Origin of the sequence: Mycolicibacterium confluentis (assembly GCF_010729895.1) — a bacterium.
GTDB classification, from domain to species: domain Bacteria; phylum Actinomycetota; class Actinomycetes; order Mycobacteriales; family Mycobacteriaceae; genus Mycobacterium; species Mycobacterium confluentis.
Genome location: NZ_AP022612.1, coordinates 2289781 through 2346357 on the forward strand (window position 1 = coordinate 2289781; position 56577 = coordinate 2346357).

The window sequence follows — 56577 nt, forward strand, 5'->3', positions numbered from 1 at the left end:
GCGGTTCCGGTGCGCCAGGTCCCGTGAAGCCGCACGCGCACCGCGGGGTTCGCCTTGATGTTCTTGACGTAGTCGGAGTGCTCCCCGTGCTCGGACACCAGCCAGAACTGGTTGTCGATCAGCCTTCCGCCGACCGCCGTTCGCCGTGCCTGGCCGGACTTGCGGCCCGTCGTCTCAATCATCGTGACCGGCAGATTGCGCCCGATCGGGTTCACGGCGAGCCGCTGCACGGTGTGTACGACGCGGCGTTTGAGTGTGTTTGCCCCCATTCGCGCGAGTCTAAGTCGTGGGCACCCCTTCTGCCGAGCGCCCGTGTCTGTCCGGGGACACGCCGTGTCTGACGTACAAAAGGGGACCGTCAGCGGCGCGGTGCCGGGCGGAGGACCGAGCGAGACCTCACCCCGTGACTCTCGATCGTCGGGGTGCCACGTTCTCCAGCAGAGCCTTGAGGCTGCGGGCGTTGTGGACGGCATTGCCCTCACCGTCGTTGTTGAAGTACACCAGTACGTCGTGGCCCTGACCGCGCCACTCGTCGATCCGCTGCGCCCACCATTGAAGATCCTGCTGCGAGTACGAACCGGCGTAGAGGTTCTGACGATCGGGTCCGTGCATACGCACGTACACCAGCCGACTCGTGGCTCGCAGCACGCATGGCAGGTGCGCACCGCTCATCACGACGTAACTGGCGTTGTGCCGCTCCAGAATCCGGTACACGGCGTCGTCGTCCCAGGACGGGTGGCGGAACTCGACGGCGACCGGAATCCAGTCCGGCACCAGGGTCAGGAACTCGTCGAGAAGTCGGTCGTCGCGGGTCAGGTCGGGATGCAACTGCGCGAGCAGCGCTTCGCGCCGGTCGCCGAGCGCACTCCAGCAGCGTTCGAACCTTTCCACCCACGCCTCTGGGTCACGTAGACGACGGAAGTGCGTCAGGCCGCGATGAGCCTTGACGCTCATGGTGAAACCGTGGGGGAGGCGTTGCTGCCACCCTGCGAAGGTGCTGTCCTTGGGCCAGCGGTAGAAGCTGGCGTTGAGTTCGACCGTGTCGAATTCGTGCACGTAGTGCTCGAGCCTTCTGCCGACGGGTGTGCCGGGCGGGTACAGGACGTCCTTCCAGTGGTCGTAGGACCACCCCGACGTGCCCACCCGCACCCCGCCCGTCATGCCCGCGAGCCCCCTCCACATTCCCGCGACCGCCCGTGTTGGTACGGGGACACGCCGTCATCTGCGTACAAGGGCGGGCGCTCATCGTCGCGCGTAGGGGTATCAGGAAACAGCACTTCCATCGCTGGCGGGTTCCCACGCCAGGCGCGGTCCTAACTTCTCGGCGAGGTCACCGATGATCTGTGCGTAGTCGTCGGGCGCGAAGGTGAACGGCAACGCGAACGCGATCTCGTCGGCGCGTTGGAACCCGGCGTGGGCGTACAGCTGATCGGCGAGTTCGTCCGCGGGGCCGACGTAGTCGGGGGCGAAAAGCATGCCGCGCGGCCGCTGCGGGGTCTTTGTGCGCTCGAACCTGCTCGCCGCGTACTCGCGGTAGCGCCTGATCTGGTCATCGGTGGCGGAGTCGGTCGGAATCACCACCAATCCCTGTGAGACACGGGCGTTCTCGACGTCGGGATGGTGAGCGCGGTACGCATCGATCTGCTGGCCCTGGATGGTGGCGAAGTCCCGAGACTCGGTGCCCTCGGTGCTGACGACGGAGCTGGTCAGGTAGTTGATGCCCTGTTCACCCGCCCAGACCGCCGACGACAAGCCGCCGCCGTACCAGACACGCGAGGCCAACCCGGGAGAGTGGGGCTGAACTCGGTTGGTGAACTGCTCGATGCCTAGTGTGCCCGCGAAGTCGCTGACCGGGTCGCCGCGCAGCGCCGACAACAGGCGCAGCACCCGACCCTTCGAAAAGTCTTCCAACTCATGGGTGTTCGGATACAGCGCGTGCTTGTAGTGCTCGTAGAGCATCGGCGTGCCCACCGAGACACCCGGATTTATCCGCCCGCCGGACAGGATGTCGACGGTGGCAAGGTCCTCGGCCAACCTCAGCGGGTTCTCCAGTCCCAGTGGGATGACGGCCGTGCCCAGTTCGATGCGGCGGGTGCGCTGGCTGGCCGCGGCCATGATCGCGACGGGGGAGGAGATACCGGGTTGAAGATGCCGGCAGCGCAGCCACACGCTGTCGTAGCCGAGTGCCTCAGCGCGCTCGATGACGTCGAGGGTCTCCTCGATGCCGGGCCGCGGGTTGCCGGCGTCGAACCTGCCGATCGTCAGGAAACCCAGCTTGCGCAGCGGCCCTCCGCGTCGTGGCATGTCCGTCACCTTCCTCCGTCAGCGCCGCCGAGGCCCCACGAGCGTGCGGGCTTGTACGCGACACACCGTGTCAGACCGTACAAACACGCACGCTCGCGGGGAATTCCCCAGCTGCTCGGGGAATTCCCCAGCCTGCTCGCGGAGGTGTCTCCTAGGCGGCCTGGTGGGCCACCTCGGCCGCGGGTTCGAGCGCCAGCGCGACGATCTCCGCGACGTCGGTCATCGGCCGCACCTCGAGCGCGTCGAGCACCTCGGCGGGCACATCGTCGAGGTCGGGCTCATTGCGCTGCGGGATGAACACCGTCTTCAGCCCGGCCCGCTGCGCGGCCAGCAGCTTCTGCTTGACCCCGCCGATCGGCAGCACCCGGCCGTTGAGCGTGACCTCACCGGTCATGCCCACGTCGCCGCGGACCTGCCTCCCGGTCGCCATCGACACCAGCGCGGTCACCATCGTCACACCGGCCGACGGGCCGTCCTTCGGGACTGCACCCGCGGGCACGTGCACGTGGATCTTGCGGTCCAGCGCGGCCGGATCGACGCCCAGTTCGCGGGCGTGCGAGCGCACGTAGGACAGCGCGATCTGCGCCGACTCCTTCATCACATCGCCCAACTGACCGGTCAACTGCAGACTCGGTTCACCGTCAGTCGAACCGGCTTCGATGTAGAGCACGTCACCGCCCAGGCCCGTGACCGCCAGACCTGTGGCCACGCCCGGCACCGCCGTGCGCTCGTCGGAGTCCGGCGTGAACCGGGGACGGCCCAGGTAGTCGACGAGGTCGGGTTCGTCGATCGTGATCGCCCCACCTCCGGCCGCGAGCTTGGTGGTCACCTTGCGCAGCGCCTTGGCCAGCAGTCGTTCGAACTGCCGCACACCGGGTTCACGGGTGTAGTCCGCGGCGATCTTGCGCAGCGCCGCATCGGTCACCGTGACCTCGTCGGTGGTCAGCGCGGCCCGCTCGGCCTGCCTCGGCAGCAGGTAGTTGCGGGCGATGGCCACCTTGTCGTCCTCGGTGTAGCCGTCGATCTGCACGAGTTCCATCCGGTCCAGCAGCGCCGACGGGATGTTCTCGATGACGTTGGCTGTGGCCAGGAACACCACATCCGACAGGTCGAGATCGAGATCCAGGTAGTGATCGCGGAACGTGTGGTTCTGCGCGGGGTCGAGCACCTCGAGCAGGGCCGCACTGGGATCGCCGCGGTAGTCCGAACCCACCTTGTCGATCTCGTCCAGCAGCACAACGGGATTCATCGATCCGGCCTCGCCGATCGCTCGGACGATGCGGCCCGGCAGCGCGCCGACGTAGGTGCGCCGGTGGCCGCGGATCTCGGCCTCGTCGCGCACGCCGCCGAGGGCGACGCGGACGAACTTGCGACCCAGTGCGCGGGCGACGGACTCGCCCAGCGACGTCTTGCCGACGCCGGGCGGCCCGGCCAGCACCATCACCGCACCCGAACCGCGCCCGCCGACGACGGCCATTCCGCGCTGAGCGCGACGGGCCCGCACGGCCAGGTATTCGACGATGCGGTCCTTGACGTCGTCGAGTCCGTGGTGGTCGGCGTCCAGGATGGCGCGCGCCGCCTCGAGATCGGTCGAGTCCTCGGTGGTGACGTTCCACGGCAGGTCGAGGACGGTGTCGAGCCAGGTGCGGATCCACCCGCCCTCGGGGCTCTGCTCGCTGGAGCGCTCGAGCTTGCCGACCTCACGCAGTGCGGCCTCGCGCACCTGATCGGGCAGGTCGGCGGCCTCGATGCGGGCCCGGTAGTCATCGGATCCCTCGGGTTCGCCCTCGCCGAGTTCCTTGCGGATGGCGTTCAACTGCTGGCGCAGCAGAAACTCCTTCTGCTGTTTGTCCATACCGGCCCGGACGTCCTCGGCGATCTTGTCGTTGACCTCAACCTCGGCCAGGTGCTCGCCGGTCCAGCCGATCAGCACGCGCAGGCGCTCGTCGACGTCGACGGTCTCGAGCAGTTGCCGCTTCTGTTCATCAGTCAGGTACGACGCGTAGCCGGCCGTGTCGGCCAGGGCCGACGGGTCACTGAGCCGGTTGACGTAGTCGATGATCTGCCAGGCCTCGCGGCGCTGCAGCATCGCCAGCAGCAGCTTCTTGTATTCGGCGGCCAGGGCTTTGGTGTCGGCTGTGGTGGCGGTCTCGGTGATCTCGGTCACTTCGACCCACAGCGCGGCACCCGGCCCGGTGGTGCCGGCGCCGATGTGGGCGCGGCGCTCACCCCGGACGACGGCCGCGGTGCCGCTGCCGCCGGCGATCCGGCCGACCTCGACGATCGACGCGATGACGCCGTGGGTGGGGTAACGGTCGTCGAGCCGGGGAGCGATCAGCAACTTGCCGAATTCGCTGGTCCGGGCGGCTTCGATCGCGACCATGGCGCTGTCGTCCAGGGCGATCGGCACCACCATGCCGGGCAGCACGATCGGGTCTGCGATGAACAGCACGGGCACGGCGATCGGTGTGGAAGTGGTTTCAGGCATCAAACCTCCAAAGTTGATTCTGATGCGCTCAACCTTGGCGGAGTCTGGTTTGTTCCCGAGGGGAGTTCCCGTGGGGCGTCCCGCAGGGGTCGCTCACCGGGCCGGAACGCGACCAATCACGACAACTCGCCGCGGGGTCGGTGCCCAGATGCCTCTCACTTCGTGGTGTTCAACGCCTCGGCCAGATCCCGGCGTCGTTCGTCGATCACGTGGCCGATCTCGTGCAGCAGTGAGGGCTGACCAGACACCAGGTCCTCGAGCTCCTCGCGGCCGACCTCCAGCATGGTGACCTCGTCGAGGGCGATCGCATGGGCCGCGACCGGTTCTCGGGTCAGGGTCGTCTGGCCGATGAAATCGCCGATGTCGAGCGTGCGCACGGGTACGTGAGCCCCGTCGGGCGCCACGGCCCGCAGTTGCACCATGCCCGCGATGACGAATCTCATCGAGTCGGGGACCGTCCCGGGTGCCTGCACCACCTCATCGGCGCCGTACCGGATCAGTCGCACGTTCCCGAGCAGCGACCGCTGCGTCGCCGGGGGGAGACGCAGCGTCCGCCCCACGATCTGCAGCGCGTCCCATCGCCTGTCCTCGCTGGAGAAGGTGTCCTCGGCGCCGTCGAGGTGCAGCTCGGTGCGTCGGGCGGCGTACCACAGCCACCGCAGGAAAGTAGCCTTGGCGGCGCCGTCCTCAGCGGGACTGCGCAGCGGAATGGAGGTCCGATAGCGGTTGCCGCCCAGAGGGATTGCGCTCGGCACGGCGTCCGTGCGAAGTTGCGGAAGTGCAGTTGCCACCCGGGTGAGCACGTCGATCACCACATCGGGGGCGTCTGCCCCACTGAACTCGGTCTCGACGACGATGCGGTGCGCGCCCGCCGGGCGACTCAGGTTCGTGAACGACGCACCGGCCAACACCGAGTTCGGCGTGATGGTGAGCCCGTCGCCGGTCTCGATGTGCACTGCGCGCCAGTTGACCTCGACGACACGGCCCCGCCCCGCCGGCGCGTCGATCCAGTCGCCCATCTGGAACGGCTGCTCGAAGAGCATCAGCAGGCCGGAGACGATCTGGCCCACCGAGTTCTGCAGCGCCAGGCCGAGAACGATCGAGGTCACGCCCAGCGCGGTGAACAGCCCGCCGACGTTGGCGCCCCAGACGTAGGAGAAGATCATCGCCAGGCCCAAGGCGATCAGGACGACCCGTCCGACGTCGAGGAAGATCGACGGAATGCGTTTGCGCCAACTGCCTTCCGGCGCGCCTTGGAACAGAGTCGCGTTCAGGCCGGACAGCAGCAGGATCAGGATGACGAACCCGAACACCGTCGCCACGATCCGCACGGGCGTCGCCTCGGTGGAGACCTCGCTGGCTTTTATCAGCAGGATCAGCAGCGCCCCGAGCGGGAGGATGTAGTTGCGCACCAGGCTGAGTGGGCGCGCCAGGTTGCTGCCGCGCCGATTCAACAGGTTCTGAAGTTCGGTGAGCAACACCAGGAGCACCGGCAGCCCGATGGCCACCACCAGCGCCCAGTGGAACCACGGCGCGGAGAGGACGGAGTTCATCAGTTCTTCTCCGTGAGCCGCCAGAGCGGCTCACCGTCAGCTCCGTCGGGGCCGCCGTTCGGGACCTCACCGGCAGACACGAAGCTCTTGAATTCGCGCGTCATTTCGTAGACCGCCGACGTGACGTAGATGCCGGGTTGGCCGGGGCCGCTCTGCGCCTGGTAGGCCAGATTCACTGCCGCGCCCCACAAGTCGTAGATGACGTTGGTTCGACCCACCAGTCCTGATGTGACAGAACCGGTGTCAATGCCGGCGCGTAGCGCCAGATGGTGCCCGGTCTCGGCGTTGAACCGTTCGATGATCTCGGCCATCTCGATGGCGAAGTCGACGGTCCGGCGGGTGCTGTCCAATCGCGGGACATTCAGTCCGCAGCTGGCCAGGTAACCGCTGCGCATGGTCCGCACGCGCTCGACACCGATGCTCTCCGCGGCCGCGTCGAACTGACGCACCAGTCGATTGACCACGCCGAGCAGGTCGTCGGAGGACAGCGTGGTGGAGAGTTCGTCGAGGCCGACGATGTCGGCGAACACCACTGTGACGTCGCGGTGCTCCTGCGGCACCATCTCCTCGCCCTCGCGGTACCGCTGCGCAACTGATTCGGGCATTAGGGACAGCAGCAGGCGATTGTTCTCCTTGCGCTGTTCGTTGATGAGGTCTTCCTTGACCCGCAGATTGCGCGTCATATCGTTGAACGCGGCTGTCAGATCGCCGAACTCGTCGCGGGAGAGCACGGGGAGGGTGGTGTTGTAGTCGCCGCCGCTGATCCGTTGGGCCCCGGCTTCGAGGCGGCGGATGGGCCGAACGAACATCCGGGCCAGGAACATCGAGGCCAGGCACACCAGGAAGATGATGGCCACCGTGGACAGCACGAGTCGTCGCGTGAAGTCGGCCACCGGCGCGAACGCCTCGGCGGTGTCGACCTTGGCGATCAGCGACCAGTTCAGACCCCGGATGTCCACCGGGGCATAGGCCTGCAGCGTCTTGTTGCCCAGGTAGTCCTCGGTGACGACGGTGCCCACCTCGCCGCGCTGCGCACGGGTGACCCCCTCGCTGTGGATGGGCTGGACCAGAGTCGTGCCACCAGATCTGATGGCCCGGTCGGCGACCTCGCGGGGCGTGCCGGCGGCAACCACCTCCTGCCGGTAGCGCTCCGGATCCTCCAGGAAGACGCGCGAATCCGAGCGCATCAGGCCGTCGGGTCCGGCGAGCAACGCTTCGCCGGTGCTGCCCATGCCGACGTTCTCCCAGTGCCGGTCGGCCGTCATCAGCCGATTGATCTTGGTGATCGGATACTGCAGTGCCAGCACCCCTTCGATTCGTCCGGGTTCACCGATCGGGGAGAGCAGCCAGGCGGTGGGCTCGTTGTACGAGGGCAGGTATTCCGAGAAGTCGGTGACCTCGACATAGTCGACGGTGTTGGTGGCCACGGCCCGCTCGAACGCGTCCTCCAGTTCGTGGTTCCGATACGGCCCGTGGTGGATGTTGGTGCCCAGGTCCACACCCTTGTACGCCGTGTAGACGACCGTGCCATTGGTGTCGATCAACAGCGCGTCCTCGAACTCGAACCGCGACACGACCTCTCGGAAGAAGTCGGTGTAGCGCGCATTCGCGGTGCTCCACATGCTGCCGTCGCGCGCATCGTCGAGATCGAGCGCATAACTCACGGTGTCGTAGGGCGCGGTGTAGTGGGCCTGAAGGTACTTCTGCGCGTTGGACTGCGGCAGCAGTCCGGCGATGTCGATCTCCAGGTCCGAGGTCGAATCGACCTTCGGCTTGAACTGGTCCTCGTAATAGTCGACGAGGGACTGCTGCTGCGCGGGTGTGATCGTCGTATCCCGCAGTTCCGCGAATCCGCGGCTGAATTCGCGCATTGCGTTGATCGCGGTGGAACCCCGGGTGTAGATGACCAGTGAGTCCTCGAGGTCATCGAACTGGGTGGCCAGTTGTCGGTTGTAGGCCTCGCGCAACTCGGTCAGGCGCTCGAAGGCGGCATCTCGTAGCGAACTGCGTCCGGACTGATAGCCGATGGCTCCGACGATCGCGGCCGACAGCACGCTGGTGAGCAGCAGCATCACGAGGAGTTTCGACTGAATGCTGACTCGGGACAGGACGCGTCGGCGGCGGGGCGAACTTATTTCGGCCGCATTCATGGATTCACCACGGCGAGAATGGTAGCCGTTTTCAACAACTTTCGTCACAGACTGGTAATAATCTAGTTAACGCAGGCAAACTACTTCTCGGGTTCCGCGCCGGATTGCCGCGTTTGCCGGAGCCTCAGCGAGGCTGCAGAACCAGCCATCCATGCGGTGGCACCGAGGCCTCGGTGACCACCTGCTCCGGCGGTGCCGCAGTCCCGGCCAGCATCAGCGCCTCACCGCGGTCCACGTCGGAGAGTCGCAGACTCAGCGCGTCATCGGTCAGGTTGAGCGCCACGATCAATGCATCCTCACCATGGCGGGTCTCGTAGACATAGTGCTGGTTGTCCAACCGCAGCGCGGTCGTCCGGGCCCGGTGCAGCCACGGGTGGCGGCGGCGCAACCCGATCAGGAACTGATGCAGACCGAATGTCGCGGCCCCGGCGTCATCGACAGGCAACGGGGGAGCGGCGAATTCTGGGCGGATGGCATCGTCGCCACCCACCCTCTCCTCCTTGAGGCCGCCGAATCCGAACTCGTCACCGGCATAGATGCTGGGCACGCCGCCCGTGGTCATCAGCAGCACGAGGGCGTGCGTGACATGTCGGGCGTCGTCGAGTTGCGTGGCGATGCGGGTGACGTCGTGGTTGCCGATGAACGTCAGTGGGACGAACGTGTCGAGGAAGTCGTTGTGCCGCTGCAGCGCCCAGTCCAACTCGTGGAAGTTGCGGTCGTTGAGGCCGCTCCAGATCGCTTTCCACAGTTCGTACTGCGTCACCGAGTCGAAGCCCGCGGCGTCGACCATGGCCGCGTAGTCGCCGTGGATGACCTCAGCGACGAACCACGCATCGGGATGTCTGTCCCGCACTCGGGGCAGCACCCGCGACCAGAACTGTTGTGGCACCGCATATGCCGCGTCCAGGCGCCAGCCGTCGGCGCCGCGATCCAGCCAGTGCGCCATGACCTCGGTGACATGGTCGGCAACCACGTCACTGCGATGGTTGAGGGTGATCAGCTCACCGTGGCCCTCGAAGGTGCGAAACCCGCCGGGGCGCCCGACGAACCACCGCGCAGCGTCGGCGTCGCCGGCCAGGGCAGCGACGTGCTGGGCGAAGTCGACGCCGACATGGTTGAACACGCCGTCGAGCAGCACCCGCAGGCCGCGTCGGTGCGCCTGATCGATCAGGTCGTCGAAATCCGTGTCATCGCCCAAACGCGGGTCGATCTGAAAATGATCTGTCGTGTCGTAACCGTGTGTCCGCGACGCGAATACGGGTCCCAGCGCGATGCCGGAGGCGCCGAGGGTGACGGCATGGTCGAGCCAGGCCGTGACGCGGCGCAGGCGGTGCTCGTCGGGAGTCGGTGGTGTGGCAGCGGGGAAGGCGCCGACGAATCCGAGAGGGTAGACCTGCCACCAGAGGGCGTGCTCGACCCACCCGGGTTCGGTCACGGCCGAAACCTGGCCTCGTACAGCGACTTCATCTCGGCTTCGAACGCCGGCACCGGTCCGTCCGCCACGATGCGCGGCGCGACCGTGGTGATGGACAGCGCCGCGACCGGCGACGGCGGGCAGTCCCACTCGTGCAGCCACTGCGAGAGCTGCGCGGACGACGTGGCATAGACGATGCGGCCCAAGCCCACCCACGCGTGCGCGGCCGAGCACATGGGGCAGTGCTCGCCCGAGGTGTACACCGTGGTCCGGATCCGACGCACGGGAGGGATGTTCTGCGCGGCCCACCGCGCAATCGCGAACTCGGGGTGCTGTGTGGCGTCACCGCCCTTGACGCGGTTGCGGTCCTCGAACAATCGCCTGCCGTCGGCGTCGATCAGGACGGAACCGAATGGCTCGTCGCCGTCCTCGAGGGCCTCCCGCGCCAACTCAACGCAACGAGTCAGATGTCGCACATCCTCATCGGAGACAGCCACGGTCGCAGTCTACGCACCGCGCGGAGAGCTACGCGTTGGCGATCTGCCACTCGGCCGCCGCGCGCTGCTGAGTCCAGAACTCGGCGAAACGGCCCCCCGCGGCCAGCAGTTCGTCGATGCTGCCGTCCTCGATGATGCGGCCCTCGTCGACGAACAGCACGCGGTCGGCGTGCCGGATGCTGGCCAGCCGGTGCGCCACGATCACCCGGGTGCGTGGTCGCAGGTCCGCTGTGAGCGCATCGACCACGGCCGCCTCGTTCTCGGTGTCGAGCGCACTGGTCGCCTCGTCGACGAGCAGCACCGGCGCCGGCTTCACCAGCGCGCGGGCGATGCTCACGCGCTGTCGTTCGCCGCCCGACAACGCGCTGCCCGCCTCACCGACCTGCGACTGCACACCGTCGGGCAGGTGCGCGCTGAGTTCGTCCACCCTGGCCAGGCGCGTCGCGGCGGCGACCGTGGAGTCCTCGGCGGCGGGGTCGCCGACCCGCACGTTGTCGTCCAGCGTCCCGTCGAAGAGATACGGATGCTGGAACACGACGCTGATGGCGGCCCGCCGCGCCGCGGGGTCCAGGCTTGCCACGTCGACACCGTCGAACAGCACTCGGCCGCCAGTGGGTTGGTGCAGCCCCGCGATGAGCGCCAGGATCGTGCTCTTACCGGAACCCGAGGGCCCGACGATCGCGGTGGTGGTCCCGGGTTCCAACGCGAAGCTCAGGCCGTCGAGCACCTTGGCGTCGCCCTGGTAGTCGAACTCGACCTGATCGAACTCGATGCGCGGCGCGGTCTGCGGCTGCGGCAGTGTGCCCGCCCCCGCCGCGAGGGTCGGCGCGTCCAGGACCGCTCGGATGCGGCCGAGGGTCGCGCGGATGGTCTCGATGGCCGGCGCCAGCTCACTGAGCATCGTGAAGGGTTCGAGGTAGCGCACGATGACGACGATGAGCGCAATCGCTTCGGGGACAGCGAGTTCGCCGCGCACGGTGAGCAGTGTCGTCATGCCGGCGAGCAGGATCAGCGCCAGCTGACTGGCCAGACTGAACAGGATCTGACCGGGCACCTGCAGCGCCAGCAGTCGCACCGTGGCACCGTGCTGCGCGGTGAGCGCGGTGCTCACCAGGCTGCGGGCCGGTTCGACCCGACGTGCCGCGCGCAGTGCCTGCTGGGTGCGGGCGAACTCGATGAGCCGCTCGGTCAGCGCGGTGTTGGATTCGTCGGCGACCTTGTCGGCGCTCCGCGACAACCGGCCGGAGGCCCACATGGCGCCCAGCAGCACCGCGACACCGGCCAACGCCGCGAGCCCGAGTTGCGGCGAGATCGCCAGCAGCGCCACGGCGATCGCGGCGGGCAGCAGGATCGCGCCGATCAGCGGTGTGAGCAGGTTGACCACGAGTCCGACCAGTTCGGGTCCTGTGGACGCGATGGCCTGCCGCGCGGTCGCGGTGTTCTCGGCCGTCAACCAGTTGAGTCGGACGTTGGGCAGACGGTCGGCCACGTCGTGCTGGGTGTGGTCGAGCACCGCGAAACCCAGGTCGAATCCGAGTCTCGCCGTGGTGGTGTCGACGACCCAGCCGGCGACGGTGACGACGCTCAACCAGCCCAGCCAGGCCCACGCGTCACCGGGGGAGTCCCCGAACAGCGCCGCCACCAGGGGCACGAGCAGGACTGTGCCCACGGCGCGCAGCAGCACCGACAGCAGCGTCAACCCGGTGTATGCGCCCACCCGGTTGCGCCGGTCGGCGGGAATGAGCGCCAGCAGCGTGCGGATCATCGGTTCGCCTCCTGCATCTGCGTCGAATTGGTGCGTCCGGTGTCCCACAGCGCGCGGTATCGGCCCGCCGTGGCCAGCAACTGCTCGTGGGTGCCGGACTCGGCGATCCGGCCCCGATCGAGCACAACGATCTGGTCGGCGTGGGTGATGGTGTGCAGGCGGTGTGCGATCACCAGCACCGTGCGGTCCCGCGTCAGGCGGTTCAGCGCCTGCTGCACAAGGTATTCCGACTCGGGGTCGGCGAATGCCGTGGCCTCGTCGAGGATCAGCACGGGGGTGTCCGCGAGGATCGCGCGGGCGATCGTCAGCCGCTGCCGTTCGCCTCCTGACAGGCCTGAGGCCGCGCCGAGGACGGTGTCGTAGCCCTGCGGAAGACGCAGGATCCGCTCGTGGATCTGGGCGTCGCGGGCCGCGGCCTGGATCCGGTCGAGGCTCGCATCGGGGTCCGCGAGCGCGATGTTCTCGGCGACCGTGCCGTGCACCAGTTGGGTGTCCTGCAGGACGAATCCGATGCGGCGGTAGAGGTCGTCGGCCTCCAGCGTGCGGATGTCGGCGCCGTCGACGCGGATCGCGCCCGCGTCGACGTCGTGGAACCGTGCGAGCAGGGCGGCCAGCGTGGACTTGCCCGACCCGGACGGGCCCACCAGCGCGGTGATCGTGCCGGGTTCCAGGCGCAGCGTGACGTCGTCGATGACCGTCACGCCCGGCCGATAGGAGAACGTGACGTGGTCGAACTCGACGGTGCCGCGGGAGGCTTGGGCAACCTCACCGTCGTGCCGGGACAGTTCGGCCTCGTCGAGCGCGCCCTGGATGCGCCGGGCCGCGAGCATGCCGCCCTGGATCCCGCCCACGCCGTAACCGATCCCCAGCAGGCGAGTACCGAACGTCGTGCCGAGGAAAAGGAACGGCAGCAGATTCACGGGGTCCATGTGGCCGCTCACGATCAGCGGGGTACCGACCGCGACGATGAGCCACAGGAAGGTCCCTGGCCGCGTGACCAGGTCCATCCACGTCTTCTTCCCGACGAACGGGCGCTGCCAGGTGACCAGAAAGTCGATGTACTCGTCGAGGCGGCGCCGGAAACTCGACGCGGCCGCGCCGCCGAAGATTCGGACCACGGGTTGCCCCTCGAGGTAGGCGCCCGCCTCGCCGCCCATCCGCTCGGTCCACCGCTGCGACTGCCCGATCTTGGCGGCCGATTGGAACGACATGTTCGACATCAGCAGCAGGGCCGCCAGGACAGGGACGAACAGGACCAGTGCCAGTCGCCAATCGACGACGAACAGGTAGACGAGCACCGCGACGGGCGCGACGACCGCCGCCACCGCGTCGGGAATCGCGTGCGTGACCAGATAGTGCAGTGCGAGCGTGTCGTCCTGCACGAGTTGTTTGATCGACCCCGACCCGCGCGCGGTGAACCAGCCCAGCGGCAGCCGCGAGAGCTTGGTCAGCAGGCGGGCGCGGACGTCGCGGGCGAAGCGGGCGTCGATCCAGTGCAGCCACAGCGTCAGCGCCGCCGCCAGGACCGTGCCCGTTCCGAGCAGCCCGATCGCGGTCAGGCCCAGCGACCACAGCCGGCCCTCCTCGGCGCCGGTGAGCAGCAGTCGGGACAGCTCGACCAGCAGCACGAATGGGGCCAACTGCACCAGCGTGATGAGCGTCTGCAGCACGCCGGAGATGATCAGCGGGGTCTTGAGCGGGGCGAGCAGGCGGCCCGCGCCCTGCGCACGCCAACTGCCCTGGGCGGGGGACTTGGCGGCAGGGGCTTCCGGTGCCTCGGGTGTGGGCGCGGGTGTGGGCGCGGTTTCCGTGTCCGGAGCCTCGTCGCCGCGGCGCGACCCCATCGCGCGGCCCTCGGTCCAGTAGGCCTGCGGATGCATCTCGGATTTGGGGAAGCCGAATTCGTCGCGCAGTCGGGTGCGCAGGTGTTTCAGTGAGCCGGCCTCCGGCCCCATCCAAGCGTACCAGTTGGACCAGTCCCGCGACTCGACGGCCGCGGCGAACGAGGTGACGCCGTCGCGCGGCACCCAGTGCACGCGCAGGCGCGGGTGCTCGGCCAGCGGGATGAGCTGGTCGTTCTCGTCGTGCTGTTCGAGGTAGCACTCGATCGGCAGGTCGTCCGGGACCGCGCCGATGATGCCGCGGATCGCGGGGATCGAGGCCGAGTCGCCGATCAGCAGGTATCCGGCCGGACGGCCGTCCGGGTCGTCGGCGACGCTGAAACCGCGCGAGCCGAGGCTCACCACGGGGATGGAGTCGCCGGGTTTCGCGCTGCGCACCCAGGTCGACGCCGGGCCCGAGGGCTCGTGCAGCACCACGTCGATCGCGAAATGGCCCGTGTCCGGGTCCGCCTCCGACAGCGTGTACGCGCGCTGGAACTCGGTGTCGGAACCCTCGGGGTCGGGGAACCAGAACCGCAGCCACGCGGTTGGCTCGGCCACCGCATCGTGGAACACCGTCGGCGACACCATGCGGACCCGAAGGAAGTGCGGCGCCAGTTCGACGGTCTCGATCACCGTCGCCTCGTGGTCTCGTCCGCCGAATCCGCGCAGCATCACGCCCTGAAAACCGCGTGCCATCTCCCGGTCCTCTCCCGCGACGCCCAGAGTGGCCGCGTCGTCATCGATCGACGAGGACTAAGGTTAGCCTTAGTGAAGATGCGGTGGTGTGCTCAGCCCCGCGAGAGGGCCTCCACAGCGCACGCGCAGGACGCTTTGACCGGCACGTCGGCTCGGGCTTTGGCCAGATCCAACTGGCGTCCGATGATGTTCGCCTCGGCATCGCGGCCCAGCCGGCGCAGGCACTCGTGGTATCCGTGCAGGCTCCACAGGTTGCCCGGATGCTGGCACGGTCGGCTCAGCGTCGGGTCCAGGCCCAGATCGGCCTCGTAGACCTTCGCGGCCTCTTCGGCGCGGTCCTGCTCGAGCAGCAGCGCCCCCAGGGCGTGCCGGGTGGGTTGCATCCAGCCCCACGGCTCGTCGTAGGGGAGCGAATCATCGAGTTCGATCGCGCGCCGCAGATGCGCGAAGGCGGCCTCGAAATCGCCTTCTCGGTAGGAGATCTCGCCGTCGAGCATGGCGGCTGCGACGGCCAGGATGTCGCGGCTGGTGTTGTTGAACAGGTATCGGCTCTCGGGGATGGTCTCGTACGCGGCCGAGAAGGCGTCGCGCTCTGCTTGAGCTTGGGCCAGTTGGCCTTTCGCGGCGTGTGCCACACCCTTGCCGTAGTGCAGGGTGGCCGTGGTGGTGCAGTACAGCTGCGGGTCGGCGGGCAGCGGTTGAGCGATCAGCTCGTCCCACCGGCCGAACCGCACCAGGACGTGGGTGCGCAACGGGACAAACGCTTCGAGCCAGTCGGCCATCGGCGGTGACTCGATGGACAGCAGTTCCGGCGTCAACTGCTCGGCGAGTTCGTCGGCCGCCTCCAATGCCATGCGGGACTGCCCGCTGAACATCGCGGAGTAGACCACGAAGTGCAGGTCGTGGGCGCGGTAGAGCGAGTAGAAGTTCAGCGGGCCTTCGCGCTCGACGAACTTGCGGTCGGCGGCCACCGCCGCCAGATTCGACTCCACGGCACTGCGATAGTCGCCGCACAGCACGTCGAGGTGTGTGGGCATGTGCTGCAGATGCCCGGCATCGGGGACCAGTCCCCGCAGCAGATCGGCTGCGGGAAGCGCGGTTTCGGGATGCGCCGACATCTCCATGGTGTGGATGTAGATGTGCAGCAGGCCCGGATGGGCGCGGCCCGCCTCGGTGGCCAGCGCGGCGTCGAGGATGCGTGTGGCCTCCACGACGCGTGATCCCGGGGCGGGTTCACCGGTGCTGATGTCCCACAGCGCCCACGCGGTGACATTGACCAAAGCGTCGGCGGTCAGCGTCTGCACGTCGATGTCGTCCGGGTAGGCCTCGGCGAGCTCGGTCATGGCGTCGGCGTAGGCGCAGTGGCCAGCGGCCAGCGCCTCGGCATCGTCGGGGTCATCGGTGGGGAAGCGCCTGCTCAGTGCGTCGATAAGGCCGAGTTCGGCCGGCGTGGTCCGGCCATTGCGGGCCAGTGTCAACTCCATCCGCGCGCGGGCCAGCGAAGCTGCCAGGTCGACCGGGTCGAACGCGTCCCAGGCCTTGTTGTAATTGGGGCCCACCGAGTAGGCGATGCCCCAGCGTGCGATCGCCAGGTCCTGATCCAGCGCCAGGGCCTGCTCGAAGCAGCGCACGGCCTCGTCGTGATTGAACGCGTAGGCCCACACCAGTCCTCGGTCGAACCACACCTGCGCCTGAGGCGACGGTGTGTCCACCTGACGGTGGTACGTGCCCAGGTCGTAGTAGTCGGCGTCCGGCTCCAGAGTCACAGGCGAACTTTAGTCCCGCGAGCCGCCTTCGTCAGTCTTTCTCACCCGTCCCGCGAGGCTGTTGTTATCGAGGAATTATGCGAGTGGAGGCGTCGACAACTACAGGCTCGAGGGGCGGATTACGGCTTGCCGTCCCACCCGCGGGCCAGCAGTGCCCGTCGCGCTCGCTCCACGGTCTCGTCGTCGTTGTCCTCTTTGAACACCCGCAGCACCTTCCAACCGAGTTGTGCGAGCTTCGGGAGCACCCGCTGATCCTTCAGATACTGCGCCCGGTCGGTCTGGTGCTGCACGCCGTCGTACTCCACGGCCACCATGTACTTCTCCCACCCCATGTCGAGCATGCGCAGCACCCAGCCCCGTTCCGTTACCGCCGGGACCTGCGTGGCCGGGCGCGGCAACCCGCCATCGATGAGCTTCAACCGGATCCGTGATTCGGGCGGTGACGCGGCGCCGCCGTCGACCAGCGGAAGCAGTTCACGAGCTTGGCGGACACCGCGTGCACCTCGATAGCGCCGCGTGAGTTCCATGGCGGCGTCGATCTCGAACCCTGTCGCGGCCTTCAATGCGTCGAGACGAGCGATCGCTGTGTACCTGTTCCGGATGTGCCGTGCCAGGTCGAATGCGGTGCGCTCGGGTGTGGTGACGGTGACGCAGTCGAGCACCGTGATTTCGTCGGGGGCGGTCCGCTCATCGCGTGCCACGATGCCCGCGGGTGGTCGGGTGTTGTCCCAGATCATCTCGACGTCGATGTCCTCGGCGATCCACCGCGCTCCATACAGGGCCGCGGCGGCCTGGCCCGCGACCACACCTCTGCGGTGGGTGCGCAGCCACGCGCCGTCGATGCGCTCCTCCAGATTGAGCGAGTATCCCTTGGGGACGTAGATGTTTCGTTGTACGCGCCGATACCACCGGCGGAGCTCATATTCGGTGACCGTACCGGCGGCGAGGGCCTGAGTGCCGACGATGAGCTTGCGCATCTGCGCATCGTGGCACCGGCACCCAAAACCCACCGTCGCCCATCCCCAGGCCCCGCGAGGCTGTAGTCACCGAGCGTTTGTGCGAGTGGAGGTGTCGATAACTGCAGCCTGGGGGCGACGTGCCGCGAGGCTGTAGTCACCGAGCGTTTGTGCGAGAAGGGGCCTCGATAACTACAGGCTCGGCGGGAAAAGGGTGGGGCTCCGGAAGAAGCCCCCTCCTCAGTGCCCCGCGACGATGTCGGCCTCGTCCAGTTCCTCGGGGTCGGCGGGGGTCTTACCGCCGGGCAGAAACCAGTACGCGATGCATGCCAGGCCGAAGAACACATAACCGAGTGCCACCGAGGGATTGGCCGCCCACGTCACCTCGGGCGCATGGATGAGCCCGATGAACGACAGCACCGCACCGACGGCCGAAGCGAGGGCAGCGTAGAGGAACTTCTTGTCCAGGATGAAGGTGACCATGGTGCCCAGGATCAGGCCGACCAGAATCGCGCCCTCGCCAAGGGTTTTCAGGCCCTCATAGACCACACCGGCGCCGCCCAGGGCCTCCATGCCCACCTCGGCCGCTGACGTGCCCGCCGCGTTGAGCGCATTGTCGATCTGCGTCTTGGCCCATTCGGCCAGGTTGGGCAGCAGCGCGGCGACCACGGCGATCGCGTGCAGGCGTGGCACGGCCTGGAACGCCTGAGCTCCGATCAGCAGACCGATGTAGAGCAGGATCGGCACGATTGCTGGCGTCGGAAGCAGTGAGGCGAGCACCCCGAACAGCCCGAGAAAGCAGAACAGCCCGATCACCAGGCCGCTGGCCAGCGAGTAGCCCGCGCGCCCGCCGGCGTCCTTCCAGCCGGGGTGCCCGATGTAGACCGCGGGCGGGAACGGCGACCCGAACGCCGATCCGACGACGGCACCGGCCCCGTCGGCCAGCAGCACGCTGCGCAGGTTGTAGTTGTCGCCCGCGGCCGCGGCGCTCTCGACGTTGCTCATGGCCTCGGTGAAGTTGTACACGCCCAAGGGGATTGCGGTGCCCAGCAGCGGGGCCAGATTGGACAGGCCCGAGAACAGCAGATCGAGTCGCAGGTCCGGGATGCCGATGGCGATGTCGGACACCGCCTGGCCGACGTCGGGTGCAGACATGTACCCGCCAATCCACCCGATGGCGGTGCCGACGAGCAGTGCGGCCAGGCCGACCGGAATCCCGAACGGAAGTTTCACGTCGGTGAAGAAGCCGATCAGGATGATCGCGAGCACGGGCAGGCCGATCCAGGCCACCTCCCACATCTGGGCCGCGGGTCGCATCGAGATGAACGTGATGGAGATGCCGGCCAGCGTGCCGAGCATCGCCGCGCGCGGCGTGAGCTTACGGATGTAGGGGCCGACGAAGGCGCCGATCATCACGATCACGCCGATCATGAATGCCCACGCCAGGCCGGCGGTCCAGGCCTGGATGGCGTCGTCGGTGTTGAGGTACACCGGCAGCATGACGACGAACACCACGATGAACATGTGCGGCACGGACGGCCCATACGGCAATGCCGTGACATCCGTTCGGTTCTCGCGCCGCGCGAGTCGTCGCGCCAGGAAGGTGTAGTAGAGGTTGCCCAGGACCAGTGCCACACCGAGAGCGGGCAGCACCGTGCCCAGCACATCCCCGGCGGGGACGCCGACGACGCCGATCATCAGGCCGGTCAGTGTCAGGACGTTGACCAGGATGTTGAATCCGAGGCCGAAGAAGGCGTTGGTGTCACCCCGTGTCCACCAGGGGATCGACAATCGCGCTGGACTCTCGGACGGGGGGTCGGCGGGCGTGGTGGTGGTCTCGGTGCTCATCACGGGTCCTTTCAGGCGGCGCTGACGGCGAGGATTGTGAGGGCTGGGATCACGGACGCGCTGTCGGCCACCCAGCCGAAGATGCCGCCCTGCGCGGCGATCATCTCCAGGCCAACGCGCTGAAATTCAGGGAAATACGAACCGACGCAGTCGGATACGACGAGGCATTCGTAGCCGCGGTCGTTGGCCTCCCGGGTGGTGGTGTGCACGCAGACCTCGGTGGTGACACCGGTGACGAGCAGTTGGGTGATGCCGGCCGCGGTCAGGATGTCCTGCAGTTCGGTGGCGTAGAACGCACCCTTGCCCGGTTTGTCGATCACCACCTCGCCGTCGATGGGCGCCAGTTCGTCGACGATGTCGTGGCCGTACTCGCCGCGGATCAGGATGCGGCCGTACTTCCCGTCGTCGCCGATGCGTTTCGATGGGGCGCCACGGGTGAGCTTGGCCGGCGGGCAGTCCGACAGGTCCGGCTCATGGCCCTCTCGGGTGTGGATCACCATGATTCCGGCGTCCCGGGCGGCCGCGATGAGGGCCGCCAGCGGTGGCACCACCTTGAGCAGTTGGCCGACGTCGTTACCCAGGCTTTCACCGAATCCGCCGGGCAGCAGGAAGTCTCGCTGCATGTCGATCACGATGAGGGCGGTCCGGCCCGCGATCAGCGGGTACGGGGACGGTGCGGCGGGAATCTCGGTGGTCTCTGTCATGAGTGCTCCTCGGGGACGGCGAAGGTGAGATCTGCTGCGGGCGTGTCGAGTCGGGTGGCCTCGCGTGGTTCGTCGAGAATCCGGGCGGCCAGGTGCAGTGCCGCGTCGTCGCGCTGGGCCGCGGACAGCACGGTGACGCTGTGGGGGCGACCGCCCGTGGTGGTGCCGACGGGGATGGCCACACCGAGGAGGTCGAGCAGATTGCCGAAGTGCGTGTAGTGGCCCAGGGTGGTGTTCGTGGCGATGGGTGCGGCGACCACCTCGTCGACGGTGAACGTCGTGCCGATCGTGGGCACCACCAGGACGTCGATGTCGCGCCAGACCCGGCCGACTTGGGCGCGCAGTTCCTGGAGGCGCTGCAGGGCGGCGAACGCGTCGACCGCGCTGTACTTCTCCCCGCTGCGCAGGATGTCGCGCACGACGGGATGGATCGAATCGGGTTGGGCGGCCAGGAACTCGCCGAACACCACGAGGCGCTCGGCCACCCATGGCCCCTGATAGAGCAGTTCACCCGCGGCCAGGAACGGCGCGAGGGACACCTCCACGGTGTCGGCCTGGCCGGTCAGTCGCTCCCGGAAGGCCAGATGGGCTCGACGCATGTCGTCGTCGCCGAAGAACTCCAACTCGTCGACCGCGGGCAGGCCCACCGTGAGCGGGTGTCCGGAGTGCCGCGGTCCGCGGTCCCGCGACCATGGGTCGGCGTCGTCACGCGCGGCCATCACGTCGAACACACGATCCACGTCGTCGATGCAGGACGCCATCATCGTGATGCAGTCCAGGGACTTACATGCCGGGACCAGACCGACTGTGCTGATCAGTCCGCGCGATGGTTTGAAGCCGATCACGCCGTTGAGTGCTGCCGGCACTCGGCCGGATCCGGCGGTGTCGGTCGCGACGGCGAACGGAACCTGCCCGAGTGCGACGGCCAGCGCCGAACCCGAACTTGACCCGCCGGAGATCATGTCGCCGCCGAACACGCTGCGCGGCACGGTGTATGGCGTGCGGGTGCCGTTCAGACCGGTGGCGAACTGATCCAGGTTGGTCTTGCCGACGTACAGCGCCCCCGCGTCGAGCAGGTGCTGGACCGCGGGAGCGGTGTGCGTAGCGATGTAGCTGTAGTCCGGGCACGACAACGTCGTGGGCACGCCTGCGACGTCGATGCTGTCCTTGACGCCGAACGGCACGCCGTACAACGGGAGGGTGCGGGCGTCGGGACGGCGTTCGATCTCCGCCGCGGCTGCCAGCAGATCCTCGCGCGGAACGGTCGACAGCCATGTCCCGTCGTCGCCGCGGGCCGCGATCGCGTCGGCGACGCGGGCTGCGGTCTTGGTCGGCGAGCCGGTGCCGCCGGCGTGTGAATCCAGGATCTCCGCAATCGACGGACCCAGATTGGGCCCTGACACAACTCCCATAACTGTCGATTGTCGACAGAATCATGGCAGTCGCGCGTCGCCTGTGTGTCGATCGTGTAAGCAGGTCTGCGCAGGTCAGGAGGCTACAAAGGCAGGTACGTCAGGTGCCCGTGCCCGGAAGTCGCCTCGACCGCGGCCGCGGTGTCGTTGTTTTCCAACGCCGTCAGGATGGCTCGGTGCCGGGCGACCCCGTCTTCGCGGTGGTGGTGCCTGGCCTCGCCGCGCAGGTTCGCCGCCATCGGCAGTTGGAGCTTCAACAGAATGGGTTCGAGGGTGATGTCGAGTTGCCGGTTGGCGGCCAATCCGACGACGGCCGCGTGGAAGGCCCGATGCGCGTCGTCGCGGGCCAGATCGGTGGACGCCGCCTCCATTGCCTTCAGTGCAGCGTGGACCGGCGCCAACGCGGTCTCTGGATCGGACAGCGGCAACGCCGTCTCGACCGCATGGCGCTCCAGGACTGTCCGCAGTTCGAACAACTGCCGGATGTCCTCCGGCGACCATTCGGCGACCCGGGATCCGCGGCGCGGTAGATGCTCCACCAGGCCCTGCTGAGCCAGTTGGCGCAGCGCCTCCCGGAGTGGCGCACGACTGATCCCGAAGTCGGCGCACAACTGCTCTTCGACGATCTTGGCGCCCGGAGCCAGGGCACCACTGAGGATCGCGTCGCGCAGGCGGGAGGCTGCGAGTTCGACGAGGGTGACCGGCAGGTCGGATTCGGGTGCGACAGACATTGCGACGAGTCTATGGCCGTCGTGGCAACGATTCTTGGCTGGCTGCGCCTCTCAGGCGCCGCATCGCGGTAGATTTCAGAGCATGCTCACCGCGGCGTTGCGTGATCTGCAGTGGCGACGCCGTCGCTTTCTGATCGCGATCATCGGCACCGCATTCGTGTTCGCGATGACGCTCGTGCTGACCGGTTTGGCCAACGGCTTTCGCGTCGAAGCCCGCAACACCGTCAACTCCTTCGGCGTGGACCACTTTCTGATCCAGGCGGGCGCGGTCGGTCCGTTCCTGGGTTCGGTCCCGTTCTCTGCCTCTGAAGTGCGTGCGGTGCAAAGGATTCCGGGTGTTCAGGCTGCTGCCCCGTTGGTGTACGCGGGCGTCACCGCGCTCGACAACGGGGTTCCTCGGACCATGAACCTGTTCGGCGCCCCCACCGAGGGGCCCGGGATGCCCGTGATGTCCCAGGGGCGCCCGCCGGCCAACCAGGACGAGATCGCGGTGTCCTCGACGCTGGGCCGCAGCCTCGGTGACGACTTGGAGATCGCCAAGCTTCAATTGAAAGTGGTCGGGATCGTCGAGAACTCGACGGTGCTGGCCAAACAACCCAACCTGTTCCTCACCGTCGCCGGCGCCCAGCGCCTCGTCTACGGCGGGGAGCCCGTGGTCTCCTCGATCGGGATCCGGGGTGACCCCGAACGCATACCCGACGGATTCCGGGCCGTGGACCGGCAGAGCGCGATCGACGACATGCTGCGCCCGCTCAAGGTCGCGGTCGACGCGATCACAGTGATGGCCGTGCTGTTGTGGGTGGTCGCGGCGCTGATCGTGGGCTCGATGATCTACATGTCGGCGCTGGAGAGGGTGCGCGATTTCGCGGTGTTCAAGGCGGTCGGGGTGCCCACCCGGTCGGTGCTGGCCGGACTGGCGCTGCAGTCCGTGATCGTCGCGACCGTCGCCGCAGTGCTGGGGGCGCTGCTCTCACTGGTGTTGGCGCCGCTGTTTCCGATGCGGGTCGACATCCCCGACGGGGCTTTCCTCCTTCTGCCCGCGCTGGCGATCCTGATCGGCCTGGTGGCCAGCGGTGCCGGCCTGCGCCGCGCGGTGACCGTCGATCCGGCCGTGGCATTCGGAGGTCCCTGATGCGCGACCTGAGCATCCGCGACCTCGTTGTCGAATACTCCAGCGGTGGGTACGCGGTCCGTCCGATCAACGGGTTCGACCTCGACGTCGCGGCGAAGTCCCTGGCGATCCTGCTGGGCCCCAGCGGGTGCGGCAAGACCACACTGCTGTCCTGCATCGGCGGCATCCTCAAACCGACATCGGGTCGAATCCTGTTCGACGACATCGACGTGACTGCCCTGGATGCCCGCAGCCTGGCGCGCTACCGGCGCTGCAGTGTCGGCATCATCTTCCAGGCGTTCAATCTCGTGCCCAGTCTCAACGCCGCCGAGAACGTCATGGTCCCCATGCGTGCGGCCGGAATGGGTCGTCGGGAGGCGCGCACGCGGGCCGAAGAACTGCTCTCGCGCGTCGGCCTCGCGGATCGGATGACCCACCGTCCCGGCGACCTCAGCGGCGGTCAGCAGCAGCGAGTCGCGGTGGCCCGGGCGCTGGCGCTGGATCCGCCGTTGATCCTGGCCGACGAACCCACCGCGCACCTCGACTTCATCCAGGTCGAGGAGGTGCTGAGGCTGATCCGCGAATTGGCCGACGACGACCGGGTCGTGGTGGTCGCGACCCACGACAGTCGCATGCTGCCGTTGGCCGACCAAGTGGTGGAGTTGGTGCCGGATGTCGGCACCGCGGACCGCCCACCCGAGACGCTCGAGGTGCCCGCCGGGGACGTGGTGTTCAGGCAGAACACCATGGGCGACCTCATCTATGTGGTGTCCAGCGGTGAGTTCGAGATCGTGCGCGAACTCACCGACGGTGACGAGGAACTCGTGTCGACCGCCACGACGGGGGAGTACTTCGGCGAAATCGGTCCGCTGTTCGGTCTGCCGCGCTCGGCCACCGTGCGCGCCCGCAGCGATGGGACGCTCATCGGCTACACCGTGAAGGCGTTCCGGGAGCGCCTGGGAAACAACGGGATTCGGGATCTGATCGAGCACCGCCCGCTCGATCCCGACTGAGTTCACCGGCGAGCCAGATCGGCCACTGTGAGCAGGTGCCGCGTGATGGTCTCGGTCTCGGCGAGCAGCACGCGCTGGGCGGTGTCCTGCTTGCCGAGCAGAGTGGCCGCGTCCCGGAGTTGCTGGTCGGCCTCGGCGAGGTGGCGTGCATCGAGGCTCCACGGCCGCCCGGGCCGCGGCGCCTCGCCGCGAAGTGCATCCACGTAGTCGTCGACGGCCACCACGAATCGGGGATCCAGGGTGTGGGGTTGCGCGGTGTGCGCTTGATCCTCCAGCGTCGCGCACGCCCCGGTGACGGCATTGAGCGCCGCGCGATACGCCATCAGCCATCGGCGGACTTCGGGCGCGTCGGCCCGGGCACTGCCGCTGGTCGCCTCGAACGCCGAGCGCGCGCGGTTGGCGCGCTCCCAGACCGCGGCCAGGGTCTCGTCGGCGTGGCCCAGTGGGTGCACGAAGGCGCGGATCACCGTGGCGGCATAGTCGATCTCGGCCTTGAGCAGTTCACCGGCGCGCTGTCGCAGTCGGACCAGAGAGCGGTCGGGCAGGATGACATGGCTGGCCACCGCGAGTCCGCCGCCCACGATGATGGCCACGAGGCGCTGGCTGACGGTGGTGGCGTCGACGGCCCCGGACACGTCGATCAGGCAGGTCAGGGCGGCCGCAAGCGCGACGGCGAGTGGCACGTAACTGAGGCCCACCACGGCGTACGCCACGGCCACGAACACCACGGCGAGCATCGCGGCCACCGCGGGCCCGGGGTGCAGGAACGCCGCGACCGCCGAGGCCGCGACGACGCCGGTCGCCGTCCCGGCCACGCGCGCGACACACCGGGTGTAGGTGTGCGCGGTCTCGGGGCGCAGCACGAGCAGCACCGTCACTGCGATCCAGTAGGCGTTCTGCACCCCGGCGACCGCCATGATGAGCGTGCCGGCCCCGACCGCCCCGGCCAGTCGCACGGCGTGGCGCAGGATCGGCGAGTTGCCGTACCACTGTGCGGCGATGGTCGTGCGGGCCGCCTGCGTCGCAGACAACAGATCACTGTCGCCGAAGTGCACCGCGACGGCCTCGGTCACCTGTTCACGCAGTCGCCCCACCACCGCAGCGACGTTCCCCCTGAGGGCGGCCGATGCGTCGGTGAGGTGCTGCAGCGCCAATTCGGCATCGGTGCGCGCTGTGTCGCTGTCGGACCCCGAGATCGCCTGCAGGGCATCACCAGTGGCGAGCAGCACGGCCCGGAGGTGGGGTGTGTCGGTGTGCGGGCGCAGCGCGTTCAACGTCATCGCAATGCGTTCCGGCAGCCCGTACAACCCGCGGTGCGCGGGTGGCCGGCGCCGCGCCTGATGTTCGGTCAGCGTCGCGGTTTCGCGGAGTTCGATCAGTGGCGTGGGATCCAGAATCGAGTCGGGGTCGACGGCGAGCCGCCGCGCTCCCGTGGCGAGCCACCCGTACGCGTCGGTGAGGACGCGCCGCTGTCCTCTCCAGCGCTGGCGGGGCCACGCCGCGACCAGCACGGCCTGGCTCAGGCCGCCCAGCAGGGCCAGCAGAGCTGCGGTGAGCGCCTCGCGTGGACCGGCGTCGGCCGCGGGCACAGTGACCAGAAGAATGCTCGACGACGCGGCCACCAGTCCGGCATTGGCGCTGATGGCCCACACCATGCCGGTGACCAGACACCACAGCACCACGGTCACCCCGTACAGGGCGGGGTGCACGGCGGTGAGTTGGCCGACGAACGCCGCGAGGGCCATTCCGGCCGACGCGGACACGATCAGCGGAAGCCGGCCGCGTCGGCTGTCCTGCAGGGCCACGGCGCCGGCGATCGCCCCACTGAGCCCGGCCGCGATCGCGCCTGCGGCGGAGCCGAGCTCGAGTGCCACGAGCACCGACAGCAGGATTCCGAGCAGACTTCGCACCACTTCGCCGACGTACGGCCACGGCGGCCGCAGGGCGAGGGCCCGCAACATACCTGCCATTATGCGCGGGTAGGTTCACGATCGTGGAGAAGGTCATCGTGATCCTGCAACCGCGTGTCGCCGACGACGGCTGGTGCGACCGACTGCGCGGGCCTGTCGCCGACGCGCTGCTCGATCTCGGACTGCCGGGGCTGGCGGTCAACGTCAAGGATTCGGCGGTCCGGGATTCCCTGATGACGTTGACCACGCTCGATCTGCCGGTGGCCGGAGTCGTGACCCTCTGGACGCAGCAGTACTACGGCGCCGAGGTTGCCGCCGCGTTCGAGGTGCTCAGCAACGAATCCGACCGGCTCGCAGGCTATCTGGTGACCGAGTCGGTCCCGCTCGTGCCGCCCGTGCACCTCGGCGGCCGGACGCCCGGGTTGGCCAACGTCGCACTGCTGCGTCGACCCGACAGTCTCGACGAGGCGACGTGGCTACGCCGTTGGCACGTCGATCACACGCCGGTGGCGATCGCGACGCAGGCGACGTTCGGGTATGTGCAGAACACCGTCGTGCGGGCGCTGACGGCGGGTGCGCCCCGAGTGGACGCGATCGTCGAGGAGTTGTTCCCCGCTGCCGCGGCGACGGACCTGATGGCGTTCTTCGGTGCGGCCGACGACGCCGATCTCAACGATCGGATGCGCCGAATGGTCGCCAGCACTGCGGCGTTCGGTGCCAACGAGAACGTCGACACGGTGCCGACGAGCCGGTACGTCCTGAGGTCACCGTTCGCGGACACCGCTGCGCTAGGTTGAACCGCGTGACGCTCACGATCGCCGACGAGAACCGGGTCCGGACCATCACGTTGAACCGGCCGGAGGCGCTCAACGCCTTCAACGAGGCGCTCTACGACGCCACGGCCATCGCGATGAAAGAGGCAGCACAGGATCCGGAGGTGTCGGTCGTCCTGCTCACCGGCGCCGGACGGGCATTCACAGCCGGCACGGATCTGACCGAGATGCAGGCGATGTTCACCGACCCGGACTTCACCTTCGGTGAGTACGGGTTCAACGGGCTGATCGATGCGCTCGCCGAGTTCCCCAAACCGTTCATCTGCGCGGTCAACGGTGTCGGCCTGGGCGCCGGCGCGACGGTCCTGGGGTTCGCGGATCTGGTCTTCATGTCGACCGAGGCCAGGCTGAAGTGTCCGTTCACCTCGCTCGGGGTGGCGCCGGAGGCCGCGTCGTCGTATCTGCTGCCCCAACTGCTCGGCAGGCAGAACGCCGCGTGGCTGCTGCTGTCCTCCGAATGGGTGGGCGCCGAGGAGGCCAAGCAGATGGGCCTGGTGTGGAAGGTGTGCGAACCCGAGGCGCTGCTGCCCGAGGCGCGCAGGCATGCCGAACTGCTGGCCTCACGTCCCCTGGCGAGCCTGATGGCGGTGAAGAGGACGATGACCGCGCCGTTGCTGGAGGAGATCGCGGCGGCGCGGAAGCGGGAGAACGCGTGCTTTGCGGAACTTCTCGGCGGCGCCGAGAATGCGGAGGCGCTCGCCGAATTCAACCAGCGTAGGGCATAAGAGGAAGTTAGCTGGCCACGGTGACGCTGAGTCGCGCCGACTCGGCTTCGATGATGGCCCGGACTGTGTGACGGCACCTGCCGCAGTCGGTGCCGGCCCCGCACGCCTGGGCGACCTGCTTGGAAGTGCAGGCTCCCTTGTGCACGGCGTCGGCGACTTCGTGGCTGGTCGCCCCGGTGCAGAGGCACACGTACATCTATGCAGCCTCCTTTTGGGCGTCATCGCCGAACCGGCTCATGGTTGGTGAGTCTAACCTAACTCCACCGGGATTGTTAGGGCAGCCTGCCCCTCATTTCGTGAGGCTTACCTACCCGCCAGAGTTTGCGGTGCCGCGGCGATTTGCCGTGCTCTCGGGCCGGATCTGGGCTACATTCGAAGGACGCAGCAGCGACATTCAGCCCACGTCCACTGCGGTTTTCACCGCTGACAGCCCATGCTCTGACGAGGAGTGCTCATGCTAGGCGATCCAGAGGTTTTGAAGTTGCTCAACGAGCAGCTGACCAGTGAACTGACGGCAATCAATCAATATTTCCTGCACTCGAAGATGCAGGACAACTGGGGTTTCACCGAGTTGGCCGCGCACACCCGCGCTGAGTCCTTCGATGAGATGCGTCATGCGGAGGCCATCACCGACCGCATCCTGCTGCTCGACGGTCTGCCCAACTATCAGCGCCTGTTCTCCCTGCGGGTCGGTCAGACGCTGCGCGAGCAGTTCGAAGCGGACCTGGCGATCGAGAAAGAGGTGCTTGAGCGCCTGCGACCAGGGGTGATCATGTGTCGCGAGAAGCAGGACAGCACCAGCGCGTCGCTGCTCGAGGGCATCATCGCGGACGAGGAGAGCCACGTCGATTACCTCGAGACGCAGTTGGAGCTCATGGACAAGCTCGGTGAGCAGCTCTACGCGGCGCAGTGTGTGTCGCGGCCGCCCAGCTGACTTGCTTTCATAGCTCCGCTAACAAAATCGTTGGCCGTGGGTATACACCGGGCATGACGACAGCACCGGCGGCAGATCCGGAAGCCGGCAGCACGCTGATAAGCCCGCAACGGCGGAACCTGATCTTCGTTGCGGTCCTGCTCGGCATGCTGCTGGCGGCGCTCGACCAGACCATCGTCGCCACCGCGCTGCCGACGGTCGTGGCTGACCTCGGCGGCGCGGGCCATCAGTCGTGGGTGGTGACCAGCTATCTGCTGGCTTCGACGATCGCGACGGCCATCGTCGGCAAGCTCGGTGACCTTTTCGGCCGCAAGGCCGTCTTTCAGATCTCGATCGTGTTCTTCCTGCTCGGTTCGGTGCTGTGCGGCCTGGCGACCTCAATGGGGATGCTCGTGGCGGCCCGCGCCCTGCAGGGAATCGGTGGCGGCGCCATCATGGTGACCTCGATGGCCGTGATCGGCGAGGTCATCCCGTTACGTGACCGGGGTCGGTATCAGGGTGCGCTCGGGGCGGTCTTCGGCGTCACCACGGTGATCGGCCCTCTGCTCGGCGGATTCTTCACCGACCACATGACGTGGCGGTGGGCGTTCTGGATCAACGTTCCCGTCGCGATCGTGGTCTTCGCCGTCGCGGTGACGGCGATCCCGTCGCTGGCGCGGTCCGCCAAACCCGTCATCGACTACGCCGGCATCCTGCTGGTCGGAATCGGGGCCTCGGGCCTGACTCTCGCGACCAGTTGGGGCGGCGGCGAATACGCCTGGGGTTCGCCGATGATCCTCGGACTGTTCATCGGTTCGGCGATCGCCCTGGCGTTGTTCGTGTGGGTCGAACTGCGTGCCGCGGAGCCGATTCTGCCGATCCGGCTGTTCGCGAGTCCCGTGTTCACGGTGTGCTGCATCCTGGCCTTCATCGTGGGCTTCGCGATGCTCGGCGCCATGACGTTCCTGCCGACCTTCATGCAGTTCGTCGACGGTGTCTCGGCCACCGAATCGGGCCTGCGCACGCTGCCCATGGTGCTCGGCCTGCTGATCACGTCCATCGGCAGCGGGCAGATCGTCGGGCGCACCGGGCGCTACAAGGTCTTCCCCATCGTGGGCACCGCGGTGATGGCCCTCGGGTTCTTCCTGCTGTCGCGGCTTGGCGCGGACTCCCCGCTGTGGCGTGAGGCCCTGTTCCTCTTCATCCTGGGCACCGGTATCGGAATGTGCATGCAGGTTTTGGTCTTGACGGTGCAGAACACCGCCAGCTTCGCCGATCTCGGGGTGGCCACCTCGGGCGTCACGTTCTTCCGGACCATCGGCAGTTCGTTCGGTGCGGCGATCTTCGGTTCGCTGTTCGCCAACTTCCTCGCCAGCCGCATCGGGCCCGCGTTGCTGGCATCCGGCGCGCCACCCGAGGCAGCCGAGTCGCCCAAGGCGTTGCACGGGCTGTCCGCCGAGATGGCCCGGCCGATCGTCGAGGCCTACGCCGACTCGCTCGGCACGGTGTTCCTGTGCGCCGTCCCGGTTGCCCTGGTGGGCTTCGTCGTGGCGCTGTTCCTCAAGGAGGTGCCGCTGCGCGAGATGGATGCCATCGCGGCGGCCGACCTCGGCGAGGGATTCGGCATGCCGAGCACCGAGTCGCCCGAGAAGATCCTCGAGGTCGCGGTGGGCCGGATGTTCCGGGACTCGCCGGAGATCCGCCTGCGCAACCTGGCCGGGCGGCACGGCTGCGTTCTCGACGTGCCCGAACTGTGGGCGCTGCTGCAGATCTATCGGCAGAACCAGGTGTTCGGTTCGGCCGACATCAGCGACATCGCCGAGCGTCTGCGTGTGCCGCGGGAAGTCATCGAGCCCGCCTTCGACCGGCTGGTCGAACGGGGATGCGCACTGCGGACGGGAGACCTGCTGTGGCTGACGCAGTTGGGCGTGTCCCAGGTCGACTCCGTCTCGGGCGCGATCGTGGAGCGCATCGTCGCCAAGCTCGCCGATTCACCGACGTTCGACGGCCGCCCCGACCGACTGGAGGTCGAGGCCGCACTCGAACGGATCGCGCACAGGATGCTGCTGCAGCGGGAATGGGGCGACGAGCCGGTTCCGGTACGAAACTAGAACGCGTTCCAATTTGCGGGCGTAGCATCGCCGCTATGAGCCGAATCGGAGACTTCCCGGACGACGACGTCACAGGGTGGATGCTCAAATCGCCGAAGATCGGCGGCGCGCTCGCCGGGTTCACCCGCGCGGTCTACGACGACAACCGCCTTCCGATGCGGGTGCGCGAACTCGCGCGCATCGTCATCGCCCATGACAACGAGTGCGCGGTGTGCGTCAACACACGCGACGAGGATGGGCCGGGCGCAGGTGTTGATGAGGAGCTTTACGACCACGCGCTGGAATGGCGCACCTGGCCCGGCTACACCGATCAGGAACGCGTCGCCGCCGAGTTCGCGCACCGGTTCGCCACCGAACACACCGCACTGCGTGACGACGAGGACTTCTGGCGGCGCGCCGCCGAGCACTTCTCGGACGAACTCCTGGCTGACCTCGCGCTGTCGTGCGCCATGTGGGTCGGCATGGGCCGTGTCCTGCGCACCCTGGACATCGGGCAGACCTGCAGGCTCACTCTGCCCAGCCGCGCGTAAGCCCTGGCCCGTAAACCCTGGCTGTGTAGGCCGGGCCGGAGGAGGATGTGGCCATGACCGCCGCCTCCACGCCGGCCGCATCCATTGCCCAGTTGAAGGCCAATGGCGCCGCGACGGTGTTGGGCACCGTCGTCAACCCGGCCGGGCTGACCCAGGCCAAGATGGTGCCGATCGGCCGAATCCACGCGTTCGCCGCACCCGGGCTGGGAGCCAGTCCGGTCTGGCACGGCTTCGCGATCGACCAGACCGGAGTCGTGAAGACCGACTCCGTCGGTGTCGTTGGCGACCAGCGCGTACGTATCGACCTGACCGCGCTGCACGGCATCGGCGACGGATTGGTCTGGGCGCCAGGGGAGTTCTTCGACCAGGACGGCACCCGCATCCCGATGTGCAGCCGCGGCACCCTGGCCCGAGTCCAGACCCGGCTGGCCGAGGCGGGTCTGACCGCGTTCGTCGGACACGAACTCGAGTTCGTGCTCGTCGGACCCGACGGTGCGCGCCTGCCCACTCACCTGTGGTCGCAGTACGGTCTGGCCGGTGTGCTGGAACACGAGGGATTCGTGCACGACGTGATGGCCGCGGCAGCCGTGGCCGGCGTGGACATCGAACAGTTCCATCCCGAGTACGGCCAGAACCAGTTCGAGATCTCGCTGCGCCCGCAGTCGCCGGTCCCGGCCGCCGACCACCTGATGTTGTTGCGCATCATCGTCTCCCGTGTCGCCCGTCGTTTCGGGCTGCGCGTCAGCCTGTCGCCGGTGCCGTTCGCCGGCGGTGTTGGATCCGGTGCCCACCAGCACTTCTCACTGTTCAAGGACGCACAGCCGGTGTTCTCCGGCGGCTCGGGTCCCTACGGCCTGACCGACGAAGGCCAGCACGCCATCGCAGGCCTGCTGGCCGGACTGCCCGATGCCCAAGGCATCCTGGCCGGTTCGATCCTGTCCGGGATGCGCATGCAGCCCGGACAATGGGCCGGGGCGTTCGTCTGCTGGGGCGCTGAAAACCGCGAGGCCGCGGTCCGTCTCCTTGTCGGGGGACCGGCCAATCCCCACGGCGCCAACGTCGAAGTCAAACCCATTGACCCCGCGGCCAACATCTACCTGGCCAGTGCGGCGATCCTCGGGCTCGCGCTCAACGGGATCGAGCGGAAGGCGGGGCTGGGACCTGAGACCACGATCGATCCGGCCCTGCAGACGAAGGCGGTGCGCAAGAAGGCCGGTACGGTTCAGCTTCCCGAACGCCAGGCCGACGTGATCGACACCCTGGAGTCCTCGACGCTCATGCGGGACCTGTTGGGCGAGGACGTCGTCGACATGTCGGTGGCGGTGCGCCGCCACGAGATTCACCACTACGGAGCGTTGGCGCCCGACGAACTCGCGGATCGGTTCCGGTTGGCCTGGAGCCTGTGAGTGACCACGCTCGCCGATCACATCAATGCGGTCGAGTTGATCGACCACCACGTCCATGGATTCTGGACCGGCGACGGCGATCAGGTCCGCTTTCACAACGCCCTCAACGAGGCCGACACCGAACCGTTGGCCGAACCGGACGCGGTGTTCGACAGTCAGTTGGGATTCGCGGTGCGAACGCACTGCGCACCGGTGCTCGGACTGCCGGCACACAGTGCGCCGCAGGACTATTGGGAGCGGCGGAACCGCATGGGCGAGGCCGAGGTCACGGAAAAGCTCCTCCGGCGCTGCGGGGTCACCGATTGGATCGTGGACACCGGCTTCGCGGACGGTGTCGCCGGACCTGACGAGGTGGCTCGGGCGTCGGGCGGGCGGGCACACGAGGTGGTCCGCCTTGAGCAGGTCGCCGAACAGGCCGCCGCGGCATCGGGCTCCTACGGACAGGCGTTCACTGAGATCCTTTCCGCCCGTGCCGAACACGCCGTGGGCACCAAATCCATCCTCGCCTACCGCGGCGGATTCGAGGGCGACCTCAGCGAACCCAATGCACATGAGGTCGCCGAGGCGGCCGCGAGGTGGCGCGACGAGGGCGGCAAACGTCTGACCGACCGCACGCTGTTGAGGTTCGGGCTGCACCAGGGGCTGCGACTGGGTAAGCCGCTGCAGATCCACGTCGGCTTCGGTGACCGAGACCTGGACCTGCACCGCGCCAATCCTCTTCTGCTGCTCGACTTCCTGAGGTCCTCCGGTGACACGCCGATCACGCTGCTGCACTGCTACCCCTTCGAGCGGGAGGCGGGCTACCTCGCGCAGGCGTTCGACAACGTCTTCGTCGACGTCGGCCTCAGTGTCAACCACCTCGGTGCGCGGTCGCCGTCGGTGATCGCGCGACTGCTCGAGCTCGCACCCTTTCGCAAGATCCTGTACTCCTCGGACGCCTTCGGGCCGGCCGAACTGCACTTCCTCGGCGCACGGTTGTGGCGGATCGGCATGACCAGGGTGCTCACAGGCTTTGTCGAGTCGGGGGAGTGGTCCCGGCGCGATGCGGTGCGGGTGGTCGATCTGATCGCACACCGTAACGCTCGACGCATCTACCCGCAGTTGAACTGAAGGGTCTCGTCGCCATGGCACAGTTACCGTCATGCCAGAGGAGTTGACCGCCGAAGCGGCCGCCGCCCGGTTGAACCCCGCCGACCATCTGGGGATCCCGCTGGGACCGGGGCAACCGCCGGCGTTTCTGCGGGCACTCGGTGATCGCACCGACTGGACCGATCTGCGGGTCTACGGCGCGCTGCTGACCGTAGGCACGGAACTGTTCTCCCGTCCGGGGGTCCGCTACCTGTCGGGATTCTTCGGGCCACTCGAACGGGCACTGCGCGCCGCCGGTGCGGACATCGACTTCACTCCGGCCGACTTCCGCCGATTCGCGCCGCTGATGGAGCAGCAGAGCCCACGCGTGATGGCCACGGTGGCCACGCCACCCGACGACGACGGCTGGTGCTCACTGTCGCTGCACGCCGGCGGCACCATCGCCGAGCTTCGGCGCGCGGGCGCCGATCCCGACCGGGTCCTGGTCGTCGAGCTCTCCGATGCCTATCCGACGACGTTCGGTCACGGCGAGCACCGACACGCGCTGCACATCGACGAGGTCGACATCCTGATCGCCTCCAGCGAGGCGCCGCTGGCGTTGCCGGACCCCGCGCCGTCTGAGACCGACATTGCGATCGCACGCCACGCCGTGGAGTTCATTCCGTCGGGTGCCACTCTGCAGACCGGAATCGGTTCCATCCCAAGCCAGATTGCGGCACTGCTGGCTCAGGGCGGCGGCGGGAACTACGGCCTGCACAGTGAGATGTTCACCGACGGCTGCATGCAGTTGCACCGTGCGGGCAAGGTCACCAACGATGCCAAGGGATGCTTCGACGGGGTCAGCGTGACCACGTTCGCGCTCGGCTCCGAGGAACTCTACCGGTGGCTGGACGGCAACCGCGACGTCGCGTTTCTGCCGGTGGACATCGTCAATTCGCCTGACGTGATCTCCAGAAACCATCACATGATCTCGATCAACGGCGCACTGTCGATCGACCTCCACGGTCAGGTGATCGCCGACACCATCGATGGTGAGCAGTTCAGCGGCATCGGTGGGGCCGAGGACTTCGTCGCGGGCGCCGGTCTCGACGTGGCCGACCGGTCGTTGATCTGCCTGCCGTCGACGTACGAGAAGGACGGCCACGTGCGGTCCAGGATTGTGGCGCAGTTCGAGGCGGGTGCTGTCATCACCACGCCCCGCCACCACGTCGACGTCATCGTCACCGAGTACGGGGCCGCCGAACTCGAGGGTCGGACCGTGCGGGAGCGCGGTCGCGCGCTGGCGGCCATCGCACATCCGCTGTTCCGGGACGAACTGCTCGCCGCGACTCTGAACTGACTACCCGCGAGCGGCCGCAACCTCCCCGCGAGCGGGCTGGGGTCCCCGCGAGCGGGCGCGTTGGTACGCGACACGCCGGGCTTTCCTGTACCAACGCGGCCGCTCGCGGAATACCGGCAGAGGAGTTCAGCGCACCCCGCGGATCAGGCTGCCGGGCCGAGCGCCGGTGTCGGCGCCGTGACGCCGGGTCACCACGCCGCTGACCACGGTCGCGTCATAGCCCGCGGCGCCCTGGATCAGTCGGCGCCCACCCGCGGGCAGGTCGTACGCCATGCGCGGCACGTCCAGCGTCAGCGCATCCATGTCGATGACGTTGATGTCGGCCTTCTTGCCGACCGACAGCACACCGCGATCGGACAGGCCGAAAAGTGTTGCGGTATCCAGGGTCTGCTTCTTCACCACATACTCGAGGGAGAACTTCGGCCCGCGGTGTCGATCCCGCGCCCAGTGCGTCAGCATGAACGTGGGGTAGGAGGCGTCGCAGATCAGGCCGCAGTGCGCGCCGCCATCGGACAAGCCCGAGACCGCCGCGGGATGGGTCATCATGTCGTAGATCGCGTCGTGGTTGCCCTCGGCGTAGTTGAAGAACGGAAGCATCAGCATCGCGGTGCCCTCGGACTCCAGCATGAGGTCGTACATGGCCGCCAACGGGTCCTGACCGCGGCGCGCGGCCACGGCGGCGACGGTCTGGTCCGGTGTGGGCTCGTAGTCCGGCGGGTCGCCGATTCCGAAGATGCGATCCGCACTGTGCTGGATGAGCGCGAACAGGCCGTCGAACAGCGGAACTGGACTCGGCGGCAGATCGTCCTCGGCGAGGATCGCCGCGCGAACCGCCGGGTCGGCCAACCGCCGCAACAGCGCGTCGCAGTCATGTTCGGCAGCCAGGGCGCGATAGGTCGGGCGGTGCGTGAACGCGTGGTAGCCCGGGAATCCGAACAGCATGCCGAACGGGCGGGCCGCGAACTGCGCATAGACCTCGATGCCGTTCTCCAGGGCCTTTCCGGCTCGCTCCAACTGCTGACGCCACAGATCGGGTGCGCCGCCGGTCTGGATCATCGTGAACGACACGGGCCGCTCGATCTCCGCGGCAAGCTTGGTCATCCAGTCCATCTCCCGCATGCACGCCTCGGCGGGTGACTCGCCCGCGGTGCCCTGCGGCGACACTTCGAACACCGCTCGTCCACCGGCGGCCATGGCCCGTCCCAGCCCGAACAATTCAGCCTCGGCCGCATACGTGCCCGGCACCGGTTCACCGTCGATGGCGCGGTGCGCCTCGGTGCGCGACGTCGAGAATCCCAGGGCGCCGGCCTCGACGGCCTCCTGCACGATGCGTGCCATGACGGCGATGTCGTCCTCGGTAGCCTCCTCGTTGCGGGCGCCACGCTCGCCCATGGCGTAGCCGCGCACCGCGCCGTGCGCGATCTGGGTGCCGAAATCGACTGCCAGGGTGCGCCTTTCGATGGCATCCAGATACTCGGGGAAGGTGCGCCAGTTCCAGGTGATGCCCTCGGCCAGCGCGGTGCCGGGGATGTCCTCGACGCCTTCCATCAATTCGATGAGCCACTGCTCCCGGCCCGGTTGCACCGGAGCGAAGCCGACGCCGCAGTTGCCGCTCACGACGGTCGTCACACCGTGCATGCTCGACGGTTCGAGCAGGTCATCCCAGCTGACCTGACCGTCGTAATGCGTGTGGATGTCGACGAATCCGGGAGTGACGACGCGTCCGGTGGCGTCGATGTGGTCGGCGGCGTTGGCCAGCAGATCGGTCGAATCGGTGGTGGCGTCGCGGCGACGGATCTCGACGATCCGACCGTCCTTGACGGCGATGTCGGCTGCGAAGCGGTCGGCGCCGGTTCCGTCGACGACGGTCCCACCGGTGATGGTCAGGTCATACATGTGTGCTCCTCAGACCAGGCCGGTCGCGTCGAAGACCCACGACATGTCGGCGTCGGCGAAATCGGCGAGCCAGGTCGCTGGCGCATGGTCGGTCAGTCCGCTCATATCCCAGTAGTCCTTCCACAGCGTGATCAGACCGTCGCGCACACGGTGCACGCTGACGAACTGCAGGACCGCGGATTCACCTGTGGCCCAATGCCACTCCTCATGGTGCTCGTACATGACGTCGGGACCGGTGTGCACCATGACCCCGGGGAAGTTCGCATACGACGCCAGCGGTTCCAGGCCGATCTTCAGGCGTTTGACGATGTCCACCGGTCCCCGTGCCGCGGCGGTGGGGCCGACGGGCATGTCGAGATAGATACAGTCCGGAGCCAGGTGGGTCTGCAGGCGGTCCCAGTCCCGGTCGGACAGCGCCCGCCACATCCCGTGCACGGCATCGGTGACTTCGGAGCGGTTGTCGACGGACGTGTCGTAGGTCACAACTCTAGATAGAACCTGTTGCAGTGCCCGGAGTCAACGATTCGGTGGACACTTTCCGAACTTTGTTAACCGACCTGTTCGGCCCGGGGGGTGGGGTGATACTGACAACGATGACGCCGCTGCAGCGCTACATCGCCGAAGAGATCGCCACCGACCACGCCGACGGGCTGTTGACCCGCCGGGAGGCGATGCGCCGCCTCGGGTTGTTGGGCCTGTCCACCGCGGCCGCGGCGGGTTTGATCGCCGCGTGCGGATCCGAGCGAGGCGCACCCGCACCCGCGTCCGCGCCCGGCGACACCGGGTCGACGTCGCCGCCAGAGGTGCCGCCCGGGATGGACCACGCGGTCGCCACCGAACCGATCACGTGGGCGGGACCGCGCGGTGAACTGCAGGGCGCCTGGGCTCAGGCCGAGGCGCCTCGCGGGGCCGTGCTGGTGATCCACGAGAACAAGGGACTCAACGACTGGGTGCGCTCGGTGGCCGGGCGTCTGGCCGGTGCGGGACAGTCGGCGCTGGCGATCGATCTGCTCTCCGAGGAGGGTGGGACCGCACGCTTCACCGAACCCGCGGAGGCCACCGCGGCGCTGGGTGGGATCGATCCGCAGCGCTTCGTCGATGATCTGCGTTCGGGCCTCGACGAACTGCAGCGACGCGCACCTGGCGCCAAGCTGGCCGTGGTCGGATTCTGCTTCGGCGGCGGCATGACGTGGCGGCTGTTGGCCGCCGGGGAGCCCCGGTTGGCCGCGGCCGCGCCGTTCTACGGACCGCTGCCCGACCATCCGGACTTCGCCGGCTCCAAAGATGCTGCGGTGCTTGGCTTCTACGGTGCGCTCGACACGCGGATCACCTCGGCCGAGCCGGAGGCGCGTGCGGCCCTGCAGCGCGCCGGGCTGGTCCACGAACTCGTCGTTGAACCCGACGCCGACCACGCCTTCTTCAACGACACAGGCCAGCGATACAACGCCGAGGCCGCGGCCGACGCGTGGCGCCGCTTGCAGGACTGGTTCACCCGCTACCTCGGCTGAGGGGCGGGCCTGGTGTCGTTGCGCGCTTCGGCGACCTTGTGCGGCACCTGCATCAGGCGCAGCACCGTGACCAGCCCGAGTCCGCCCACCGCATTTCCGAGGATGGCCAGCCAGAGCATGTCCACGACATCGACGTAGCCGAAGGACGCGCCGCTCACCAGCGCGGCGAAACAGAAGATCGTTGCCACGATCGCGTGGTTGACGTGCCCGACCGACAGCGTGAACCCGATGACGACCGCGGGCACCAGGCGCAGCCCGTCTGAGTCGGTCGAATGCTGAAGGTGGGTCATCAGCGTCACGAGCATTCCGCCGACCACCGCCAGCGCGAACGACTGCCAGGTGGTGCCCAGATTGGCATAGTCCGCGGCGGTCTCTGCTGCGGTCCGCCGCAGATCGGGGAACGCGAGCATGAGCAGTGCGGCGATGAACCAGCCTGCGGCGAGGTTGGTGACCAACGTGGTGCCCCACAGGCGTGCCAGTGCGCCCGCCGTGGCCTCCTTGGCGACGACGGCCGCGACCGGCACCAGGAAGTTCTCGGTGAACAGCTCGCTCTTGGCCATGGTCAGGGCGATGAATCCGATGGAGAAGGCCAGCGCGGAGAGCAGCGGATCTCCGGTCAGGTGCTTGACCAGCAGAAACGTCAGCACTCCGACGCCGATGTCCAAGCCGCCGAGCATCCCGGTCGCGATCAGCTGAAGCCACGAGCGTCCGAGGCGTTGCCGTCCCTCGTCGATGGTGCGGTCGAAGGTCTCCTCCTCGTCGGCGGGAGCCACCTCCGGTTCGACGCTGTCGGCGTCTCCGTCGGGCCGAGTCATGTGCGCTCGTCGCCCGTTCTCGTGCCCGTCGATGCCATACCGACCTCCTTGAGTCGACCGCAGGCGGATGCGGAAAGATCGCGGCGTGTCTTCTTCGCTGGGCGATGTGCTCGCCACGCTGCAGCTCGAACGGGTGAACGCCACATTCTTCGTAGGTGACCAATTGCCCGCGCCCGCAAACCACATCCTGGGTGGTCACATTTCCGCGCAGGCACTGATGGCGGCGAGCCTGACCGCTCCCGGGCGCTCACCGCACAGTGTTCACACCTACTTCCTGCGCCCCGGCGATGCACGTCGCCCCGTGGACTTCGAGGTGGTCGAACTGCAGGAGGGCCGGACCTTCTCAGCGCGGCGGGTCACCGCGCGACAGGACGGCCAGGTCCTGCTGGAGTCGATGTCCTCGTTCAAGGAGGTCGGTGCGCCCGCCGACCTCGAATATCAGCCGCCGATGCCCGCGGTGCCGGAACCCGACAAGCTTCCTCCCGCGACGCCGCACTTCGCCGAGTCCGAGGACGTCGGGCAGGGGCAGTGGGCCAGCCTGCGCTGGTTCGCTCGCCGGGTGATCGACGCCGACCGGATCCCGCCGGCCCGATCCCGGATCTGGTGGCGTCCCGACGGCGAGGTTCCCACCGACGACCCAGCGCTGACGGGCGCCCTGGTGGCCTACTTGTCGGCGGTCACGCTGACCGAACCCGCCTTTGCCGCTCGTGGGCAGTTGGGGCCGTCGGCGCAGCGGGACCACTCGGTGTGGTTCCACAGCCCAGCCGTGCTCTCGGACTGGCTGCTCTATGACATGTCGTCACCGAGCAGTGCCGACTCGCTGGCCCTGGCGCGGGGTCAGATGTTCAACCGCAACGGCGACCTGGTGTGCACCGTCACGCAGGAGATGTACTTCCCGCCCGCGCGACGCTGACATCAATCCTGGGGGCGGTTGACGCGCCCTGCGTTTGGCCTGTGCCGATCAGGGAACCCCGTTTTGACGGGGCCGTAGACGCGCAGGCCCACCGATCAAAGGATTGACATGGACACCAGTGCCGTATGGATCATCGTCGCGGTGGTCGCTGTACTGATCGTGCTGGGTGTGGTGCTGTACGCCGGCCGCCGGCGGCGGGACACCAGACTGCACGGTCAGGCCGAGCAAATCCGTGAAGAGGTCCAACAGAAGAAAGTGGAGGCCGACCGGCGTGCGGCCCTCGCCGACGAGACCGCGGCGCGGGCCCGTGCCGCGGAAGCCGAGGCGGAAGCCAAGGCCGCCGAGGCGAAGCGCTTGGCGGATCGTGCCCAGTTGCACCGCAGTGCGGCGGAATCCACGCATGAAGAGGTTCAGGCCCGTCGTGAGCACGCGGACTCCATTGACCCGCAGGTGAAGGCGGATCGCCCGCAGGAGCGCGCGCAGGACGAACGACTCGTGCAGGACGAACGAGTCGATCGTCCGCACAACGCACCCGTCGACCAGTTCCAGAATCAACCCGCCGATCGGCCCTATGACGCACCCGTCGATCGGACGTGAGCCGCTCAGCGCTGGGCTGGGCCTGCTTCGGCACGGTCGTGGGCTGACCCCAACCTGACCGGCAGTTCCGACCACCCACGCAGGACGCGGGTGCTGCGGCGGACGCCGTCGCTGGCGGGCCGCGCGGCGGGGAAGCGGTCGAAGAACGCACGCAGGCCCACCTCGCCTTCGGCGCGCGCCAGTGCGGCGCCGAGGCAGAAGTGTCGTCCGCCCGAGAACGCAAGGTGGCGTGCCGAATTGGGGCGATGAACGTCGAAGGCGTGCGGGTCGGGAAACACCGCGGGATCCCGGTTGGCGCCGGCCAGGCAGATGACCACCATCTCGCCCTCGCGGACGCGCTGTCCGGCGACGACGGTGTCCGTCGTGGCGACTCGGGCGCTCAACTGGACGGGGGAGTCCAGGCGCAGGATCTCTTCGACCGCGTTCGGCCAGCACTCGGGGTGCGCCTGCAGTTCACCGAGCTGATCGGGTGCGTCCATCAGCATCCGAATGCCGTTGCCCAGCAGGTTGACCGTCGTCTCGAAACCCGCGGCCAGCACCAGGCCCGCGGTCGCCTTCAGTTCAGCCTCGTCGAGCAGGTCGTCGGCGTCGGAGAGTCGGACCAGTTGGCTCATCAGGTCGTCGCCCGGTGCCCGCCGGAGCCTCTGCAGGTGATCGGTCAGCCAGGTGTTGAATCCGTCGAGCCCGCGCTGTACGCGCTGGAACTCCTGCCACGTCAGGCCGATGTCGAGGCTGGGCGCGGCCAGTTCACCGAACTCCAGCACACGGGCCCGTTCGCTGTCTGGGACGCCGAGGATGTCGCTGATGACGGCGACGGGCAGTTGCGCGCAGTAATCCGGGACGATGTCGACAACACCGGACCGGCCCGCCAATCGCTCGAGCAGTTCGTGTGCGGTCAGCTCGACCCGTTCCCTGAGTGCCGCAACGGCTCTGGGGGTGAAGACCGCCGACACGGTCTTGCGGTACCGGGTGTGGTCGGGCGGTTCGACGGCCAGCAGCGACGGCGGGCGCAGCGGGTGCAGGGTGTCGGGGATCGTCAACGCCTGCAGTCGGCGGAAGGGAGCGGGCAGGCTGCCGCCGAGCGTGATGACGCGGAACTCCTCGGAACGCAGCAGTTCGTGCGCGACGGCGTGCTCGACGGTCAGTCGGCTGATCCGGCAGGGGATCAGCGGCCCGAGTGGGCGCAGCTCGTCGTAGAAGCTCACCGGGTCGGCCAGCACCGTGGGGTCGGCGAGCATCCGCCCCTGCGGGTCGCCGCGACGGGCCGCCACGGTCGCGAAAACCCGTGTCACGCCGTGCAGGGAGAACCAGTGGACGCGGTCTCTCATCGGCCCCACGGTACGCCGAGTCGGGCATTTGATTGTGGCCACGCGCGGACACCCCCTAGGCTTCACGTCATGTTTCGGCGCATGGGTCAGACGGCAGCGGTCATCACGGGCGTGCTGGGTACCGCGGCAGGGTTCGTCGCTGTCGCCTCGGCGGCTCCTGAGGCTGACCCGGTGCTGTGCCAGTACGAGATGAGCGGTCCGCGGGTCGTCGACGTGTCCGGCACTCCGATGGTCAACGCGTCGCTCAAGCCGACGGCATGCAACGGCACCGCCGAGCCCACCGCGATGCAGGTCTGCGTCTCGGTCGAGGGAAGCAGCACCGCGGGGAAGTGCGCCGAGTTGCCCGGTTACGGCACCGCTCAGGTGTACCTGTCGCCGTTTGTGCCCGGGAAGACCTACACCGTGCGCGGTCGGGGTTGCGCGAATCAGGCGCAGCCGCCGCTGTACTTCTGCTCGACGTTCGGCCCCACGAGCGCGACGCTCTAGTCAGCGCGTCCGCGGCGGTGTCCAACTGACGGGCAGCCGTTTGATGCCGTGGATGAACGCCGACAGCAGGCGCGCGGGTTCGTCCGTCGCGGTGATGTCGGGGACCTGCTGTCGCAGTTCGTCGAACGCCACGCTGATCTCGCGGCGCGCGAGGTTGGCGCCGAGGCAGAAATGTGCACCGCCGCCGCCGAACCCGAGGTGCGGGTTGGGGTCGCGGCGCACGTCGAATCGCCAGGGATCGCTGAACCTCTCCTCGTCGCGGTTGGCCGAGCAGTACCACATCGTGACCTTGTCGCCCTCGGTCATGGGCACCCCGGACAGTTCGAAGTCGCGAGTCAGTGTGCGGCGCATGTAGACCACCGGGGACGCCCACCTGACGATCTCCTCGACAGCGCTGTGGTTGACGCCGGCGAAGTCGTCCCACCAGATCTGCCGCTGCTCGGGGTATCTGCTGAGCGCCAGCACGCCGTGACTGATGGCGTTGCGCGTGGTCTCGTTGCCCGCCACCACCAGAAGGATGAAGAAGGAGGCGACCTCGGCTGAGGTCAGACGCTCCCCGTCGACCTCGGCCTGCACCAGGCTGGTGGTCAGGTCATCCTGCGGTGTGCGGCGGCGATCCTCGGCGAGCTCATGCGCGTAGGCGCCGATCTCCATTGCGGTGCGCGCGAATTCGTCGAAATCAGTGGTCAGGTCGGGATCGCCGAAGCCCAGGATGATGTTGGTCCAGTGGAATACGCGGTCGTGGTCTTCGGCGGCGATGCCCATCATGTCGCAGATCACCTGCAGCGGCAGGGGCCCAGCCACGTCGGCCACGATGTCGCCGGTGCCGTCGGGATGCGCGGTGATCATCTCCGAGACGAGGCTGCGGGCGCGGTCACGCACCGCCGCCTCGACCTTGGCCACCACGCGGGGCGTGAAGGCTCGGCTCACGATCGACCGCAGGCGTTGATGGCGGGGATCGTCGAGGACGATCATCGATCCGAAGTACTCGGCGAGTTCGGGGACGTTGTCGCCGATCGTGATGTTCGGGCTCGAGCTGAAGATCTCGGGGTGCCGACTGGCGAAATGCACGTCGTCATAGCGGGTCAGGGCCCAGTGCCCCGCACCCGAGGGCCCGTCCTCTAAGCGCGCCTCGCGGAAGAACTTGATGGGCTCCGCCCGGCGGAGCGTCGCGAACGCGCCGTCGCGGAAGTCGTCGTCGCGCGACCAGAACTTCCAGCTGCCGAAGTCGATGTCGGACAACGGCACGTCGGGCGGCGGCTGTCCATTGGTGCGTGTCACGATTCGGGTTGGGGCGCCCACATTTTCACGCTACCAACGACGGTCAGGTGGGCCCGGTGCTTTCGAGCAGCTGCTGACGCAGGGTCGAGGCCAGCCAGCGCTCGAACTGGTCGTGGGTCCACCCTGCGACCCCGACCAGCCTGCGATGCAGCAGCGGTTCGCTGAACAACCAGGCGAGGTCGGTGGCGGCGTCGACGGTCAATCCTGAGCGCAGCGCGTGCAGCGCATCGAGGGCCTCGACGACGATGCGCGCCCCGTGTCGGCGCTGGGCGTTGAACTTCTCGAACACCGCGGTGGCAGCTGGGTCGAGCGCCGCGGCGGCCTCCAGGGCCGCGAACAGCGCGCCGACGCGACGGTCGATCCCGGCGAGGACGCCGGCCCAGCCGTCGAGCAGGGCAAGCGGATCGGGCAGCAGAAGCACCGCGGCCACCTCGGGCCGGTCGGCCAGGGCCAGCGGAGCGTCGTCGCCGGCGATGGCCCAGTCCAGGGCCAGCGAGAGCAGTTCGTTCTTGCCGCCCACTGCGGTGAAGACGGTCTTGCGGCTGACGCCTGCTGCGGCGGCGATCGCGTCGACGGTGGTACCGGCGTAACCGGCGGAGACGAACAACCCGGCGGCCTCGGTGACGATGCGGCGCCGCGTGGCCGCGGCCTGCGCCGCGCGCAGGTCTGACCGATATCCGCGCTTGACAGGCTCACCCATCATGGGTGACTCTCAGTAAATTCATTACACCGCAGGTTACCCGAAATGGGGGTCCATGGTGCGTACCGTCGTCGTCGGCGCGGGACCGGTTGGTCTGTTCACTGCCATCGCCATGGCTCGCCGTGGCCGCGAAGTCGTGCTCGTGGACCGTGACCCCGGCCCGTCGGCGTCCACCGCGATCTGGCGGCGCAGGGGAGTGATGCAGTTCGACCACGCCCACACGTTCCGCGGCCCAGTGGTTGACGCGCTGGGGGCCGAACTGCCGGATGCGCTTGCGGCGCTGCTGCGCATCGGAGTCCGTGTCGTCGCCGGTCCCGACGGTGCCGCGATCGCGATGCACTGTCGGCGGGCGGTGTTCGAACGGGTGCTGCGGGCCGCGGCTGCGCGGCAGCCGGGCCTGACCGTGGTCACCGGACACGTCGACGCGGTGCGGCGTGAGTCCGGTCGTGCCGCGGGCGTGGACATCGACGGGCGCCACCTCGATGCCGGCTTGGTGGTCGACGCATCCGGGCGCACGAGTCGGGTCATGCGGGCGCTGCGCGGGGACAGCGACGGCGGTCCCTGCGGTGCGGCATACGTGACGAGGCAGTACCGGTTGCGTGACGGCGCCGAACCCGGACCGGTGAACTCGCCCGTCGGTCTGTCGCTGAGCCTGTCCGGGTACTTCGCGGTGGCGTTCCGTCACGACGGCGGCACGTTCTCGATCACGATCACCCACGATGGCACCGATCCCCGAGTGCGAACGCTGCGCCACGCCGCGGTCTTCGAATCGGTGGTGGGGGCCATCCCGCTGCTCGCGGATTGGATCGACCCGTGCCGCGCGTACCCGATCACCCCGGTGCTGCCCGGAGGGCAGCTCTACAACAGCTACTGCGGGCAACTCGACGACGCGGGCCGGCCACGCCTGCCGGGGCTGGTCGCCGTCGGTGACGCGGTGTGCACGACGACGCCGTTGGCCGGGCGGGGCGTCACGCTCGGCCTGCTGCAGTCGCGTGCACTCATCGAGTTCCTCACCAGTTGCGCCGGTGACGACGACCTCGCGGTCGCGACGTTCGACGGGTGGTGTCGAAGCTGGATTCGGCCGTGGTTCCTCGACCACATCGCCTGCGACGCGGATCGGCTGCGACGGTGGGCCGGCGGGGACGTCGACCTCACGCGGCCCCTGCCCTCGGACCTGATCGTGGCCGCGGCGCAGAAGGACGCCACGCTGCGGGGCGCGGTCGCGGGCTACGACTCCATGTCGGCCCTGCCGTCGAGCCTCGACGGTCTGCAGGTGCGGGCCCGTGCGGTGTACGCCTCCGGTTGGCGGCCCACACTGGCCGAGGGTCCGGACCGCGAGGAGCTCGCGCAGTTGTGCGTCGAGGCCTCCAGCGGAGACACTGACCGGCGTGCACGAGAGCTCTGCAGCGGCTGAGAATCTTCCGGCGCTGCGGTGCCGCGAGTGCGGCACCGTCGTCGACGTCGCGAGCCTGGCGTCGACCTGCACGTGCGGCGGCCTGTTCGACATCGACGAGGGGATCCCGCCCGCCGGGGTGGGTCTCGTCGATGAGACCCGGAACTCCCTGTGGCGCTACGCCAGTGCGCTGCCGGTGGACTGCGATGACCGGATCAGCCTCGGCGAGGGCATGACGCCGCTGGTGCGTTCGCGGGACCTGCCCAACGTCAGGTTCAAACTCGACCTGCTGCTGCCGACGCTGTCGTTCAAGGACCGGGGCGCGGTGGTCCTGGCGACGCTGGCCCGTCGGCTGGGCGTCGAGTCGGCGCTCACCGACAGCAGCGGCAACGCTGGAACCGCGGCCGCGGCGTACCTGGGCCGGGCGCAGATTCCGTGCCGCGTGTTCGTTCCGGAGTCCACCTCGCCGGTCAAGCTGGCGCAGATGCGTGCGCACGGTGCCGAGGTCGTGACGGTGCCGGGCAGCCGTGCGGACACGGCCGCGGCGGCGGGGCGGGCGGCCGCGGTGCCCGGTGTGTTCTACGCCAGTCACGTCTATCACCCGTACTTCATGCACGGGGTCAAGACGTTCGGATACGAGTTGTGGGAGCAGAACGGCCGCAGGCTGCCCGAGGTCGTGGTCGTGCCCGTGGGCAACGGCACCCTGCTGCTCGGTGCGCATCTGGCGTTTCGCGAACTCGTCGCGGCCGGGTTGGCGAAGATGCCGACGCTGGTGGCGGTGCAGGCCCGCGGGTGTGCGCCGGTCGCTGAGGCGTTTGGTCGTGGTGCCGACGCGGTGACCTCGGCGACGAGATCGGAACCGACGGTCGCGGAGGGGATTGCGATCAGCCACCCACCACGGGGAGCCCAGATCTTGGCGGCGGTCAGAGAAACGGGCGGGACCGTGGTCTCGGTGTCCGATGAGCAGATCGTGCGGGCTCGTGCCGACCTGGCGGAGGAGGGTCTCTACGTGGAACCGACCTCGGCGGTGTGCTGGGCCGCGGTGCGGGCCGAAGCTCGCGGTGGGCTGCTGACCAGTGCCGAGGTCGTCGTTCCGTTGTGCGGGGCGGGGGCGAAGTCTCCCTGAGGTGTCAGCGGGGGGCGCGGGATCAGCCCTGAGGTGTCAGCGGGGGGCGCGGGATCAGCCCTGAGGTGTCAGCGGGGGGCGCGGGGGATCAGCGCGATGATCTCGTTGATGGTGTTGCGGATGTAGGCGCCGGGCGTGCGCTGCGGAAGGACCGGTCCGCGCGGTGCCGTGACATTCGTGACTCCCGGAACACCCGCGAACGGGCTGGAACCCTTGGGGCCGCACTTGGGCCAGGCCTTGATGCCCTGGGTCGCCAGAACGTTCTCGGCGACGCGGATCTGCTCCTCGCGGGAGGCGGATGCGGGGTTTCCGACACCGCCGTTGGCGGCCCAGGTGGCCTGCTTGAACTGCAGTCCGCCGTAATGACCGTTGCCGGTGTTGATGGCCCAGTTACCACCGGATTCGCATTGTGCGATGGCGTCCCAATTCACGCTGTCGGCCTGCGCGGTGCCGGCGGACAGGGCCAGGAAGGCAACCAGGAAGGCGCCGGTCAGCGCGGTCATGGCGAGGAACTTCCGGATGGTTTTCATATGGCATCTTTCGTCCCAATTGACGCAGCTGTTACTCCCATCACTCCAATTTTTATTAAGAATTCCCTGGCATTGCCCGAGCGCCCAAAACCCGTGACCGCTGTTCTCCGTGATGTGGGTGTGATCGTTCCGCGACCCGGGTACTCGCGCGGAAAAGCGGAAGGAATTGACATGACGAATTCTCTGGGCAGGGTCCGGGCACTCCTGGCCGCCACGGTGCTTGCGCTGGGGGTGACGATCGGACTGACCGCGGCGCCCGCCGCCACCGCCGACAGCCGCCTCGACTTCACCGGCACGACGTTGTCGGGCGCGCCGTTCAACGGATCCAGCCTGCAGGGCAAGCCCGCCGTGCTCTGGTTCTGGACGCCGTGGTGCCCGTTCTGCAATCAGGAGGCGCCCAACGTCAGTCGGGTGGCCGCCGCCAACCCCGACGTCACCTTCGTGGGCGTCGCCGCGCGCTCCGACGTCGGCGCCATGCAGAACTTCGTCTCGAAGTACAACCTCAACTTCACCAACCTCGACGACGCCGATGGTTCGATCTGGGCCCGGTTCAATGTGCCCTGGCAGCCGGCCTATCTGTTCGTCAAGCCCGACGGTTCCTCGACCTTCGTCAACAACCCGACGTCGGCGATGAGCGAGGCGGACCTGTCCAGCCGGGTGGCGGCCCTGACCGGCTAGCCGCGTGAGCCCCGATCTGGTCGGTCTGGCGTTCGCCGCAGGCCTGGTCGCCGCGCTGAACCCGTGCGGATTCGCCCTGCTTCCGGTCTATCTGACCTACGTTGTGTCGGGCGCGGATGCGGGGCGGCCCGCGGCGGTGGTGCGCGCCCTGACGGCGACGCTGGTCATGACCCTCGGATTCGTCGTGGTCTTCGCGGCGTTCGGGTCGCTGACCGTGGCCCTGGCGTCGACCCTTCAGCGCTACCTGCCCGCGGTCACCGTCGTCATCGGCGTACTGCTGGTGCTCGTCGGCGCCTGGCTGCTCAGCGGCCGCAGGGCCGCGCTCGTACTGCCGTCGGCGCTGCAACCGGGCGCGTCGTCGGCGCCCACCACGCGTCTGGCGTCGATGTTCGGATATGGCCTCGCCTACGCGATCGCGTCGTTGTCGTGCACGGTCGGGCCTTTCCTCGCGGTCACGGCGGCAGGCACGCGCAGTGGGTCCTTCGCGTCCGCCGCGGCGGTGTACCTGGCGTATGCCGGCGGCTTCGCCCTCGTGGTCGGCACTCTGGCGGTCGCAGCGGCGTTCACGAGTTCGGCGCTGGCCGACAGGCTGCGCGGCGCGCTTCCGGTGATCGGACGTCTCAGCGGCGCACTTGTGCTGGTGGTGGGGCTCTACGTTGCCTATTACGGCATCTACGAACTGCGCATCTTCCATTCCGATGCCGGTGTCGACGACGGCGTGATCAGGACCGCGGGACGGATCCAGGCCACGGTCGCGGGGTGGGTGCACGGCCACGGCGGGTGGCCGTGGCTGCTGGCTCTCGTCGTGCTGCTGCTGGCCGCCGGAGCATGGCGATGGCGTCACATCCGTCGCCGAACGTGGCATGCGCGACAGGACAGCCGCTAACATTCGCCGCATGATTCGAGCGGCACTGATCGCGGTCGGCGTGTTCACCAGCGCTGCGGCGGGCCTCGCGCCCGCCCACGCAGAACCGGTCGCCCCGGGGGAGACCGCGTATCTCATCGGTGCCTGCTACGACCCCAGCCAGCCCGTGACCGAGCGCCCGGCGACGCTGGTCTACGGCTGTGACCACTCGAGTGTCATGACCGACATGACGTGGACGGCCTGGGGCGCCGACGGCGCCACCGGAGCCGGCATCGACGACGCGGTGGAATGCCAGCCGAACTGCGCGCAGGGTGCCCGGTTGGCGAACCCGATCGTGGTGCACGCGTGGAACCCGAAGCCGCCTGTGGAGGCCGGCTGCCCGGACGGTGTGCAGTTCTACTCCGACTTCACGGTGGCCTATCCCGAGGGCGTGCCGCCGTGGGTGCAGCCGGGCACGTCCTGGACCGAGGACGTCGACTTCATCGAACTTGACGGCGTTCCCGCGGTGCATTTCAAGAACCAGGGGCCGCTCAGCTGCACGCCGCAGAACGCTTAAGGACCGAGGTCCGCAAGGTTGGGGACTTTCGCCGCGGTGCAACGCGCCCGCCGCTCACTACCGTCATCGGTATGACATATGTGATCGGAAGCGCGTGCGTCGACGTCGTGGACAAGTCATGTGTGCAGGACTGCCCAGCCGACTGCATCTATGAGGGAGAGCGGTCGCTCTACATCAACCCCGACGAGTGCGTGGACTGCGCGGCCTGCGCGTTCATCTGCAAAGTGGACGCCATCTATTTCGAGACCGACCTGCCCGAGGACCAGAAGCAGCACCTGGCCGACAACGCGGAGTTCTTCACGAAGATCCTGCCTGGTCGGGACGCGCCGCTGGGCACGCCCGGCGGCGCGACGGCCCTCGGACCCGTGGGAGTGGACACGCCGCTGGTGTCGGCGATGCCGCGAAAGCACTGAGCGCAGCATTCGCGTTTCGGCCCGCGATGCGGTAGAGAAAACATCGGATGTGTGTCGAGGGTCGACGACACGCGGGTGCTTCGTGAGCCTGACGGCTGCTCCTTCGCGTGTCTGAGTTCGTCGCTGTCGTGCGACGGCCCGGACACGAAGGGAGAAGCTGCATGGACACCGTGTTGGGCCTGTCTGTGACTGCCAGCACCGTCCAGACCGTGCTGGTCGAGGGCCGAGACGGCGACGGCGCCACCCTGGGTCACGATGAATTCGACGTCTTCACCGGCGACGCGTCGCCCACCCGAGCGTCAGAGCAGGTCGCCGAGGCCGTGCTGAGCATCGCCTCGGCCGACGGTCACCACCTGCACTCGATCGGTGTCACCTGGAGTGAGGACGCCGACCTCGAGGCCTCGCTGCTGCTGGACACGCTCGCCGAGATGGGGTTGGCCAACGTGGTGGCGGTGCAGTCGCCGCGGGCCGCCGAAGCACTCGCGCGCAGCATCGGCCGGATGATCGGCTACGAACGCACCGCGGTCTGCGTCGTCGAACCCGACAGCACGATCCTGACGCTCGTGGACACCCTCGGCGGAGATGTCGAGACCCTTGTCAGTCACGGCATCGAGAACGACGAGCAGTTGCTGGACTGGCTGACCGGCATCCTCGACGCACGGATCTGGCGACCGGACGGCATGTTCGTCGTCGGGTCGGTCGGCGGACTGGACTCCCTGGCCGGTTGGCTCGAGCAGGAACTCGGCGTGCCGGTGTTCGACCCGCCCGAGGCGGAACTGGCCCTGGCGCACGGCGCGGCACTGGCGTCGGCCGGGGATGCCGTGCCGGTGGCGGAGCGGGCGGGACGCCGGCTTCCCGCCGCGCCCATGACCATGCTGGTCGCTGGCGCCTTGACCTTCGTGGTCTCGGTGTCGCTGGCGGTGAGCTCGCAGCTTCTCCCGCACCGGGAGGCCGCCGTCGTCACCGATCAGGACGCCCGCAGCACCGCGGTCGCCCCGAAGACCCCCAAGGCGAAACCCCCGGCGCCCGCGTCGGCGGCACCGCGTCCCGCGGCGGTCGCACCGGCTCCGGAGGCGCCACCCGCGCCGATCCCCGTCGAGCAGGCCCCGCTGCCCGAGGCCCCGCCCCCGGTCGAACAGGCGCCCGTCGAGGCTCCGCCGGTCAATGCGCCGCCGCCGGTCGTGGAGGCGCCCGCGCCTCCCGCCTACGTGCCGCCGCCCGAACCCGAGGTCATCAATCAGATCGCTCCGCCGCCGCCTCCGGTCGTCGCTCCGGTGGTGCCGCAGGTGCCGTATGAGAAGCCGCGACTGCGGGACCGGATCTTCGACAAGATTCCCGGCATCAACCGGTTCGGCAACTGAGCATCTTCACGCGTTGAGCGAGTGCAGGTTCTTGGCGGTCGGTGAGGACGGGACCGCCTGCGGGTCCGGGCAAGTGCCCAGAACACGGTCGGCCGTCCCAGCGCTCGTGACGGTGAACCAGTAGTTCTCGTTCTTGAAGTGATGGTGCCGATGGTTTCGCCAAATCGCCCGGTAGGCAGATGATTTCGGCTTGTAGTCACTGTGGATCAGATAGTGCGTCCACTCGTAGGCCAGACCGAGTACACCCAACACCATCAGGAACGTCAGCCCGAGTTCGAGGCGTGGGAACGCGAACGCGGCGAGCAGGACGACCGCGGGCAGCACCCACAGGAGTGCCTGCCACGGGATGAAGATCAGCTCGACCTGCCGAGGGTCGACGTGGTGCTCGCGATGCTTGCGGGCCAGCAGGGGATCGATCACGACCGGGCCCACGCGGCGCGGTCGCCAGTGCAGGATCGCGACGTGGATGACCCACTCCAGGAACGGGAAGGCCGCGAGCATCACGACCGGAACCACGGCGTCGGTCAGTTGCCAGTCGCCGCGTGCGATGCGCATCGCCGAGGCGACCACGAGCAGCGCCAGGATCATGGGCGGCGACGGATGGCGGACGAACTCACGCGCGGCCTGGGGCAGCGTGAGCGCCCTGCGTGACTTGTCGGTGGTGGTCATGCGGTCTCCAACTTCTCCAGTGCGGTGAGGATGGCGGAGGTGGCCGGGGCGAGCAGGTCGACCGCGGCCTGATGTGCCCCCGGTTCGTCCCCGGCGACGATCGCCTCGGCCAGCCTGCGATAGGCCTCGGGTTGTCCCACCTCGGCCGACATCACTGTCGCCAGTGCGGGCAGTGCGGGTTCGTATGTGGCGCGCAGCGTGTTGTACATCAGCCGGAAGGCGATGGAGTCCGCGGCGTCGACGATGTGGTCCCAGTAGGACAGCGCATGCTGTTGTGCCGCAACGAGATCCGATTCGTTCGCCAGGAGGTCGACCGCCTGGTCGAGCAGTGCCGCGAGCTCGGGTCCGCCGCGACGCGCGGCGAGTTCGGCGACCTTGGGGCCGTTGTGCAGTCGCGTCTCGAGGATGCTGCGCACCACGGCGAGGTCGAGTTCATCACCCCGCATGAGCAGATGGGGGAGCAGGTCGAGGCCGGCGTGCCGGCGGAAGTCGCGGACGGTGGTGGCGTCGCCCTGCCGGATGTCGACCAGGCCGACGGCCATCACACGCTTGAGTGCCTCCCGGACCGCGGGTCGCGACACTCCCAGCACCTCGGCCAGGCGACGTTCGCTGGGCAGTGCCTCGCCGGGCGCGAGGTTGCCGCCGAGCACCTCGTCGAGCAGTTGGTCGAACACGTCCTCGGGCACGGAACGCCGGTTCACGGGTTGCAGGGCCATGCCACCCAGGCTGCCCCACGGTGGCGGCAGAGGTCAAGTGGTCAGACCAGTTGGCTTCGAGCGCCCTGGTAGTCGACCCGCCAATGCTTGATGCCGTTGAGCCACCCGGAACGCAGCCGCTGAGGCGATTCGACCGCCCTCAGATCCGGCAGATGGTCGGCGATCGCGTTGAACATCAACTCGATCGTCATCCGCGCAAGATTTGCGCCGATGCAATAGTGCGCACCCGTGCCGCCGAAGCCGACGTGGGGATTGGGATCCCGCAGGATGTCGAACGTGAACGGGTCATCGAACACCGTCTCGTCGAAGTTGGCCGAACGGTAGGACATCACCACACGCTGGCCCGCGGCGATGTGTACGCCCGAGAGGTCGTAGTCGGTCAGGGCCGTGCGCTGGAATGACGTCACCGGGGTCGCCCATCGCACAATCTCGTCGACCGCGGTCGCGGGGCGGTCGCGCTTGAAGAGCTCCCACTGCTCCGGGTGCTCGGCGAAGGCGATCATGCCGTGGGTGATCGAGTTGCGTGTGGTCTCATTGCCGGCCACCGCCAGCAGCACCATGAAGAACCCGAACTCGTCGTCGGAGAGCTTGTGTCCCTCGATGTCGGCCTCGATCAGCGTGGTCACGATGTCCTCACCGGGGTGCTCGGCCCGGTCCGCCGCGAGCTGCATCGCGTACATGATCAGTTCCGTTGCGGCACTGCGGTTGTCGTAGTGGGCGAACTCAGGGTCGTCGTCGCTGACCATCTGATTGGACCAGTCGAACAGCTTCATGCGGTCCTCGAGCGGGACCCCGAGAAGCCCGGCGATCGCCTGCAGCGGAAGCTCGGAGGCCACCTGTTCGACGAAGTCTCCGGTCCCTGAGGCCGCCGCGGCCTTGGCGATGTTCTGCGCGCGTTCGTTGAGATCGGCCCGCAGTCGTTCGACCGCGCGGGGCGTGAACCCGCGCGAGATGATCTTGCGCAGGTGGGTGTGATGGGGCGCGTCCATGTTGAGCAGCACGAACTTGCCCGTCTCAAGCTGTTCCTGCGTGGAGCCCTCCGGGTAGCGCGGAATCGCGGTCTTCTCCTCACTGGAGAAGACGTCGCTGCGGACGGACACCTCTTTGACATCGGCGTGCCGGGTGACCAGCCAGAAGCCGTCGTCGCCGAAACCGCCACCGGGCTGCTGGTTCCACCAGACCGGGGCCTGGTGCCGCAGGTGCGCGAGCTCCTCCACCGGCAGGCGTTCGCAGTTGAGATCGGGATCGGTGAAATCGAATCCGGGAGGCAGAGTCGGACCTGGCATTCGGTGCACTCCTCACAACAGCTGTGTCTGTGCTGGTTTCCCCAAGCCATTCGTACACCGCCACTCGGCGCCTCGGGGGCCGTTTGTGGAACGTGTTCTCATTCGCGCGGAACCTGTAACGAATGGGGCCGGTGGGGTGAAAATCGGATATGCGGATTCGTTCAGCTGCGCTCGGTGCGCTCCTCGCTGCGGCAGGTATCCTGTTGGCCCCACCCGCGGGTGCCGAACCCGCCGACCCGGCGCCGGCCCCGGATACAGGCGGCACGTCGGCGGCACAGGCCGCGCCCGCGCCCACGGCGGGTGATGGTCCGGCCACGTCGCAGGGCGTGCCGCACCTGCCGAGTCTCGACAACCTGCCGCCCGGAGCGAGTGCGGCTCCGCCGTCCAGCGAGGGTCGAGGGGTGTCCTACCTGCGTGATCTCTGGCACGCCGTCCAGACCCAGGAGATCAGCGGGGCCGGGGCGCTGCTGCTGCTGACCCAGCGTCCGATGAACCCGGACTCCGCGCCGCCGGGTGTGCCGTCGCGGCCGTTGCCACCGCCGAGTGCGACTCTGCCAGAGCCTGCTGCCGCGCCCGCGCCCGAGTCCGAGCCCGCGCCTTAGCGGGGCTTGGCGGTGGTGGTCGGGGTCGAACTCGTCGTCGCCGCGGGCCCGCCGGTCTCGGCCGCGAAGCTCGGGGACTGGTAGTCCACCCAGGTGTCCCGGTAGATCACCTTGCCGCCAGAGGTGACGGTCAGGGTCGACGGCGACACCGTGTACTCGGCACCCTCGTTGAGCGCGACGAATGTGCCGTCACCGGTGGCCTCGGCCTCGGTGATGAGCGTCGCGCCGTCGCTGATCCGCACTCCGCGGTATTCGTAGCCGCCCGAACCGTCGGGGCAGATCGCCACGAGGGAACGCTGGGTGCGTCCAAAGGCGACCGCGGACTGACCGTCGGAGCAGCGCGCGTCCGAGCCGACGAATCCGCGCTCGTCGGTGCCGGACGCCTTGGGCGACGCTGACGTGGTCGGCGAGGCCGACGTGGTGGGTGACGCCGACGTGGTCGGCGAGGCCGACGTGGTCGGCGAGGCCGACGTGGTGGCGGGAGCCAGGGGAAGCATGGGCTTGGCGTCGGCCGCGGGCAGCGGCGTCTGACTGCCGGGGCCTGCCGCCACACCGGCGAACAGAACCACAATCGCCAGGAGCGCACCGACCCCGGTGCACATCAACATGTTGCGGATCGACAGCATCGGATCGCCTCCTTCGCGGCACGGGCTGCTGGCCCCCACAGCAAACCACCACCGGCGGCCAATCCGGCGCTTCTGACCGGGTGTTTCGCCGAAAACTTCCGCCGTGGCGGCTAGGCTGAGCGCCGACGGACCGACGGGGCGAAGGGTCCGCAACTCAACAGGTCAAGGGGCGGGACATGATTCGTGCCTTTGCGGCCGCGGGTGCGGCCGCCGCTGCCATGTTCGCCACCGCCACGGTCGCGGGTGCCGAGCCCAAGTTCGACTACGCCGACGTCCCCAATATGACCTACGACGTCCAGTTGAGCACCAAGTGCTACAGCTGGGAACGGTTCATCTTCGGCCGCGGCGAAGGTGGCCAGACGTACGCCTGCCACTACATCCCCAACCAGTGGCCCCCGGTCGACTCGGGGTTCTGGGTGTGGTCGCCCCCGCTGTACGGCGTGCAGGAGATCGGTGCGCCGTGCCCGACCAATCGCGGTGCGGCCGCGCAGACACCGGACGGCCTGCCACTGGAGTGCGCGGGCGACAAGGGCTGGCAACAGGAGTTCTACGCCTGACGCCACAAATCCGCCCAAACGAACGTTTGGGCGGATTTGTGCGAGCGCGCGAGGGTCAGGCCTCGTTGAACTCCGACAGTGTCGCGGTCGCCTCCAGGTACTCCTGCACCCAGCGTTCGATCACCGCCGAAGTCTTCTCGACCTTGGTGAACTGGCCGACCACCTGCCCGATCGGGTTGAACGCGACGTCGACGGTTTCGTTGGGGTACTTGTGCGTCGCGGCGACGGCCATCCCGGACACCATGTACTGCAGCGGCATGCCCAGCGGCTTCGGGTTCTCGGGGTTCTCCCAGGCCTCGGTCCAGTCGTTGCGCAGCATGCGCGCGGGCTTGCCGGTGAACGACCGACTCCGCACGGTGTCGCGGCTGGAGGCCTTGGCGTAGGCCGCGTGCTGCACCGGCGTGTTCTCCGACTCCTCGACCATGACCCACTGCGATCCGGTCCAGGCGCCCTGCGCGCCAAGCGCCAGCGCCGCGGCGATCTGCTGGCCGCTGCCGATGCCGCCCGCCGCGAGGACCGGGACCGGCG

Annotated in this window: 53 protein-coding genes (2 of these 53 cut by a window edge); 23 read left to right on the forward strand and 30 right to left on the reverse strand. The window is 68.2% G+C overall.

Annotation, left to right across the window (positions count from 1 at the left end; genetic code table 11):
- The 16 genes from G6N34_RS10555 to G6N34_RS10630 all read right to left on the reverse strand — a co-directional run.
- On the reverse strand, window positions 1–269 hold the 5' portion of the coding sequence (locus tag G6N34_RS10555) for a nitroreductase/quinone reductase family protein (RefSeq protein WP_085150890.1). Its footprint begins 118 nt before the window's first position; only the first 269 of its 387 coding nucleotides appear in the window; the start codon lies at window positions 267–269; its stop codon lies off the left edge, out of view.
- Between the two features lie 127 nt (window positions 270–396).
- Window positions 397–1161: a DUF72 domain-containing protein gene (locus tag G6N34_RS10560; RefSeq protein ID WP_085150891.1), complete on the reverse strand. Its 765-nt coding sequence runs from the start codon at window positions 1159–1161 to the stop codon at window positions 397–399.
- Window positions 1162–1263: 102 nt separating this feature from the next.
- A complete protein-coding gene (locus G6N34_RS10565; protein WP_085150892.1) occupies window positions 1264–2304 on the reverse strand; it encodes an LLM class flavin-dependent oxidoreductase in 1041 nt (346 codons plus the stop codon).
- 151 nt (window positions 2305–2455) lie between these two features.
- Window positions 2456–4792, reverse strand: a complete 2337-nt coding sequence (gene lon / locus G6N34_RS10570; protein ID WP_085150893.1) for an endopeptidase La — start codon at window positions 4790–4792, stop codon at window positions 2456–2458.
- A gap of 155 nt (window positions 4793–4947) precedes the next feature.
- The gene (locus G6N34_RS10575) at window positions 4948–6345 is read right to left on the reverse strand and encodes a mechanosensitive ion channel domain-containing protein (RefSeq protein WP_085150894.1); all 1398 of its coding nucleotides are present in this window, start codon (window positions 6343–6345) and stop codon (window positions 4948–4950) included.
- Window positions 6345–8495 carry an adenylate/guanylate cyclase domain-containing protein gene (locus G6N34_RS10580; RefSeq protein ID WP_179965742.1) on the reverse strand — a complete coding sequence of 717 codons (2151 nt, stop codon included), beginning with the start codon at window positions 8493–8495 and terminating at the stop codon, window positions 6345–6347. The genes G6N34_RS10575 and G6N34_RS10580 overlap by 1 nt, the downstream gene beginning before the upstream one ends.
- A 124-nt stretch (window positions 8496–8619) precedes the next feature.
- On the reverse strand, window positions 8620–9930 hold the full coding sequence (locus tag G6N34_RS10585; protein ID WP_085150896.1) for an alpha-amylase family glycosyl hydrolase: 1311 nt from the start codon (window positions 9928–9930) through the stop codon (window positions 8620–8622).
- Window positions 9927–10406 (reverse strand): nucleoside deaminase, encoded by a 480-nt coding sequence (locus G6N34_RS10590; RefSeq protein WP_085150897.1) that lies wholly within the window; start codon window positions 10404–10406, stop codon window positions 9927–9929. The genes G6N34_RS10585 and G6N34_RS10590 overlap by 4 nt, the downstream gene beginning before the upstream one ends.
- A gap of 28 nt (window positions 10407–10434) precedes the next feature.
- Window positions 10435–12171, reverse strand: coding sequence for an ABC transporter ATP-binding protein (locus G6N34_RS10595; protein WP_085150898.1), 1737 nt, complete (start codon window positions 12169–12171; stop codon window positions 10435–10437).
- Window positions 12168–14750 (reverse strand): ABC transporter ATP-binding protein/permease, encoded by a 2583-nt coding sequence (locus tag G6N34_RS10600; RefSeq protein WP_085150899.1) that lies wholly within the window; start codon window positions 14748–14750, stop codon window positions 12168–12170. Before G6N34_RS10600 ends, G6N34_RS10595 begins: the two co-directional genes overlap by 4 nt.
- A 92-nt stretch (window positions 14751–14842) precedes the next feature.
- Window positions 14843–16516: a tetratricopeptide repeat protein gene (locus G6N34_RS10605; protein WP_085150900.1), complete on the reverse strand. Its 1674-nt coding sequence runs from the start codon at window positions 16514–16516 to the stop codon at window positions 14843–14845.
- Window positions 16517–16635: 119 nt separating this feature from the next.
- Window positions 16636–17493, reverse strand: coding sequence for a type IV toxin-antitoxin system AbiEi family antitoxin (locus tag G6N34_RS10610; RefSeq protein WP_085150901.1), 858 nt, complete (start codon window positions 17491–17493; stop codon window positions 16636–16638).
- Between the two features lie 219 nt (window positions 17494–17712).
- Complete coding sequence (locus G6N34_RS10615; RefSeq protein ID WP_085150902.1) at window positions 17713–19320, reverse strand: SulP family inorganic anion transporter; 1608 nt, start codon at window positions 19318–19320, stop codon at window positions 17713–17715.
- 11 nt (window positions 19321–19331) lie between these two features.
- On the reverse strand, window positions 19332–20024 hold the full coding sequence (locus tag G6N34_RS10620; RefSeq protein WP_085150903.1) for a cysteine hydrolase family protein: 693 nt from the start codon (window positions 20022–20024) through the stop codon (window positions 19332–19334).
- On the reverse strand, window positions 20021–21436 hold the full coding sequence (locus G6N34_RS10625; protein WP_085150904.1) for an allophanate hydrolase: 1416 nt from the start codon (window positions 21434–21436) through the stop codon (window positions 20021–20023). Before G6N34_RS10625 ends, G6N34_RS10620 begins: the two co-directional genes overlap by 4 nt.
- Window positions 21437–21519: 83 nt before the next feature.
- Window positions 21520–22167 carry a GntR family transcriptional regulator gene (locus G6N34_RS10630; protein WP_085150905.1) on the reverse strand — a complete coding sequence of 216 codons (648 nt, stop codon included), beginning with the start codon at window positions 22165–22167 and terminating at the stop codon, window positions 21520–21522.
- Window positions 22168–22249: 82 nt separating this feature from the next.
- Here G6N34_RS10630 and G6N34_RS10635 point away from each other — a divergent pair, with 82 nt between their 5' ends.
- Window positions 22250–23299 carry an ABC transporter permease gene (locus G6N34_RS10635; RefSeq protein ID WP_085150906.1) on the forward strand — a complete coding sequence of 350 codons (1050 nt, stop codon included), beginning with the start codon at window positions 22250–22252 and terminating at the stop codon, window positions 23297–23299.
- Complete coding sequence (locus G6N34_RS10640) at window positions 23299–24291, forward strand: ABC transporter ATP-binding protein (RefSeq protein ID WP_085150907.1); 993 nt, start codon at window positions 23299–23301, stop codon at window positions 24289–24291. The genes G6N34_RS10635 and G6N34_RS10640 overlap by 1 nt, the downstream gene beginning before the upstream one ends.
- A gap of 2 nt (window positions 24292–24293) precedes the next feature.
- Here the strand turns inward: G6N34_RS10640 and G6N34_RS10645 are convergent, their stop codons facing one another.
- The gene (locus G6N34_RS10645) at window positions 24294–26252 is read right to left on the reverse strand and encodes an FUSC family protein (protein WP_163645365.1); all 1959 of its coding nucleotides are present in this window, start codon (window positions 26250–26252) and stop codon (window positions 24294–24296) included.
- A gap of 32 nt (window positions 26253–26284) precedes the next feature.
- Between G6N34_RS10645 and G6N34_RS10650 the strand changes: the two genes are divergently transcribed.
- Both G6N34_RS10650 and G6N34_RS10655 read left to right on the forward strand, forming a co-directional pair.
- On the forward strand, window positions 26285–26998 hold the full coding sequence (locus G6N34_RS10650) for an EthD domain-containing protein (RefSeq protein WP_085150909.1): 714 nt from the start codon (window positions 26285–26287) through the stop codon (window positions 26996–26998).
- A 5-nt stretch (window positions 26999–27003) separates the two neighbouring features.
- Window positions 27004–27759, forward strand: coding sequence for an enoyl-CoA hydratase/isomerase family protein (locus G6N34_RS10655; RefSeq protein ID WP_085150910.1), 756 nt, complete (start codon window positions 27004–27006; stop codon window positions 27757–27759).
- A 7-nt stretch (window positions 27760–27766) separates the two neighbouring features.
- Here the strand turns inward: G6N34_RS10655 and G6N34_RS10660 are convergent, their stop codons facing one another.
- Window positions 27767–27955: a (2Fe-2S)-binding protein gene (locus G6N34_RS10660; RefSeq protein WP_085150911.1), complete on the reverse strand. Its 189-nt coding sequence runs from the start codon at window positions 27953–27955 to the stop codon at window positions 27767–27769.
- 258 nt (window positions 27956–28213) lie between these two features.
- Here G6N34_RS10660 and bfr point away from each other — a divergent pair, with 258 nt between their 5' ends.
- From bfr to G6N34_RS10690, 6 genes are read left to right on the forward strand one after another with little or no spacing between them, the layout of a single operon-like run.
- Window positions 28214–28693, forward strand: a complete 480-nt coding sequence (gene bfr, locus G6N34_RS10665; protein ID WP_085150912.1) for a bacterioferritin — start codon at window positions 28214–28216, stop codon at window positions 28691–28693.
- A 53-nt stretch (window positions 28694–28746) separates the two neighbouring features.
- Window positions 28747–30783 (forward strand): MDR family MFS transporter, encoded by a 2037-nt coding sequence (locus G6N34_RS10670; RefSeq protein ID WP_085150913.1) that lies wholly within the window; start codon window positions 28747–28749, stop codon window positions 30781–30783.
- A 35-nt stretch (window positions 30784–30818) separates the two neighbouring features.
- Window positions 30819–31313, forward strand: a complete 495-nt coding sequence (locus G6N34_RS10675) for a carboxymuconolactone decarboxylase family protein (RefSeq protein WP_085150914.1) — start codon at window positions 30819–30821, stop codon at window positions 31311–31313.
- A 53-nt stretch (window positions 31314–31366) separates the two neighbouring features.
- The gene (locus tag G6N34_RS10680; protein WP_085150915.1) at window positions 31367–32719 is read left to right on the forward strand and encodes a type I glutamate--ammonia ligase; all 1353 of its coding nucleotides are present in this window, start codon (window positions 31367–31369) and stop codon (window positions 32717–32719) included.
- Entirely contained in the window at window positions 32720–33829 is a 1110-nt protein-coding gene (locus G6N34_RS10685; RefSeq protein ID WP_085150916.1) for an amidohydrolase family protein, read from the forward strand. It abuts the gene before it with no gap.
- Between the two features lie 31 nt (window positions 33830–33860).
- Window positions 33861–35147 (forward strand): acetyl-CoA hydrolase/transferase family protein, encoded by a 1287-nt coding sequence (locus G6N34_RS10690; RefSeq protein WP_085150917.1) that lies wholly within the window; start codon window positions 33861–33863, stop codon window positions 35145–35147.
- Window positions 35148–35273: 126 nt separating this feature from the next.
- Here the strand turns inward: G6N34_RS10690 and G6N34_RS10695 are convergent, their stop codons facing one another.
- On the reverse strand, window positions 35274–37043 hold the full coding sequence (locus G6N34_RS10695; protein WP_085150918.1) for an N-acyl-D-amino-acid deacylase family protein: 1770 nt from the start codon (window positions 37041–37043) through the stop codon (window positions 35274–35276).
- 9 nt (window positions 37044–37052) lie between these two features.
- Window positions 37053–37526: a nuclear transport factor 2 family protein gene (locus G6N34_RS10700; RefSeq protein WP_264016971.1), complete on the reverse strand. Its 474-nt coding sequence runs from the start codon at window positions 37524–37526 to the stop codon at window positions 37053–37055.
- Window positions 37527–37636: 110 nt separating this feature from the next.
- On the opposite strand from G6N34_RS10700, the gene G6N34_RS10705 reads away from it, so the two are divergent.
- The gene (locus tag G6N34_RS10705; protein WP_085150919.1) at window positions 37637–38551 is read left to right on the forward strand and encodes a dienelactone hydrolase family protein; all 915 of its coding nucleotides are present in this window, start codon (window positions 37637–37639) and stop codon (window positions 38549–38551) included.
- On the opposite strand, the gene G6N34_RS10710 is transcribed toward G6N34_RS10705, so the two are convergent.
- Window positions 38539–39366 (reverse strand): formate/nitrite transporter family protein, encoded by an 828-nt coding sequence (locus G6N34_RS10710; protein WP_085150920.1) that lies wholly within the window; start codon window positions 39364–39366, stop codon window positions 38539–38541. The genes G6N34_RS10705 and G6N34_RS10710 overlap by 13 nt on opposite strands.
- An 85-nt stretch (window positions 39367–39451) precedes the next feature.
- Here G6N34_RS10710 and G6N34_RS10715 point away from each other — a divergent pair, with 85 nt between their 5' ends.
- Both G6N34_RS10715 and G6N34_RS10720 read left to right on the forward strand, forming a co-directional pair.
- Complete coding sequence (locus G6N34_RS10715; RefSeq protein WP_085151206.1) at window positions 39452–40279, forward strand: acyl-CoA thioesterase; 828 nt, start codon at window positions 39452–39454, stop codon at window positions 40277–40279.
- Window positions 40280–40387: 108 nt separating this feature from the next.
- Window positions 40388–40876 carry a hypothetical protein gene (locus G6N34_RS10720; RefSeq protein ID WP_085150921.1) on the forward strand — a complete coding sequence of 163 codons (489 nt, stop codon included), beginning with the start codon at window positions 40388–40390 and terminating at the stop codon, window positions 40874–40876.
- Between the two features lie 5 nt (window positions 40877–40881).
- Here G6N34_RS10720 and G6N34_RS10725 read toward each other — a convergent pair whose 3' ends face one another.
- On the reverse strand, window positions 40882–42204 hold the full coding sequence (locus G6N34_RS10725) for a cytochrome P450 (RefSeq protein ID WP_085150922.1): 1323 nt from the start codon (window positions 42202–42204) through the stop codon (window positions 40882–40884).
- 81 nt (window positions 42205–42285) lie between these two features.
- On the opposite strand from G6N34_RS10725, the gene G6N34_RS10730 reads away from it, so the two are divergent.
- Window positions 42286–42690 carry a hypothetical protein gene (locus G6N34_RS10730; protein ID WP_085150923.1) on the forward strand — a complete coding sequence of 135 codons (405 nt, stop codon included), beginning with the start codon at window positions 42286–42288 and terminating at the stop codon, window positions 42688–42690.
- Here the strand turns inward: G6N34_RS10730 and G6N34_RS10735 are convergent, their stop codons facing one another.
- Both G6N34_RS10735 and G6N34_RS10740 read right to left on the reverse strand, forming a co-directional pair.
- Entirely contained in the window at window positions 42691–43992 is a 1302-nt protein-coding gene (locus G6N34_RS10735) for a cytochrome P450 (protein WP_085150924.1), read from the reverse strand.
- A 22-nt stretch (window positions 43993–44014) separates the two neighbouring features.
- The gene (locus G6N34_RS10740; protein WP_234812819.1) at window positions 44015–44674 is read right to left on the reverse strand and encodes a TetR/AcrR family transcriptional regulator; all 660 of its coding nucleotides are present in this window, start codon (window positions 44672–44674) and stop codon (window positions 44015–44017) included.
- Between the two features lie 52 nt (window positions 44675–44726).
- Here G6N34_RS10740 and G6N34_RS10745 point away from each other — a divergent pair, with 52 nt between their 5' ends.
- A complete protein-coding gene (locus G6N34_RS10745; RefSeq protein WP_234812820.1) occupies window positions 44727–46085 on the forward strand; it encodes an FAD-dependent oxidoreductase in 1359 nt (452 codons plus the stop codon).
- Complete coding sequence (locus G6N34_RS10750; RefSeq protein WP_234812821.1) at window positions 46060–47190, forward strand: threonine synthase; 1131 nt, start codon at window positions 46060–46062, stop codon at window positions 47188–47190. Before G6N34_RS10745 ends, G6N34_RS10750 begins: the two co-directional genes overlap by 26 nt.
- Before the next feature lie 68 nt (window positions 47191–47258).
- Here the strand turns inward: G6N34_RS10750 and G6N34_RS10755 are convergent, their stop codons facing one another.
- A complete protein-coding gene (locus G6N34_RS10755; RefSeq protein ID WP_085150925.1) occupies window positions 47259–47720 on the reverse strand; it encodes a transglycosylase family protein in 462 nt (153 codons plus the stop codon).
- Window positions 47721–47924: 204 nt separating this feature from the next.
- On the opposite strand from G6N34_RS10755, the gene G6N34_RS10760 reads away from it, so the two are divergent.
- The 5 genes from G6N34_RS10760 (at window position 47925) to G6N34_RS10780 (ending at window position 51593) form a co-directional block, all read left to right on the forward strand.
- A complete protein-coding gene (locus G6N34_RS10760) occupies window positions 47925–48398 on the forward strand; it encodes a disulfide bond-forming protein DsbE (protein WP_085151210.1) in 474 nt (157 codons plus the stop codon).
- 4 nt (window positions 48399–48402) lie between these two features.
- Complete coding sequence (locus G6N34_RS10765; RefSeq protein ID WP_085150926.1) at window positions 48403–49284, forward strand: cytochrome c biogenesis CcdA family protein; 882 nt, start codon at window positions 48403–48405, stop codon at window positions 49282–49284.
- 10 nt (window positions 49285–49294) lie between these two features.
- Window positions 49295–49819: a hypothetical protein gene (locus G6N34_RS10770; protein ID WP_085150927.1), complete on the forward strand. Its 525-nt coding sequence runs from the start codon at window positions 49295–49297 to the stop codon at window positions 49817–49819.
- Between the two features lie 71 nt (window positions 49820–49890).
- Entirely contained in the window at window positions 49891–50232 is a 342-nt protein-coding gene (gene fdxA, locus G6N34_RS10775; RefSeq protein WP_085150928.1) for a ferredoxin, read from the forward strand.
- A 161-nt stretch (window positions 50233–50393) separates the two neighbouring features.
- Window positions 50394–51593 (forward strand): DUF7159 family protein, encoded by a 1200-nt coding sequence (locus G6N34_RS10780; protein ID WP_085150929.1) that lies wholly within the window; start codon window positions 50394–50396, stop codon window positions 51591–51593.
- A 6-nt stretch (window positions 51594–51599) separates the two neighbouring features.
- On the opposite strand, the gene G6N34_RS10785 is transcribed toward G6N34_RS10780, so the two are convergent.
- The 3 genes from G6N34_RS10785 to G6N34_RS10795 are packed head-to-tail and all read right to left on the reverse strand — an operon-like array spanning window position 51600 to window position 54264.
- Window positions 51600–52262 carry a sterol desaturase family protein gene (locus G6N34_RS10785; protein WP_085150930.1) on the reverse strand — a complete coding sequence of 221 codons (663 nt, stop codon included), beginning with the start codon at window positions 52260–52262 and terminating at the stop codon, window positions 51600–51602.
- Complete coding sequence (locus G6N34_RS10790) at window positions 52259–52978, reverse strand: FadR/GntR family transcriptional regulator (protein ID WP_085150931.1); 720 nt, start codon at window positions 52976–52978, stop codon at window positions 52259–52261. Before G6N34_RS10790 ends, G6N34_RS10785 begins: the two co-directional genes overlap by 4 nt.
- A 41-nt stretch (window positions 52979–53019) precedes the next feature.
- Window positions 53020–54264, reverse strand: a complete 1245-nt coding sequence (locus tag G6N34_RS10795) for a cytochrome P450 (protein ID WP_085150932.1) — start codon at window positions 54262–54264, stop codon at window positions 53020–53022.
- A gap of 149 nt (window positions 54265–54413) precedes the next feature.
- On the opposite strand from G6N34_RS10795, the gene G6N34_RS10800 reads away from it, so the two are divergent.
- The gene (locus tag G6N34_RS10800; protein WP_085150933.1) at window positions 54414–54866 is read left to right on the forward strand and encodes a hypothetical protein; all 453 of its coding nucleotides are present in this window, start codon (window positions 54414–54416) and stop codon (window positions 54864–54866) included.
- Here G6N34_RS10800 and G6N34_RS10805 read toward each other — a convergent pair.
- On the reverse strand, window positions 54863–55492 hold the full coding sequence (locus G6N34_RS10805) for a hypothetical protein (RefSeq protein WP_085150934.1): 630 nt from the start codon (window positions 55490–55492) through the stop codon (window positions 54863–54865). The two genes, G6N34_RS10800 and G6N34_RS10805, sit on opposite strands and share 4 nt — an antisense overlap.
- A gap of 176 nt (window positions 55493–55668) precedes the next feature.
- On the opposite strand from G6N34_RS10805, the gene G6N34_RS10810 reads away from it, so the two are divergent.
- On the forward strand, window positions 55669–56049 hold the full coding sequence (locus G6N34_RS10810; protein WP_085150935.1) for a hypothetical protein: 381 nt from the start codon (window positions 55669–55671) through the stop codon (window positions 56047–56049).
- Window positions 56050–56104: 55 nt separating this feature from the next.
- Here G6N34_RS10810 and G6N34_RS10815 read toward each other — a convergent pair whose 3' ends face one another.
- On the reverse strand, window positions 56105–56577 hold the end of the coding sequence (locus G6N34_RS10815) for a nitronate monooxygenase (RefSeq protein ID WP_085150936.1). It continues 649 nt past the right edge of the window; the window shows 473 of its 1122 coding nt (coding positions 650–1122); its start codon lies beyond the right edge, outside the window; its stop codon occupies window positions 56105–56107.

What these genes read in the sequence shown, in the direction of transcription:
- G6N34_RS10560 (WP_085150891.1), bottom strand. Translation starts at nt 1,161, where the DNA reads ATGACGGGCGGGGTGCGGGTGGGCACGTCGGGGTGGTCCTACGACCAC.
- G6N34_RS10565 (WP_085150892.1), bottom strand. Translation starts at nt 2,304, where the DNA reads ATGCCACGACGCGGAGGGCCGCTGCGCAAGCTGGGTTTCCTGACGATC.
- lon (WP_085150893.1), bottom strand. Translation starts at nt 4,792, where the DNA reads ATGCCTGAAACCACTTCCACACCGATCGCCGTGCCCGTGCTGTTCATC.
- G6N34_RS10575 (WP_085150894.1), bottom strand. Translation starts at nt 6,345, where the DNA reads ATGAACTCCGTCCTCTCCGCGCCGTGGTTCCACTGGGCGCTGGTGGTG.
- G6N34_RS10580 (WP_179965742.1), bottom strand. Translation starts at nt 8,495, where the DNA reads ATGAATGCGGCCGAAATAAGTTCGCCCCGCCGCCGACGCGTCCTGTCC.
- G6N34_RS10595 (WP_085150898.1), bottom strand. Translation starts at nt 12,171, where the DNA reads ATGATCCGCACGCTGCTGGCGCTCATTCCCGCCGACCGGCGCAACCGG.
- G6N34_RS10600 (WP_085150899.1), bottom strand. Translation starts at nt 14,750, where the DNA reads ATGGCACGCGGTTTTCAGGGCGTGATGCTGCGCGGATTCGGCGGACGA.
- G6N34_RS10610 (WP_085150901.1), bottom strand. Translation starts at nt 17,493, where the DNA reads ATGCGCAAGCTCATCGTCGGCACTCAGGCCCTCGCCGCCGGTACGGTC.
- G6N34_RS10615 (WP_085150902.1), bottom strand. Translation starts at nt 19,320, where the DNA reads ATGAGCACCGAGACCACCACCACGCCCGCCGACCCCCCGTCCGAGAGT.
- G6N34_RS10620 (WP_085150903.1), bottom strand. Translation starts at nt 20,024, where the DNA reads ATGACAGAGACCACCGAGATTCCCGCCGCACCGTCCCCGTACCCGCTG.
- G6N34_RS10625 (WP_085150904.1), bottom strand. Translation starts at nt 21,436, where the DNA reads ATGGGAGTTGTGTCAGGGCCCAATCTGGGTCCGTCGATTGCGGAGATC.
- G6N34_RS10630 (WP_085150905.1), bottom strand. Translation starts at nt 22,167, where the DNA reads ATGTCTGTCGCACCCGAATCCGACCTGCCGGTCACCCTCGTCGAACTC.
- G6N34_RS10635 (WP_085150906.1), top strand. Translation starts at nt 22,250, where the DNA reads ATGCTCACCGCGGCGTTGCGTGATCTGCAGTGGCGACGCCGTCGCTTT.
- G6N34_RS10640 (WP_085150907.1), top strand. Translation starts at nt 23,299, where the DNA reads ATGCGCGACCTGAGCATCCGCGACCTCGTTGTCGAATACTCCAGCGGT.
- G6N34_RS10645 (WP_163645365.1), bottom strand. Translation starts at nt 26,252, where the DNA reads ATGTTGCGGGCCCTCGCCCTGCGGCCGCCGTGGCCGTACGTCGGCGAA.
- G6N34_RS10660 (WP_085150911.1), bottom strand. Translation starts at nt 27,955, where the DNA reads ATGTACGTGTGCCTCTGCACCGGGGCGACCAGCCACGAAGTCGCCGAC.
- bfr (WP_085150912.1), top strand. Translation starts at nt 28,214, where the DNA reads ATGCTAGGCGATCCAGAGGTTTTGAAGTTGCTCAACGAGCAGCTGACC.
- G6N34_RS10670 (WP_085150913.1), top strand. Translation starts at nt 28,747, where the DNA reads ATGACGACAGCACCGGCGGCAGATCCGGAAGCCGGCAGCACGCTGATA.
- G6N34_RS10675 (WP_085150914.1), top strand. Translation starts at nt 30,819, where the DNA reads ATGAGCCGAATCGGAGACTTCCCGGACGACGACGTCACAGGGTGGATG.
- G6N34_RS10680 (WP_085150915.1), top strand. Translation starts at nt 31,367, where the DNA reads ATGACCGCCGCCTCCACGCCGGCCGCATCCATTGCCCAGTTGAAGGCC.
- G6N34_RS10690 (WP_085150917.1), top strand. Translation starts at nt 33,861, where the DNA reads ATGCCAGAGGAGTTGACCGCCGAAGCGGCCGCCGCCCGGTTGAACCCC.
- G6N34_RS10695 (WP_085150918.1), bottom strand. Translation starts at nt 37,043, where the DNA reads ATGTATGACCTGACCATCACCGGTGGGACCGTCGTCGACGGAACCGGC.
- G6N34_RS10705 (WP_085150919.1), top strand. Translation starts at nt 37,637, where the DNA reads ATGACGCCGCTGCAGCGCTACATCGCCGAAGAGATCGCCACCGACCAC.
- G6N34_RS10710 (WP_085150920.1), bottom strand. Translation starts at nt 39,366, where the DNA reads ATGACTCGGCCCGACGGAGACGCCGACAGCGTCGAACCGGAGGTGGCT.
- G6N34_RS10720 (WP_085150921.1), top strand. Translation starts at nt 40,388, where the DNA reads ATGGACACCAGTGCCGTATGGATCATCGTCGCGGTGGTCGCTGTACTG.
- G6N34_RS10725 (WP_085150922.1), bottom strand. Translation starts at nt 42,204, where the DNA reads ATGAGAGACCGCGTCCACTGGTTCTCCCTGCACGGCGTGACACGGGTT.
- G6N34_RS10730 (WP_085150923.1), top strand. Translation starts at nt 42,286, where the DNA reads ATGGGTCAGACGGCAGCGGTCATCACGGGCGTGCTGGGTACCGCGGCA.
- G6N34_RS10740 (WP_234812819.1), bottom strand. Translation starts at nt 44,674, where the DNA reads ATGATGGGTGAGCCTGTCAAGCGCGGATATCGGTCAGACCTGCGCGCG.
- G6N34_RS10745 (WP_234812820.1), top strand. Translation starts at nt 44,727, where the DNA reads ATGGTGCGTACCGTCGTCGTCGGCGCGGGACCGGTTGGTCTGTTCACT.
- G6N34_RS10755 (WP_085150925.1), bottom strand. Translation starts at nt 47,720, where the DNA reads ATGAAAACCATCCGGAAGTTCCTCGCCATGACCGCGCTGACCGGCGCC.
- G6N34_RS10770 (WP_085150927.1), top strand. Translation starts at nt 49,295, where the DNA reads ATGATTCGAGCGGCACTGATCGCGGTCGGCGTGTTCACCAGCGCTGCG.
- fdxA (WP_085150928.1), top strand. Translation starts at nt 49,891, where the DNA reads ATGACATATGTGATCGGAAGCGCGTGCGTCGACGTCGTGGACAAGTCA.
- G6N34_RS10780 (WP_085150929.1), top strand. Translation starts at nt 50,394, where the DNA reads ATGGACACCGTGTTGGGCCTGTCTGTGACTGCCAGCACCGTCCAGACC.
- G6N34_RS10785 (WP_085150930.1), bottom strand. Translation starts at nt 52,262, where the DNA reads ATGACCACCACCGACAAGTCACGCAGGGCGCTCACGCTGCCCCAGGCC.
- G6N34_RS10790 (WP_085150931.1), bottom strand. Translation starts at nt 52,978, where the DNA reads ATGGCCCTGCAACCCGTGAACCGGCGTTCCGTGCCCGAGGACGTGTTC.
- G6N34_RS10795 (WP_085150932.1), bottom strand. Translation starts at nt 54,264, where the DNA reads ATGCCAGGTCCGACTCTGCCTCCCGGATTCGATTTCACCGATCCCGAT.
- G6N34_RS10800 (WP_085150933.1), top strand. Translation starts at nt 54,414, where the DNA reads ATGCGGATTCGTTCAGCTGCGCTCGGTGCGCTCCTCGCTGCGGCAGGT.
- G6N34_RS10805 (WP_085150934.1), bottom strand. Translation starts at nt 55,492, where the DNA reads ATGCTGTCGATCCGCAACATGTTGATGTGCACCGGGGTCGGTGCGCTC.
- G6N34_RS10810 (WP_085150935.1), top strand. Translation starts at nt 55,669, where the DNA reads ATGATTCGTGCCTTTGCGGCCGCGGGTGCGGCCGCCGCTGCCATGTTC.